This window comes from Micromonospora sp. NPDC049201 (genome assembly GCF_055586805.1).
In genome coordinates this window covers 227007-284677 of record NZ_JBVJHM010000003.1, presented here as the reverse complement: position 1 = coordinate 284677, position 57671 = coordinate 227007, and the positions used below count along the sequence as shown (strand labels likewise).

General features: G+C 72.0%; 42 protein-coding genes (2 of these 42 cut by a window edge). 26 read left to right on the top strand and 16 right to left on the bottom strand.

From position 1 onward, the window contains the following. From ligA to ACZ6O5_RS08365, 6 genes are all read left to right on the top strand, one after another. Positions 1-703, top strand: partial view of an NAD-dependent DNA ligase LigA gene (gene ligA, locus ACZ6O5_RS08390; protein ID WP_465975431.1) — the final stretch only. Its footprint begins 1451 nt before the window's first position; 703 of the gene's 2154 nt are visible here — the last part of the coding sequence; its start codon lies off the left edge, out of view; its stop codon occupies positions 701-703. Positions 704-855: 152 nt separating this feature from the next. After that, positions 856-3363, top strand: coding sequence for a putative bifunctional diguanylate cyclase/phosphodiesterase (locus ACZ6O5_RS08385; RefSeq protein ID WP_465975429.1), 2508 nt, complete (start codon positions 856-858; stop codon positions 3361-3363). Positions 3364-3469: 106 nt separating this feature from the next. Continuing rightward, on the top strand, positions 3470-3775 hold the full coding sequence (gene gatC / locus ACZ6O5_RS08380) for an Asp-tRNA(Asn)/Glu-tRNA(Gln) amidotransferase subunit GatC (RefSeq protein ID WP_465975427.1): 306 nt from the start codon (positions 3470-3472) through the stop codon (positions 3773-3775). Continuing rightward, entirely contained in the window at positions 3772-5247 is a 1476-nt protein-coding gene (gene gatA / locus ACZ6O5_RS08375; protein WP_281935879.1) for an Asp-tRNA(Asn)/Glu-tRNA(Gln) amidotransferase subunit GatA, read from the top strand. Before gatC ends, gatA begins: the two co-directional genes overlap by 4 nt. 11 nt (positions 5248-5258) lie before the next feature. Beyond that, on the top strand, positions 5259-6755 hold the full coding sequence (gatB, locus tag ACZ6O5_RS08370; RefSeq protein WP_425789643.1) for an Asp-tRNA(Asn)/Glu-tRNA(Gln) amidotransferase subunit GatB: 1497 nt from the start codon (positions 5259-5261) through the stop codon (positions 6753-6755). 108 nt (positions 6756-6863) lie between these two features. Then, the gene (locus ACZ6O5_RS08365) at positions 6864-9212 is read left to right on the top strand and encodes a transketolase-like TK C-terminal-containing protein (RefSeq protein WP_465975425.1); all 2349 of its coding nucleotides are present in this window, start codon (positions 6864-6866) and stop codon (positions 9210-9212) included. 324 nt (positions 9213-9536) lie between these two features. On the opposite strand, the gene ACZ6O5_RS08360 is transcribed toward ACZ6O5_RS08365, so the two are convergent. The 3 genes from ACZ6O5_RS08360 to ACZ6O5_RS08350 form a co-directional block, all read right to left on the bottom strand. Further along, entirely contained in the window at positions 9537-11144 is a 1608-nt protein-coding gene (locus ACZ6O5_RS08360; protein ID WP_465975423.1) for a metallophosphoesterase family protein, read from the bottom strand. A 54-nt stretch (positions 11145-11198) separates the two neighbouring features. Continuing rightward, the gene (locus tag ACZ6O5_RS08355; protein ID WP_465975421.1) at positions 11199-12374 is read right to left on the bottom strand and encodes a PQQ-dependent sugar dehydrogenase; all 1176 of its coding nucleotides are present in this window, start codon (positions 12372-12374) and stop codon (positions 11199-11201) included. A 63-nt stretch (positions 12375-12437) separates the two neighbouring features. Then, complete coding sequence (locus ACZ6O5_RS08350; protein ID WP_465975420.1) at positions 12438-14243, bottom strand: SpoIIE family protein phosphatase; 1806 nt, start codon at positions 14241-14243, stop codon at positions 12438-12440. A 142-nt stretch (positions 14244-14385) separates the two neighbouring features. Here ACZ6O5_RS08350 and ACZ6O5_RS08345 point away from each other — a divergent pair, with 142 nt between their 5' ends. Further along, positions 14386-15312, top strand: coding sequence for a 2-hydroxyacid dehydrogenase (locus tag ACZ6O5_RS08345; RefSeq protein ID WP_465975418.1), 927 nt, complete (start codon positions 14386-14388; stop codon positions 15310-15312). Here ACZ6O5_RS08345 and ACZ6O5_RS08340 read toward each other — a convergent pair. Further along, positions 15306-15716, bottom strand: coding sequence for a PH domain-containing protein (locus ACZ6O5_RS08340; protein WP_465975416.1), 411 nt, complete (start codon positions 15714-15716; stop codon positions 15306-15308). The two genes, ACZ6O5_RS08345 and ACZ6O5_RS08340, sit on opposite strands and share 7 nt — an antisense overlap. Positions 15717-15944: 228 nt before the next feature. Between ACZ6O5_RS08340 and ACZ6O5_RS08335 the strand changes: the two genes are divergently transcribed. Continuing rightward, the gene (locus ACZ6O5_RS08335) at positions 15945-18446 is read left to right on the top strand and encodes a putative bifunctional diguanylate cyclase/phosphodiesterase (protein WP_465975414.1); all 2502 of its coding nucleotides are present in this window, start codon (positions 15945-15947) and stop codon (positions 18444-18446) included. Between the two features lie 18 nt (positions 18447-18464). Here the strand turns inward: ACZ6O5_RS08335 and ACZ6O5_RS08330 are convergent, their stop codons facing one another. After that, complete coding sequence (locus tag ACZ6O5_RS08330; protein WP_281935863.1) at positions 18465-19484, bottom strand: LacI family DNA-binding transcriptional regulator; 1020 nt, start codon at positions 19482-19484, stop codon at positions 18465-18467. Between the two features lie 383 nt (positions 19485-19867). Between ACZ6O5_RS08330 and ACZ6O5_RS08325 the strand changes: the two genes are divergently transcribed. From ACZ6O5_RS08325 to ACZ6O5_RS08310, 4 genes are all read left to right on the top strand, one after another. Then, positions 19868-21151, top strand: a complete 1284-nt coding sequence (locus ACZ6O5_RS08325; protein ID WP_465975412.1) for an ABC transporter substrate-binding protein — start codon at positions 19868-19870, stop codon at positions 21149-21151. A gap of 82 nt (positions 21152-21233) precedes the next feature. Next, entirely contained in the window at positions 21234-22247 is a 1014-nt protein-coding gene (locus ACZ6O5_RS08320) for a carbohydrate ABC transporter permease (RefSeq protein WP_465975410.1), read from the top strand. Beyond that, positions 22244-23131 (top strand): carbohydrate ABC transporter permease, encoded by an 888-nt coding sequence (locus ACZ6O5_RS08315; RefSeq protein ID WP_465975408.1) that lies wholly within the window; start codon positions 22244-22246, stop codon positions 23129-23131. The genes ACZ6O5_RS08320 and ACZ6O5_RS08315 overlap by 4 nt, the downstream gene beginning before the upstream one ends. Continuing rightward, positions 23128-25569 (top strand): glycoside hydrolase family 2 protein, encoded by a 2442-nt coding sequence (locus ACZ6O5_RS08310; RefSeq protein ID WP_465975407.1) that lies wholly within the window; start codon positions 23128-23130, stop codon positions 25567-25569. The genes ACZ6O5_RS08315 and ACZ6O5_RS08310 overlap by 4 nt, the downstream gene beginning before the upstream one ends. A 64-nt stretch (positions 25570-25633) precedes the next feature. Here the strand turns inward: ACZ6O5_RS08310 and ACZ6O5_RS08305 are convergent, their stop codons facing one another. The 3 genes from ACZ6O5_RS08305 to ACZ6O5_RS08295 all read right to left on the bottom strand — a co-directional run bounded on the left by ACZ6O5_RS08305 (position 25634) and on the right by ACZ6O5_RS08295 (position 29498). Continuing rightward, the gene (locus tag ACZ6O5_RS08305) at positions 25634-26917 is read right to left on the bottom strand and encodes a hypothetical protein (RefSeq protein WP_465975405.1); all 1284 of its coding nucleotides are present in this window, start codon (positions 26915-26917) and stop codon (positions 25634-25636) included. Then, the gene (locus ACZ6O5_RS08300) at positions 26863-27747 is read right to left on the bottom strand and encodes an inositol monophosphatase family protein (RefSeq protein ID WP_465975403.1); all 885 of its coding nucleotides are present in this window, start codon (positions 27745-27747) and stop codon (positions 26863-26865) included. The genes ACZ6O5_RS08305 and ACZ6O5_RS08300 overlap by 55 nt, the downstream gene beginning before the upstream one ends. A 368-nt stretch (positions 27748-28115) precedes the next feature. Next, positions 28116-29498 carry a stress response protein gene (locus tag ACZ6O5_RS08295; protein ID WP_465975401.1) on the bottom strand — a complete coding sequence of 461 codons (1383 nt, stop codon included), beginning with the start codon at positions 29496-29498 and terminating at the stop codon, positions 28116-28118. 378 nt (positions 29499-29876) lie between these two features. Between ACZ6O5_RS08295 and ACZ6O5_RS08290 the strand changes: the two genes are divergently transcribed. The 4 genes from ACZ6O5_RS08290 to ACZ6O5_RS08275 are packed head-to-tail and all read left to right on the top strand — an operon-like array spanning position 29877 to position 37010. Further along, positions 29877-31436: a type I restriction-modification system subunit M gene (locus tag ACZ6O5_RS08290; protein ID WP_465975399.1), complete on the top strand. Its 1560-nt coding sequence runs from the start codon at positions 29877-29879 to the stop codon at positions 31434-31436. Continuing rightward, the gene (locus ACZ6O5_RS08285; RefSeq protein WP_465975397.1) at positions 31433-32923 is read left to right on the top strand and encodes a type I restriction-modification system subunit M; all 1491 of its coding nucleotides are present in this window, start codon (positions 31433-31435) and stop codon (positions 32921-32923) included. Before ACZ6O5_RS08290 ends, ACZ6O5_RS08285 begins: the two co-directional genes overlap by 4 nt. Then, a complete protein-coding gene (locus ACZ6O5_RS08280; RefSeq protein ID WP_465975395.1) occupies positions 32920-34083 on the top strand; it encodes a restriction endonuclease subunit S in 1164 nt (387 codons plus the stop codon). The genes ACZ6O5_RS08285 and ACZ6O5_RS08280 overlap by 4 nt, the downstream gene beginning before the upstream one ends. Further along, a complete protein-coding gene (locus tag ACZ6O5_RS08275; protein ID WP_465975393.1) occupies positions 34083-37010 on the top strand; it encodes a type I restriction endonuclease subunit R in 2928 nt (975 codons plus the stop codon). The genes ACZ6O5_RS08280 and ACZ6O5_RS08275 overlap by 1 nt, the downstream gene beginning before the upstream one ends. A 44-nt stretch (positions 37011-37054) precedes the next feature. Here ACZ6O5_RS08275 and ACZ6O5_RS08270 read toward each other — a convergent pair whose 3' ends face one another. Together ACZ6O5_RS08270 and ACZ6O5_RS08265 are read right to left on the bottom strand one after the other, a co-directional pair. Beyond that, positions 37055-37249, bottom strand: a complete 195-nt coding sequence (locus ACZ6O5_RS08270) for a DUF397 domain-containing protein (RefSeq protein ID WP_465975391.1) — start codon at positions 37247-37249, stop codon at positions 37055-37057. Continuing rightward, positions 37242-38123, bottom strand: coding sequence for a helix-turn-helix domain-containing protein (locus ACZ6O5_RS08265; RefSeq protein WP_465975389.1), 882 nt, complete (start codon positions 38121-38123; stop codon positions 37242-37244). The genes ACZ6O5_RS08270 and ACZ6O5_RS08265 overlap by 8 nt, the downstream gene beginning before the upstream one ends. Positions 38124-38326: 203 nt before the next feature. Here ACZ6O5_RS08265 and ACZ6O5_RS08260 point away from each other — a divergent pair, with 203 nt between their 5' ends. Then, the gene (locus ACZ6O5_RS08260) at positions 38327-38578 is read left to right on the top strand and encodes a hypothetical protein (RefSeq protein WP_465975387.1); all 252 of its coding nucleotides are present in this window, start codon (positions 38327-38329) and stop codon (positions 38576-38578) included. Further along, positions 38575-40341: a hypothetical protein gene (locus ACZ6O5_RS08255; RefSeq protein ID WP_465975385.1), complete on the top strand. Its 1767-nt coding sequence runs from the start codon at positions 38575-38577 to the stop codon at positions 40339-40341. Before ACZ6O5_RS08260 ends, ACZ6O5_RS08255 begins: the two co-directional genes overlap by 4 nt. On the opposite strand, the gene ACZ6O5_RS08250 is transcribed toward ACZ6O5_RS08255, so the two are convergent. Together ACZ6O5_RS08250 and ilvD are read right to left on the bottom strand one after the other, a co-directional pair. After that, entirely contained in the window at positions 40338-41060 is a 723-nt protein-coding gene (locus ACZ6O5_RS08250; protein WP_465975383.1) for a hypothetical protein, read from the bottom strand. The two genes, ACZ6O5_RS08255 and ACZ6O5_RS08250, sit on opposite strands and share 4 nt — an antisense overlap. Positions 41061-41142: 82 nt before the next feature. Next, the gene (gene ilvD / locus ACZ6O5_RS08245) at positions 41143-42990 is read right to left on the bottom strand and encodes a dihydroxy-acid dehydratase (RefSeq protein WP_465975381.1); all 1848 of its coding nucleotides are present in this window, start codon (positions 42988-42990) and stop codon (positions 41143-41145) included. Between the two features lie 111 nt (positions 42991-43101). Here ilvD and ACZ6O5_RS08240 point away from each other — a divergent pair, with 111 nt between their 5' ends. From ACZ6O5_RS08240 to serA, 5 genes are all read left to right on the top strand, one after another. Next, the gene (locus tag ACZ6O5_RS08240) at positions 43102-45537 is read left to right on the top strand and encodes a putative bifunctional diguanylate cyclase/phosphodiesterase (protein WP_465975379.1); all 2436 of its coding nucleotides are present in this window, start codon (positions 43102-43104) and stop codon (positions 45535-45537) included. Positions 45538-45718: 181 nt separating this feature from the next. After that, positions 45719-47641, top strand: coding sequence for an acetolactate synthase large subunit (locus tag ACZ6O5_RS08235; RefSeq protein WP_465975377.1), 1923 nt, complete (start codon positions 45719-45721; stop codon positions 47639-47641). Then, entirely contained in the window at positions 47641-48156 is a 516-nt protein-coding gene (ilvN, locus tag ACZ6O5_RS08230; protein ID WP_107156164.1) for an acetolactate synthase small subunit, read from the top strand. The genes ACZ6O5_RS08235 and ilvN overlap by 1 nt, the downstream gene beginning before the upstream one ends. A 58-nt stretch (positions 48157-48214) precedes the next feature. Next, positions 48215-49228 (top strand): ketol-acid reductoisomerase, encoded by a 1014-nt coding sequence (ilvC, locus tag ACZ6O5_RS08225; protein WP_405092793.1) that lies wholly within the window; start codon positions 48215-48217, stop codon positions 49226-49228. 291 nt (positions 49229-49519) lie between these two features. After that, the gene (serA, locus tag ACZ6O5_RS08220) at positions 49520-51118 is read left to right on the top strand and encodes a phosphoglycerate dehydrogenase (protein ID WP_107156162.1); all 1599 of its coding nucleotides are present in this window, start codon (positions 49520-49522) and stop codon (positions 51116-51118) included. 72 nt (positions 51119-51190) lie between these two features. Here serA and ACZ6O5_RS08215 read toward each other — a convergent pair whose 3' ends face one another. After that, positions 51191-51547, bottom strand: a complete 357-nt coding sequence (locus ACZ6O5_RS08215; protein WP_199199609.1) for a hypothetical protein — start codon at positions 51545-51547, stop codon at positions 51191-51193. A gap of 334 nt (positions 51548-51881) precedes the next feature. Then, entirely contained in the window at positions 51882-52754 is an 873-nt protein-coding gene (locus tag ACZ6O5_RS08210) for an FAD:protein FMN transferase (protein ID WP_465975374.1), read from the bottom strand. Positions 52755-52973: 219 nt separating this feature from the next. Here ACZ6O5_RS08210 and ACZ6O5_RS08205 point away from each other — a divergent pair, with 219 nt between their 5' ends. Both ACZ6O5_RS08205 and ACZ6O5_RS08200 read left to right on the top strand, forming a co-directional pair. Beyond that, positions 52974-54005 (top strand): 3-isopropylmalate dehydrogenase, encoded by a 1032-nt coding sequence (locus tag ACZ6O5_RS08205; RefSeq protein WP_281935828.1) that lies wholly within the window; start codon positions 52974-52976, stop codon positions 54003-54005. Positions 54006-54196: 191 nt separating this feature from the next. Further along, positions 54197-55294: a branched-chain amino acid aminotransferase gene (locus ACZ6O5_RS08200; RefSeq protein WP_465975372.1), complete on the top strand. Its 1098-nt coding sequence runs from the start codon at positions 54197-54199 to the stop codon at positions 55292-55294. 74 nt (positions 55295-55368) lie between these two features. Here the strand turns inward: ACZ6O5_RS08200 and ACZ6O5_RS08195 are convergent, their stop codons facing one another. Both ACZ6O5_RS08195 and ACZ6O5_RS08190 read right to left on the bottom strand, forming a co-directional pair. After that, positions 55369-56100, bottom strand: coding sequence for a tyrosine-protein phosphatase (locus ACZ6O5_RS08195; protein WP_465975370.1), 732 nt, complete (start codon positions 56098-56100; stop codon positions 55369-55371). A gap of 64 nt (positions 56101-56164) precedes the next feature. Next, positions 56165-56629, bottom strand: a complete 465-nt coding sequence (locus ACZ6O5_RS08190; RefSeq protein WP_465975368.1) for a PRC-barrel domain containing protein — start codon at positions 56627-56629, stop codon at positions 56165-56167. A 275-nt stretch (positions 56630-56904) separates the two neighbouring features. Between ACZ6O5_RS08190 and cimA the strand changes: the two genes are divergently transcribed. Continuing rightward, positions 56905-57671 carry the start of a citramalate synthase gene (gene cimA, locus ACZ6O5_RS08185; RefSeq protein ID WP_465975366.1) on the top strand. Its footprint extends 826 nt past the window's final position, so 767 of the gene's 1593 nt are visible here — the first part of the coding sequence; it begins with the start codon at positions 56905-56907; the stop codon falls past the right edge of the window.

Genomic DNA, 57671 nt, shown 5'->3' with positions numbered 1-57671 from the left:
CGGCGAGAAGGGCGCGGCGGCGCTGCTGGACGCGCAGATCATCACCAACGAGGGCGACCTGTTCCAGCTCGACGCCGAGCAGCTCGCCCGCTCGCCGTTCTTCGTGAACAAGGACGGCAGCCTCGGCACCAACGCCACCAAGCTGCTGGAGAACCTGGCCGAGGCCAAGGAACGGGACCTGTGGCGGGTGCTGGTGGCGTTCTCCATCCGGCACGTCGGCCCGACCGCGGCGCAGGCGCTCGCCCGGCACTTCCGCTCCGTCACCGCGATCGAGGAGGCGTCCGAGGAGGAGCTGTCCTCGGTGGACGGCGTCGGCCCGACCATCGCCGCGAGCCTCAAGGAATGGTTCGCCGTCGACTGGCACCGCGACGTGGTGGGCAAGTGGGCCGCGGCCGGCGTCCGCATGGCCGAGGAGTCCGCCGACGAGGGGCCGCGCCCGCTCGACGGGGTCACCGTGGTGGTCACCGGCACGCTTGCCGGGTTCAGCCGTGACGAGGCCGCCGAGGCGATCCAGAGCCGGGGCGGAAAGGTGACCGGCTCGGTCTCCAAGAAGACCGGCTTCGTGGTGGTCGGCGACAACCCCGGCACCAAGGCCGACAAGGCGGCCACGCTCAAGCTGCCGATCCTCGACGAGGACGGGTTCCGGGTGCTGCTGGAGTCCGGTCCGGAGGCGGCCCGGGGGGTGGCCCGGGTGGAGGAGTGACCGGCGCCCGGGTGACCGCCCGGCGGCGTATACCAACTTAATTACGACTAGCACCGATTCGTGACTGTCGTGTCGGGGAAAGCGGTCCGTAGGGCGTTTCATTGGCGTACGGCGCGTGACGGCGCGCGCCAGGACCGTGCCCGGGAGGTGCGATGGCGACCGACGACCCGCGCAACTCCGTCCCGCCGGGGCGGGCCGGGCCGTTCTTCGGCTTCGTCGGTGCGGTAGGCGTCGTCGCCCTGCTCGTCTCGGTCGGGCCGCTTGCCGCGTTGCCCGGCCGGCTGACCGAGCTGCCGGTCGCGTTCTGGACGATGGCGGCGCTCGCCGTCGCCTGCGACGCCCGCCCGTTCGTCCCGCCCGGCCGGCGGCAGACCTCGGCGGTCTTCCCGTCCACCTGCTTCACCTTCGCCATCCTGCTCGGCTGGGGTCTCGGCCCGGCGGTGGCGGTGCAGGCCGTGGCGGTGGCCGTCTCCGGCTGGCGTCTCGGGTACGCCGCCTGGCGCACCGGTTTCAACGCGGCCCAGTACGCGTGCGCGCTGGCCGCCGCGTACGCGGTCACCCGGTTCGGTCCGGGCGAGCTGTTCGGCGGTGGCCGGCTGCACTGGACGGACGTGGCAGCGGTGGGCGGCGCCACGGTGGCCTGGTTCGCGGTCAACTACGGGCTGGTCAACTCCGCCATCCGGCTGCGCTTCGGGGACCGGTGGTGGCCCAACGTCCGGCTCGGGCTGGCCTACGAGCTGCTCTCCACCGGCTCGCTGCTGCTGCTCGCGCCGGTGCTGGTGGCCGCCGCGCGGGCCAGCGCGGCGCTGATCCCGCTGGTGCTGGTGCCGCTCTTCGCGGTCTACCGGATGGCCCGGCTCTCCGCCGAGCGGGAACAGCTCGCCGACGTCGACCCGCTGACCGGGCTGCCCAACCGCAAGGCGTTGCTCAGCGAGGTGGTCGAGCAGGTGCACCTGCACGCCGAGCGGGCCGCCCGGGGCGAGCCGAACGCGCACGTGGCCCTGCTGCTGCTCGACCTGGACCGGTTCAAGCACGTCAACGACGCGCTCGGCCACGCGGTGGGGGACCGGCTGCTGGTCGAGGTGAGCGCCCGGCTGATCGACGTGGTCGGCGAGCACGAGATGGTGGCGCGGCTCGGCGGCGACGAGTTCGCCATCGTCGTGCCGGGGCTGGCCGGCGTCGAGGAGGCCCGGGAGCGGGCCGACCGGGTGGTCGCCGCGCTGGCCGAGCCGGTGCCGTTGGACGGGCTGCCGCTGGACGTGGGCGGCTCGATCGGCGTCGCGCTCTTCCCCGAGCACGGCGAGGACTTCGCCACCCTGATGCGGCACGCCGACGTGGCCATGTACGACGCCAAGCACCGCACCGACACGGTCGCGGTCTACGCGCCGGAGTCCGATCACAACTCGGCCGAGCGGTTGAGCCTCCTGGCGGACCTGCGCCGGGTGCTTGAGTCCTCGCCGTCGCCCTCCGGTGAGCCGGTGGGCGTGCGCGGCGGGGACGGCGCGGCGCTGACGCCGGGTCTGCCCGCCGCCCGGCCGGCGCACCCGGCCCGCCGGCGCCTCCGGTGGCGTCGTGAGCGTGTCGAGGCGCGCTCCGACGACGACCTGATCGAGCGGATCCTGACCGGCGCCGACCCGACCCGCCGCCGGGCCGACCGGGTCCCCGAGCCGGTCCGTCCCGGCGGTGACCCCGCGTCGGCGTCGGCCGCACCGGCGTCGGCCGCACCGACGGCGGCCCCACCGGCGTCGGCGGAGGTAGCGCCGGCTGCGTCGGTCGCGTCGACCCCGGCCGGCGGACCCGCCGTGGAGGCCGCCCCGGCCGCGCGGCTCGCGGAGACCACGGCCGCGTCGGCCGCGGAGGCCGGCGAGATCACCATGTACTACCAACCGCAGATCGCCATCGCCACCGGCGAGGTGGTCGGCGTCGAGGCGCTGCTGCGCTGGCGGCACCCGCGCCGGGGCATGGTCGACCCGGGGGAGCTGATCCAGGTCGCCGAGCAGAGCGCGGTCATGCGGCTGCTCACCCGCCGGGTGGTGGACGACGTGGTGGAGCAGCTCGCCAAGTGGTCCGCGGCCGGGCTCACGTTGCGGGCCGCGCTCAACGTCAGCGTCCGGGACCTGCACACCGGCGAGATCGCCGACCAGATCGCCGACCGGCTGACCCGGTACGGCGTCCCGCCCGAGCGGCTCCAGGTGGAGATCACCGAGGGCGCGCTGATGGCCGACCCCCGTCGGGTGCTGGCCAGCATCACCCACCTGCACCGGATCGGCGTCGGGATCGCGCTCGACGACTTCGGCACCGGGTACTCCTCCCTCCAGCACCTGCGCCGGCTGCCACTGTCCGAGGTGAAGGTGGACCGGTCGTTCGTGCTGGGCATGGCCGACGACCCGGACGACGCGGCGATCGTCCGCTCGATGATCGAGCTGGCCGGCGCGCTCGGCCTGCGGGTGGTCGCCGAGGGCGTGGAGGACGAGCGCACCTGGCGGCTGCTGCACGCCGCCGGCTGCGACGTGGCGCAGGGCTGGTTCCACGCCCGGCCGATGCCGGCCGAGGACCTGATCGCCTGGCTGTCGCGTTACCGCCCGGTCCGCCCGACCGCGGTGGACGGCGACGGGCGGGGCGGGCCGGCGGCGGAGGGGGAGTCGAAGGCGTCGTCGTGACGGCGGGACAATAGACTCGCTCCGGTCACCGCGCGTCATCGTGCTCCGTCAGGCGCGCGGCCGGCACACGCAGACGTCTGAAGGACAGCCACGAAGGGGGCACCCGATGGCCGCCATCTCCCGCGAGGAGGTCGCGCACCTCGCGCGACTGTCGCGGCTCGCCGTCACCGAGGAGGAGCTGGACCTGTTCGCCGGCCAGCTGGACGTGATCCTCCAGTCGGTCGCGCAGGTCGGCGAGGTCGCCGCGGCGGACATCCCGCCGACCTCCCACTCGGTGCCGCTGACCAACGTGCTCCGCGAGGACGTGGTGACGCCGAGCCTGACCCCGCAGGAGGTGCTGTCGGGTGCGCCCGACGCCGAGGAGCAGCGGTTCCGCGTTCCGCGGATCCTGGACGAGGATGTGGCATCGTGACCGACCTGACCAGGCTCAATGCCGTCGACCTCGCCGGCCTCGTCGCCAACGGTGACGCCTCGGCGGTCGAGGTCACCCGCGCCCACCTGGACCGGATCGGTGCCGTCGACGACCGGGTGCACGCGTTCCTGCACGTCGACAGCGACGGCGCGTTGGCCGCCGCGCGGGCCGTGGACGAGCGCCGCGCCGCAGGCGAGGAGCTGGGCCCGTTGGCCGGCGTCCCGGTCGCGGTCAAGGACGTGCTGACCACCAAGGGCGTGCCGACCACCGTCGGGTCGAAGATCCTGGAGGGCTGGCGTCCGCCGTACGACTCGACGATCGTCGAGCGGCTGCGCGCCGCCGGCACGGTGATGCTCGGCAAGACGAACATGGACGAGTTCGCGATGGGCTCGTCCACGGAGTACTCCGCGTACGGGCCGACCCGGAACCCGTGGGACACCGAGCGCATCCCGGGCGGCTCCGGCGGCGGCAGCGCGGCGGCGCTGGCCGCGTACGAGGCGCCGCTGGCGATCGGCTCGGACACCGGCGGCTCGATCCGTCAGCCCGGCGCGGTCACCGGCACCGTCGGCGCGAAGCCCACCTACGGCGGCACCTCCCGGTACGGCCTGGTGGCGTTCTCCTCGTCGCTGGACACGCCCGGCCCGTGCGCGCGTACCGTGCTCGACGCCGCGCTGCTGCACCAGGTGATCGGCGGCCACGACCCGCGCGACTCCACCTCGATCCCGGCCCCGGTGCCGGACGTGGTGGGCGCGGCGAAGCTCGGCGCGAGCGGTGACCTGACCGGCGTCAAGCTGGGCGTGGTCACCGAGTTCACCGGCGAGGGCGCCGAGCCGGGCGTGATGGCGGCGTTCCGCGAGTCGGTCGAGGCGCTGGCCAAGCTGGGGGCCGAGATCGTCGAGATCTCCTGCCCGCACTTCAAGTACGCGCTGCCGGCCTACTACCTGATCGCGCCGAGCGAGTGCTCCTCCAACCTGGCCCGCTTCGACGGCGTCCGGTTCGGCCTGCGGGTCGGCGACGACGGCAACCGGTCGCTGGAGGAGGTCATGTCGCTGACCCGCGAGGCCGGCTTCGGCCCCGAGGTGAAGCGGCGCATCATGATCGGCACGTACGCCCTCTCGTCGGGCTACTACGACGCGTACTACGGCCAGGCGCAGAAGGTGCGCACGCTGATCACGCGCGACTTCACCAGCGCGTTCGAGCAGGTGGACGCGCTGATCTCGCCGACCACGCCGTTCGTGGCGTTCCCGATCGGCGCGCGCACCTCGGACCCGTACCAGATGTACCTGGCGGACCTGTTCACCATCCCGACGAACCTCTACGGCGGTCCGGCCATCTCGGTGCCGTGCGGGTTGTCCGACGGGCTCCCGGTGGGTCTGCAGATCATGGCGCCGACCATGGCCGACGACCGGATGTACCGGGTGGCCGCCGCACTGGAGTCCAGCGTCGGCGCGTTCACCCCACCAGCACTGTGAGGCAGGAGCAGATGACGACGACACTGCCCGCGTACGACGAGGTCGTCGCGCGCTACGAACCGGTGATCGGCCTGGAGACCCACGTCGAGCTGGGCACGAACACCAAGATGTGGTGCGGCTGCCCGACCGACTTCGGTGGCGAGCCGAACACCCGGGTCTGCCCGGTGTGCCTGGGCCTGCCCGGCTCGCTGCCGGTGGCCAACAAGGCGGCCATCGAGGCGACCATCCGGATCGGCCTGGCGCTGAACTGCTCGATCGCCGAGTGGTGCCGGTTCGCCCGGAAGAACTACTTCTACCCGGACATGCCGAAGAACTTCCAGATCAGCCAGTACGACGAGCCGCTCTGCTTCGACGGCCACCTGGACGTCGACGTCGACGGCGAGTTGGTGCGCATCGGCATCGAGCGGGTGCACCTGGAGGAGGACACCGGCAAGACGCTGCACGTCGGTGGTGCCACCGGCCGCATCCACGGCGCCACCGAGTCGCTCGTCGACTACAACCGGGCCGGCATCCCGCTTGTCGAGATCGTCACCAAGCCGATCCCCGGCACCGGTGCGCTCGCCCCGGAGATCGCCCGCGCGTACGTGGCCGAGCTGCGCGACGTGATCCGTTCGCTCGGTGTCTCCGACGTCCGGATGGAGGAGGGCTCGCTGCGCTGCGACGTCAACACGTCGCTGAACCTGCCCGGCGCGGAGTGGGGCACGCGGACCGAGACCAAGAACGTCAACTCGCTGCGTTCGGTCGAGCGGGCGGTCCGCTCGGAGATGCTGCGCCAGGCGTCGGTGCTGGACGCGGGCGGCCGGATCGTCCAGGAGACGCGCCACTTCCACGAGGACACCGGCGACACCACGTCGGGCCGGTCCAAGGAGACCGCCACCGACTACCGGTACTTCCCGGAGCCGGACCTGGTGCCGCTCGCGCCGGACACCGCCTGGGTGGCCGAGCTGAAGGCCGCCCTGCCGGAGCTGCCGCGGCTGCGCCGCAAGCGGATCCAGCAGGACTGGGGCCTCTCCGACCTGGACATGCAGTCGGTGGTCAACGCCGGCGCGGTGGAGCTGATCGAGGCCACCGTGGCGGCCGGCGCCACCCCGGCGGCGGCCCGCAAGTGGTGGCTCGGTGAGCTGTCCCGGCGCGCCAACGAGACCGGCGTGGAGCTGGCCGACATCGGGGCGACCCCGGCGCAGGTGGCCGAGCTTCAGGGCCTGGTCGACGCCGGCAAGCTCAACGACAAGCTGGCCCGCACCGTGCTGGAGGGCGTGGTGGCCGGCGAGGGCTCGCCGACCGAGATCATGACCGCCCGCAACCTGGAGGTCGTCTCGGACACCGGCGCACTCACCGCCGCCGTGGACGAGGCGATCGCGGCCAACCCGGCCATCGCCGACAAGATCCGCAGCGGCAAGGTCGCGGCGGCCGGCGCGTTGGTCGGCGCCGTCATGAAGACCACTCGCGGCCAGGCGGACGCCAAGACCGTCCGCGAGTTGATCCTGGAGCGCCTCGGCGCTGCCTGACGTGCAAGGAAGGGCCCCTTCTTAACGCCTGGTGCATAAGAGGGGGCCCTTCCTAACACCTCACCCCCACACCGAGGGCGTCAACGGCGACGCCCGGATGGAGACAGCGTGAACGAGGACGTCCTCGACGAGATCCAGCGCCGGGTGCTCTGGCTCGCCACCCGCATCGTCGACGCGGCCAACCACGACCGGGACACCGGCGACGGGGTGAAGGTCGGCGGCCACCAGGCGTCGAGCGCGTCGCTGGTGACCGCGATGACCGCGCTCTGGTTCCAGCACCTCGACGCCGAGGACCGGGTCGCGGTGAAGCCGCACGCCTCCCCGGTGTTCCACGCCATCCAGTACCTGCTCGGCAACCTGGACCGGTCCTACCTGCCGAAGCTGCGCGCCCGGGGCGGGCTCCAGTCGTACCCGTCGCGGACCAAGGACCCGGACGAGGTGGACTTCTCCACCGGATCGGTCGGTCTGGGCGCCGCCGCGCCGCTGTTCGCCGCCGTCACCCGCCGCTACGTCGACGCGCACTTCGGCGCGCGCCCGCACTCCCGTTTCATCGCGCTGATCGGCGACGCCGAGCTGGACGAGGGCAACATCTGGGAGGCGGTCGCCGACCCGGCCACCACCGGCCTGGGCAACGTGATGTGGCTGGTCGACTTCAACCGTCAGTCGCTGGACCGGGTCGTCCCCGGCATCCGGATCAACCAGTGGCGCGGCCAGTTCGAGGCCGCCGGCTGGCACGTCGTCGAGGTCAAGTACGGCCGCCGGCTCGCCGAGGCGTACGCCCGGCCGGGCGGCGCGGCGCTGCGCGACTGGATCGACCGGATGCCGAACGAGCAGTACCAGTCGCTGTTCGGCCTGGCCGGGCCGGTCCTGCGCAAGCAGTTCCTGGACGGCGCGCCGGACGAGGTGACCGCGTTCGTCGCCGACGTCCCGGACGACGAGCTGGGCCCGCTCGTCACCGACCTGGGCGGGCACGACGCGCAGGCGCTGCTCGACGCGTACGCCCAGTGCGACGCGGTCACCGACCGGCCCAGCGTGGTGTTCGCGTACACAGTGAAGGGCTGGGGGTTGCCGATCGCCGGCAACCCGCGCAACCACTCGGCGCTGCTGAGCACCGAACAGGTGGCCGCGCTGCGGACGGCCCACGGCCTGACCGCGGAGACCGAGTGGGACCGCCTCGACCCGGCGTCCCCGGCCGGCATCTGGGCCGGCGAACGCCGGGAGGCGCTGTCCCGCGCGCCGCGCGAGCGGGCGCTGGGCGTCACCGTGCCGGAGTCGACCCGGGTACGCGCGAACAAGCCGGTCTCCACCCAGGAGGTGTTCGGCCGGGTGCTCGTCGACCTGGCCCGTGACCCGCAGGTGGCGCCCTACCTGGTGACCACCGCGCCGGACGTGGCCACCTCGACCAACCTGGCCGGGTTCATCAACAAGACAAGTGTGTTCGCCCCGACCGAGCAGCGTTCGTGGACCGAGGACCGGATGCTGCGCTGGACGGAGAGTCCCGCCGGGCAGCACATCGAGCTGGGCATCTCCGAGATGAACCTGTTCCTGCTGCTGGGCCAGCTCGGCCTGTCGTGGGACCTGTCCGGCCAGCCGCTGCTGCCGGTCGGCACGGTCTACGACCCGTTCGTGCTGCGCGGGCTCGACGCGTTCCTGTACGGCACCTACTCGGGTTCCCGGTTCGTGGTGGCCGGCACCCCGTCCGGCATCACGCTGGCGCCCGAGGGCGGCGCGCACCAGTCCACCATCACCGCGTCGGTGGGCCTGGAGCTGCCCGGGGTGACGTTCCTGGAACCCGCGTACGCCGGCAGCCTGGACTGGCTGCTCTGCGACGCGCTCGGGCAGATCGCCGGCGGCGCCGCGCCGGCCGTCACGGCCGCGCCGGCCGAGGACGGGGCCTACTACTTCCGGCTCAGCACCCGGCCGATCGACCAGGCGCCGTTCGAGGCGGCGCGGGCCCGGCTCGGTGACGCGGTGTTGCGCCGGCAGGTGGTGGCCGGGGCGTACCGGCTCGTCGACGCGCACCAGGCGTACCCGGATCTGGCGGACGCCCCGGTCGTGCAGCTCGCCGCCTCCGGCGCGGTGCTGCCGGAGGTGCTGGCCGCCGCCGCGGAGCTGGCGGAGGAGGGGGTGGCGGCGCACGTGGTGGACGTGACCAGCCTGGACCGGCTCTACCGCGCGTGGCAGCGGACGCTGCGTCAGGGCGTGCGGACCGCCACCGTGCCGAGCGTGCCCGGCGCGCTGCGGTCGGCGTTCGCCGACCGGGTGCCGGTGGTGACCGTGCAGGACGCGGCCTCGCACGCGATGGCCTGGCTCGGTTCGGCGGTCGGCGCCCCGGCGGTGCCGCTCGGGGTGGACGAGTTCGGTCAGTCCGGCACCGTCCGGGAGCTGTACGAGCTGCACGACCTGCTGCCCGGCAGCATCGTCAACGCGGCGCTGGCCGCGCTCGCGTTGCGCTGACCCGGCCGGACGGTTGCGTGGCGTCGGCGACACGGCGCCGTGGTGAGGCGTGAGCGGGCCGCGCGGTGGCGGAGCGTGAGCGGCGGGCGTCGTCGCGCAGCGTGCTGGCCGAGCGGAGCGATTGTGGCACCGCGCATGGCCTTTGCTCTGCAGCCATATCCGCAGCACGGCCCCGACCTGCGAGCAGGTCGGGGCCGTCGCGCGGTGCCGGTCGCCGGTACGGTGACACTCGGTGCCTGCTGCGTCGATGGCTGCAGAGCAAAGGGGGCGCAGGCCGACAACCGTCCCGATGCCGCCGTCACGAAAAGTAACGGGCCGGTGCGGTCAGCTGGGGGTCGGTGCCGGGGTCGCGCTCGGCGACCCTGATTCCGGGGCGCCGCGGGTCGGCGTCGGGGTGACCGGCACCTCGTCGCCCTTGGCCGGGTCCCGGATGACGTGCCGTTCCAGGTTGACCTGCGACTGCCCGGTGCCGCCCACGGTGATCTCGTCGTACGCCTGGAGCAGCTTCTGCTGGTCGAAGTAGAGCACGGTCATGGCCAGCGGCGTCGGCTTCTCGCCCTCCAGCCCGCGCAGCCCGGCCCCACCGGTCGAGCCCTCCACCATCAGCGTCGTCGGCTGCTCGCCCGGCACCTGCGGCAGCTTCGACACCTGGCGGGCGTGGGTGTGCCCGGAGAGCACCAGCGGGCAGGTGCCGGAGAGCGGCCCGGCCGACGCCGGGTCGTGCACCAGCGCCACGTCCACCTTCCGCGGTGACTTCTCCACCGTGGCGGCGAGCTGCTCGCCGGCGCCGATCACCTGGTCGGCCACCGCCGACGTGAGTCCGCTGCCGGCCGGCGAGGTCTCCTTGTCCGGGGTGAACCGCGGGTCGCCGATGCCGGCGATGGTCAGCCCGGCCACGGTCGTGGTCGAGTTGTTCAGCACCACGGCGTTCGGCTGCTGGGCCACCGCCGCGGCGGTCCGCGGCGAGTCGTGGTTGCCGCGGATGTAGACGTAGGGCTTCTTGAGCAGGCCGATCGAGCCGACGTAGGACGCCTCCGGCTCGCTGCCCCAGTCGGTGAGGTCGCCGGTGTCGATCACGACGTCGATGCCGAACTGTTCGACCACCGTGCGGATCAACTGCCACCCGGTCGGGTTGAGGTGCATGTCCGAGACGTGCAGCACCCGGGTGGTGCCCGGGGACGGCTGCACCACCGGCAGCGCCGAGACCGTGGTGTAGAGCTTGCTGACGTTGCCGACCAACCGCTGGAGCTGCTCCGCGTACTTGGTGTAGTCGTTGGCGATCCGCCGCGCGTCACCCACGATCGCGGGCGCGTTGACCAGCAGCCCCTCGTACCGCGGTTCCTCGATCGCCTGTGGCCGCAGGGTGGCCGCGCCCAGGCCGAGACTGCCGGCGGTGATGACCAGCGCCAACCCGCCGGCCCAGGCGGTCCGCCGCACGTCGCGGAAGACCAGCCCGGCCAGGATCAGGGTGGCCAGCACCGCCGCGGCGAGCGTCCGCAGGCCGAGCCGCATCACGCCGTCCCGGACGTCCTGCACCGCCGACTGGCTGGCCCGGCTGATGCTCGCCGGATCGTCGATGAGCGCCTCGGTGCGTCGCTGGTCCAGGGAGCCCACCTCGACGGTCAGGTACGCCGGCCCGTCGTGGCTGTCCAGCAGCAACGCGCCCAACGGCGGGATGTCGACGGTGGTGCCGCCGCTCAGCGACGGGCTGAGCTTCAGCTCCGCCCGGAACGGGCCGATGTCGGTGCCGACGTGGCCGCCGGCGTACGTGCCGACCACGATGCCGCCGAGCGTGACCGCGAGCAGCGCCAGCGCCACGCCGACCCGGCGCAGCCGGTGGCCCGGCCGCCAGGCCGCGAGGCGGCGGGCGCGTCCGGTCGCCGGGGACGTCGGGTTCCCGGCGCGCTGCTCTTCGTTCTCCTGGCCGTCCATGCTGAAATCCTGACCTGCCCAGTGCGTGATCTTGGCAAACCTGTCCGAAGCGGCTCAGCTCCGGCCGGCGCCGCCGTCCGCGAGGACGAGCCGCAGGATCCGGTCGTCCTCGGCGGCCGGCCGGCCCCGGCCGTCCCGGTTCGAGGTGCTCACCCAGATCGAGCCGTCCGGCGCCACGGCGGCGGCGCGCAGTCGACCGTACCGGCCGGTGAGCAGCTCGCGCGGCTGGCCCAGGACGGTCCCGTTGCCGGCCAGCTCGACCAGCCACAGCCGTTGCCCGCGCAGGCAGGCGGCCACCAGCAGCCGCTCCACGGCGGCCAGCCCGGAGCAGGACGCGTCGGCGGTGCGCCACTGCACGACCGGGTCCACGTAGCGGTTGTCGTCGCCGCGCCCCTCGACCTGCGGCCAGCCGTAGTTGCCGCCCTGGTTGATCTGGTTGATCTCGTCCCAGGTGTTCTGGCCGAACTCCACCGCGTACATCCGCTTGTCCGGCATCCAGGCGAAGCCCTGCACGTTGCGGTGCCCCGAGGACCACACCGGCGAACCGGCGGTCGGGTTGCCCGGGGCCGGCTTGCCGTCCGGGGTGATCCGGAGGATCTTGCCGCCGAGGCTCTTCGGGTCCTGTGCGTTCGCGGTGCGCCCGGCGTCCCCGGTGCTCACGTAGAGGAAGCCGTCCGGGCCGAAACCCAGGCCGCCGCCGTCGTGGTTGCCGGCCTTCGGAATGCCGGTGAGGATCGGCGTGGGCGTCTGACCCAGCCGCAGCTTCGCGACCCGGTTGTCGGCCTCCGCCGTGTAGTAGACGAAGATCATCCGGTCCTGCGCGTACTTCGGCGAGACGGCGATGCCGAGCAGGCCGCCCTCACCGCCGGCCGCCACGCCGGGGACCGTCTGCACCGGCCGGACGGCCAGCCCGTCCGACCCCGACTCCGGGCCGACCTGGACGATCCGCCCGCTGTCCCGCTCGGTGACCAGCGCCGCGCCGTCGGGCAGGAACGCGATCGCCCACGGCACCGCCAGCCCCTTCGCCAGCACCGTGGCCACCACCTGCTGGCTCGCCCCGCCGGGGCTGGCCGTGCTCGACGGCGTCGGCAGGTTGGGCGGCTCGCCGGCCGGGTCCGGCTCGGGCTCGCCGAGCGCGCAGCCGGCGGTGCCCAGCAGCAGCGCCGCGCAGGACGCCGCCAGCACCGTCCGGAGGCGGTGGGCGCGGGGGTACGGGAGTCGCGGGCTCACCCGGCCCAGCGTAGCCGCACACGGCGGCGAACCGGGCCGGACGACGCGGTGCGGGCCGGCCGCTCAGCCGGCGCGCAGGGCGAGCACGGCGACGTCGTCCTCGCGGCGGTGCGCGGTGGCCAGCAGCCGGTCGCAGAGCGCGGCCAGCGGCACGTCGGGACCGTCGGCGGCGAGCCGGTCGAGCAGCTCCGCCTGCCCCTCGTCGATCGGCTGGTCCCGGCGTTCGATCAGACCGTCGGTGTGCAGCAGCAGCGTGTCGCCCGGCGCGAGCGTCAGCGTCCGGCCGGTGCGCCGGGGCGGACGGACCAGACCGAGCAGCGGACCGCGCCCCTCCGCCACCGACACCGTGCCGTCGGCGCGGATCAGCAGCGGCGGCGGGTGCCCGGCGTTGCACCAGCGGATCCGGAGCCCACCGTCGCCGGGGCGGACCCGGGCCAGCACGGCGGTGGCGACCGTCGGCACCCGGAGCCCGCCGATGGCCCGGTCGAGGTTGGCCACCAGTTCCTCCACCGGATCGTCGCGCCCGTACGCGTTGCCCCGGACCAGGTTCCGCAACTGGCCCATGGTGGCGGCGGCCTCGATGTCGTGGCCGGCGACGTCACCGATGGCGGCGATCAGCTCGCCGTCGGGCTGGACGAACGCGTCGTACCAGTCGCCGCCGACCTCGACCCGGTCCGCCGCCGGCAGGTAGCCGGCGGCCAGCTCCATCCCGGACACGCTCGGCAGCACCGGCAGCATGCTGTGCTGGAGCACCTCGGCCACGTGCCGCTGCTCGCCGTAGAGCCGGCTGTTGCCGACCGCCTGGCCGGCGCGTACCCCGATGTCCTGCGCGGTCCGCAGGTCGCTCGCGTCGAACCCGCGCCGGCCGGCGCGGTTGACAAGCGTGACGGCGCCGATCACCCGGTCGCCGACGGCGGTGATGGGCACCGTGAGGTGCGAGCCGATGCCGAGCCGTTCGGCAAGCGGCACCAGCTCCGGGCGGGTGGTGCCGCGCGCCACGTCCTCGATGCCGGCGGCGCCGCGCATCACCGGCCGACCGGAGCGCAGCACCGAGCGGATCAGCGACTCCGGGCCGAGCCCGGTGGCCAGCAGCGTGGCGAAGCGGGCCAGGTCGGCGCGGCGCTCCCCGTCCCGGTGCACGCCGGTGACGCTGCGCGGCCGGCCCGCCGGGTCGACCAGCGTGATCAGGCACCAGTCGGCCAACAGCGGCACCATGGCGTGCGCCAGACGGTCGACCGCGGTGGCCACGTCGAGCGTGCCGCCGAGCATCTCGCTCATGCCGGCCAGCATCGCGAGCCGGTCGTGGGCCTCCTCCGCGCGGCGGCGGGCCTGTTCGGCGCTGCGGACCGCGATCCGCAGCCGCAACTCCGACGAGCAGGCGGCGGCCAGGTCGGCGAGCGTACGCAACTGCTCCCTGGTCCAGGCGCGGGGCTTGCTGTCGATGGCGCAGAGCGAGCCGAGCACCCGCCCCTCCAGGTCGGTCAGCGGCATGCCCGCGTACGCCACCACGCCGAGGTCCTCGATGGCGAGGTTCAGCCGCACCCGGGGGTAGAGCCGGGCGTCGGGCAGCACCATCGGCATCTCGATGTCGACGACGTGCTGGCAGAACGAGTGGCTGAGCGGCGTCTCCCGGCGACTGGCCCAGGGCTGCGGCAGCCCGGTCGCGCCGGGGAAGAACTGGCGATCCGCGTCGACCAGGGAGACCAGCGCGACCGGCACGTCGAGCAGGTCGCCGACCAGCCGCGCGAACCTGTCGAACGCCTCGTCCGGCACCGCGTCGAGGCGTGTCTCGTCGAGGGACCGCAGCCGGTCGGGATCGGTCAGCGCCGGAATCGGCGCCGCCTTCCGCTCCGGGTCGTCCTCGCTCATCGCCCCCCTGTCGTGCGCACCGCGACGCCGGCCGGCGTCCCGCCCCCGATTAAACCCTGTCGCACGGGTGTCCGACCCCCGGCGGGGCGTTCGTCACGGCTGCCGCGGCGTCGACCTGCGGCTACGGATATCGTCGGCGGTCGTGAAGGCATGGATTCCGCACCCCGACGGTCGTCGCCTGCTCGGCGAACTGCCGCCCGACGTCACCGTGGAGGTGCTGACCGATCCGGCCCGCCTCCCGTCGTCCCCGGCCGGGGTGCGGTTCTGGGTGCCGCCGTTCCTGGCCGGGCCGGACGCCGGCGCGCTCCTGGCCGACCTGCCGGACGTCGAGGTGGTGCAGTTGCTCTCCGCCGGCGCGGACGCGTGGGCGGGCCGGATGCCGGCCGGCGTGACGCTCTGCGACGCCCGCGGCGTGCACGACTCGACCACCGCCGAGTGGGTGGTCGGCGCGATCCTGTCCGCGCTGCGCGGGTTCGCGCCGCTGGCCCGCGCCCAGGCCCGCCGGGAATGGGCGTACGACGAGGTCGCCCCGACCGACGAGCTGGCCGGCAAGCGGGTGCTGATCGTCGGCGCCGGCTCGATCGGCGCGGCGGTGCGCGCCCGGCTCGCCCCGTTCGAGGTGAGCTTCACGCTCGTCGCCCGCACCGCCCGCCCCGAGGAGGACGTGCACGGGGTGGCCGACCTGCCCGCCCTGCTGCCCGCCGCGGACGTGGTGGTGCTGCTGGTGCCGCTGACCGGGCAGACCCGGGGTCTGGTCGACGAGCGGTTCCTCGCCGCGATGCCGGACGGCGCGTTGCTGGTCAACGCCGCGCGGGGGCCGGTGGCCCGGACGCCGGCGCTGCTCGCCGAGCTGGCGTCGGGGCGGCTCCGGGCCGCGCTGGACGTCACCGACCCGGAGCCGCTGCCGGCCGACCATCCGCTGTGGGAGCTGCCGAACGTGCTGCTCACCCCGCACGTCGCCGGCTCGGTGCGCGGTCTGCTGCCGCGCGCGTACCGGCTGGTGGGGGCGCAACTGCGTCGCTTCGTGGCCGGGGAGGAGCTGACGAACCGGGTGGTGGACGGCTACTGACCGGTGTCGTCGTCGGGCTGCTCCCGACCGGTGTCGTCGTCGGGAAGGCGCTGCCCGGTGGCGGCGACCAGCCGGGGGAGTTCGGTGGCGCGTACCGCGGGCAGCACGAGCACCTGCCCGTCGTCGAGCCGGACGACGGCCCGGCCGCGGGCGTCGCCGGCCAGCTCGGCGACCCGGTCCCAGGGCACCCGTCGCTGCCCGACGAGTGCCCGCAGCCGTAGCTCCCGGGCGTCGGCGTCGGTGCCGGACCGCCACGCCCACAGCCCGATCCCGAGCGGCACCAGCAGCACCCAGAGCAGCCACCACCGGGCGGTGGCCAGCGGCAGCGCGCCGATGAAGGCGACGATGGCGGCCACCAGGATGGCCTGGTTGGGACGGAAACGGACGGTGTCGGCGCGACTCACGCTCCGATGATCGCATCCGACCAGCTCACGCCCCTGCGCCGCCCCCGGGTCGGAGCTGCCTGGGCTTCATTGTGACGCGCGTCACTAAGAACGTGCCGTCACCGGCCGATTCCGGGATCGTTCTTAGGCATGGCCGCAGCGGTCCACGCCGATGCGACCGTGCCTGCCCGACCCCGCACGTCGCACCGCAACAGCACCGCCCCGTGCCCCCTCACGAAGGCGACCGCCGTGCCCGTCATCCCCTCCGCCGGACCCCGCCGGCGGCCACCGCTGCCCGATCTCGCCGTGTCGCTCCTCGGCATGTCCTTCCTACTGGCGGGCGTCGCCGGGGTCGTGCCCGGTCCCGCCGCCGCGGCGCTCGCCGTGGCCGGCGCCTCCGCCCTCGCCTGCGTCCGGCTCGCCTGGCTGGCGGGCGTGCCGCCCACGCCGGCGCCGGCACCTCACGCCGTGCCGACCCGAGGCCCCCTGCCCTCGGCCCGGACGCGTCGCGGTGCAGCGGGCGCCGACCCCGTGCCGTCGAGGAGGCACGCCGCCCCGGGCTCCGTCGATCCGACGCCGCGCGCCGTTCCGGGTCGGCCGAGGACCTGCCTCGGCGTACCGGGGGCGGGCGGCTCCTGGCCGGCCGAGCGGGCCACCGCCCCGGGCCGGGCCGAGGCGACCGGCCGGGCGGGCCCACCCGGCCCGGGCGCCGCGAGCGGGCGGCAGGCCCGCCGGGTGGCGCTGTCCCGGCGGGTCGCCGCGATTCTCGACGCGGCCGTCCTGGTCGCCGGGCTCACCGTCGCGGTGCTGCCGCTGAGCGACCCGGCGCACCGGCTGCCGGTGGCGCTGGTCGGGCTCGGCCTCACCGCGCCGCTGCACGCCGCCGCGCTGCTCCGCCTGCCGGGTCGGTCCCGGCTCCCCACCCGGGAGCGGCTGCGCCGCACCGTCGACGTGCTCGCGCTCGGCGTCAGCCTGGTCTTCGCCGGCTGGATGCTGCTGCCCGCCGGCCCGGTGCCGCCGGTCGCGTGGGTCGCCACCGGTGGCGGGTCGGTGGCGTTGGCCGTGCTCGCCATGGCGGCGGTCTCCGAACGCCGGCGTCGGCCGGGCGCCGCGTGCTGCCACGCCGGCGCCGGTCTCACGCTGGGCGGGTTGGCGCTGCTGGTGGTGCTGCTCGCGTACGACGCCCCGGATCGCGCGCTGTCGGCAGTCGCGCCGCCGGTGCTGGCCGGTGCGCTGCTGATCGCCGCCGGCGCCCGGCGTACCTCGGCGGGGGAGCGACCGCACCACGGGGCCGCGCCGGCCGCATGGCCCCGGCTCACCGCGCCGGCCGGCATCGCCGCGCTCGCGGCCGGCGTGCACCTGGGCACGGCGGGCGAGTTCACCCCGGCGGCGATGGCCCTGGGCCTGGCGGTCATCCCGCCGATCATGGTGGGTGAGCTGCTGGCCGCCGCCGACCAACGCCGCCGGGTGGAGCGGCTCGCGGCCAGCGAGGCGTGGCTGCGGCGGCTGGTCGGCGTGGGCGACGACGGCGGTGAGCCGGCGTTGTTGACCCGGGCCGAGCTGGTGCGGGCGCTGTCCCTGCGCAGCGGCGGCGCGCTGCTCCTGGTGGACGTGCACGGCGACGAGGCGGCCCCGCCGGACGGGCCGGCGCTGGCCGAGGTGGGGCGCCGGCTGCGCGCCGGCTGCGGTCCGCACGACCTGGTCGCCCGCGTCGGCGACACCGGGTTCGCCGTGCTCACCGACCTCGGGCCGGTGCCCGCGTACGCGCTGGGCACGCGGCTGCTGACGGCGCTCGCCGAGCCGTACCCCCGGCCCGAGGGCGGCACCCCGCTCCGGGTCAGCGTCGGGCTGGCCGAGACCACCGGTGGCGACCCGGAGGACGTGCTGCGCCAGGCCGACCTGGCCCGGCGGCGGGCGGCACAGCTCGGCCGGGAGCGGATCGAGTGGTACGACGCCTACCTGGAGGAGCAACTGGTCCGCCGGCTCGACCTGGAACGGGAGCTGCCCGGCGCGGTGGCCCGGGGCGAGCTGGACCTGGTCTACCAGCCGGTGGTGGCGCTGGCCGACCGGATGCCGGTCGGCACCGAGGCGCTGCTGCGCTGGCGCAGCCCGGCACTGGGCACCGTGCTGCCGGCGGAGCTGCTGCCGGTGGCGGCCGACCTGGACCTGCTCGGTGAGGTCGGGTGGTGGGTGGTGGACCGGGCCTGCCGGCAGCTCGCCGCCTGGTCGGAGGGGGGCCGCGAGCTGTGGATGGCGGTCAACGTCACGCCGCGGGAGCTGGCCGCGACGGACTTCGTGGCGCGAACCGCGACCGCGTTGGCGGCGTACGACGTGCCGCCGGAACGGTTGGTGGTGGAGGTGGCCGAACCGGCGGTGGGGGCGGAGTTGCCCACCGTGACGGCGCGGCTGGCCGGCCTGCGGTCGCTCGGGGTGCGCACCGCGCTCGACGACTTCCGCGCCGAGCACGCCTCGCTCGCCCAGCTCCGCCGGTTGCCGATCGACCTGCTCAAGGTGGGCCCGCACCTGGTGGCGCCGGGCGGGGACGGGCAGCGTCCGCTGATCGACGTGGTGGCGAACCTCGGCGACCGGCTCGGCGTGGAGGTGGTGGTGGAGGGGCTGGAGTCGGACGGTCAGGTGGCCGGCGCCCGCCGGGCCGGCTGCCGGTACGGCCAGGGCTTCGCGCTGGCCCGGCCGGCGACCGCGGAGCGGGTCGAGGCGTGGTTCGAGGAGTTCCCCTCGGCGTCCCGGTGAGGAGTTGACTTAACCGGTTCAGCGCTGGCGCGGCGGGGCGGTGCTGCCGCGCGGCGTCAGGTGGGCGGTCTCGTCCTGCAACTCGGTCACCGGCTCCCCGGCGATCACGGCGAGAAGCTGTCGGGCGGCGTGCGACCCGTACGCCGGGATGTCCCGGCCCAGCGCGGTCAGCGGCGGGTGCACGAGCTGGCAGAGCGGTGAGTCGTCCCAGGCGACGATGGAGAGGTCGCCGGGGACGGCCAGCCCCATCTCCTGCGCCACGGACAGCCCGGCGATGGCCATCACGTCGTTGTCGTAGATCACCGCGGTCGGGCGGTTGGCGGAGCTGAGCAGCCGGCGGGTGGCCCGCGCGCCCTCCTCGCCGGTGTAGTCGGACCAGACCGTGCTCGCCTCGTCCAGCCCGAGCCGCCGGCAGACATCGGTGAACGCGTCGGTGCGGATCTCGGTGTGCAGCAGCGAGGGGAGCCCGCCGACCCGGGCGATCCGCCGGTGCCCGAGCGCGACCAGGTACTCGACGGTCTCCACCAGGGCCGCCGCGTCGTCGGACCAGACGCTGGCCAGGGTGCCGGTGTGCCCGGGGCCGCCGATGACCACGGCGGGTAGTTGCAGCTCCTCCAGCGCGGGCACCCGCCGGTCGTCGGTGCGCAGGTCGCAGACGAAGACGCCGTCGACGCGGCGCTCGGCCCACCACCGGCGGTAGACCGCGATCTCCGCCTCCTGGTCGGTGACCACCTGGAGCGTGAGCGCGTACGAGCGGGCGGAGAGTTCCGCCTCGACGCCGCTGATCAGCTCCATGAAGAACGGCTCGATGCCCAGTATCCGGGCAGGCCGGCACAGCGCCAGCCCGACCGCCTTGGCGGTGGCGCCGGAGAGCGCCCGCGCGGCGCTGCTCGGGCTGAAGCCGATCTCGGCGGCGATGGCCAGGATGCGCTGGCGGGTCGCCTCGGAGACGCCGGGCTGCCCGTTCAGCGCGTACGAGACCGCGCCCTTGGAGACCCCGGCGCGCCGAGCGACGTCGGCGATGGTCGGCCGCTTCACCGCAGCGTTCCTCCACTGTGTCCAGCCCTCGCGGGCGCCTTCCGGCCGCCGGGTGGCGGCGGGGAGTGACGCTACTGCACCGGGTCCGTCGGCCGGTCGGCGCGGCGGCCCGCCGGCGACTGAACCGCACAGTTGGTCACTTGTGCGGTTCAGCGTACGGGCATCCGGCCCGGTGTCCACCATCCCGGCGCTCCCGAAACTGCTCCGGAAAGCGCTCCACCACGCATGGTCGCGCTCCCATCCGGTCCGGAAGGTTACGGGACGGCCTCGCTGTTAACCGGCCGTTGACAGTGCAAAGAGCGAACCGTACGGTGGCCTCACTTATCCGGTTCAGTCAACGTCTCTCGATCTCGGGAGCGTTCCCATTTGGCGCGGAGGATGACATGAAACGGTCCTGGACGCACTGGGCGCGCACGGCCGCCGTCGGTGCCGTCAGCCTGGTCATGGTCGCCGCCTGTAGCGGCAAGAGCACCACCGGCGGCGCGGACGCGGCCGACGGCCAGGTCACGTTGAAGATCAATTTCTGGGGTGACTTCGGCCTCCAGGACCTCAAGACGAAGTACGAGGCCGACCACCCCAACGTCAAGATCCAGCTCAACTCGGGCGAGTACAACGCCCAGCACGAGGACCTGCAGAAGAAGCTCGTCGCCGGCAACGGCGCGCCGGACATCGCGGCGATCGACGAGGGCTTCATGGTCCAGTTCCGCAGCCAGTCCGACAAGTTCGTCAACCTGCTGGACAAGGGCGCCGGGTCGTACGAGAGCAAGTACCTGCCCTGGAAGTGGAAGCAGTCGCTGTCCGCCGACGGCAAGACGCAGATCGGTCTCGGCACCGACGTGGGCGGCCTGGCCATGTGCTACCGCACCGACCTGTTCAAGGCCGCCGGCCTGCCCACCGACCGCGAACAGGTCTCCGCGCTGTGGCCCACCTGGGACAAGTTCCTGGAGGTCGGCCAGCAGTACACCGGCAAGACCAAGAAGAAGTTCATCGACGCCGGCACGAACCTGTTCAACCCGATCCTCGGGCAGCAGCAGGTCGGCTTCTACAACGACCAGGAGCAGCTCCAGATGGAGCAGGGTCCGAAGGTCGCGTTCGACTACACGGTCAAGGCCGTCCAGGGTGGGCTCTCCGCCAACCTGGTCAGCTTCCAGGCCGACTGGGACAAGGGCTTCACCAGCGGCGCGTTCGCGGTGCTCGCCTGCCCGGCGTGGATGCTCGGCCACATCAAGGACACCGCGCCCGGCACCCAGGGCAAGTGGGACATCGCCGCGGTGCCCGGCGGCGGCGGCAACTGGGGTGGCTCGTTCCTGACCATCCCCAAGCAGGGCAAGAATGTCGACGAGGCGTACAAGCTGCTGGAGTGGCTGGTCGCGCCGGAGCAGCAGATCGAGATCTTCAAGAAGGTCGGCAACCTGCCGTCGCAGCCGGCGCTCTACGCCGACCCGGCCATCGCCGACTTCAAGAACCCGTTCTTCAACGACGCCCCGGTCGGCCAGATCTTCCCGAAGATGGCGCAGGGCCTCACCCCGCAGTACCTGGGCAAGAAGAACGGCCCGACCCGGGTCGCGGTGGAGAACGTCATCCGCCGGGTGGAGAACAAGTCGCTGAAGCCCGACGCCGCCTGGACCGAGGCGGTCAAGGAGGCCGACAAGGCCGCCAAGTCCTGACGCACCACCGGTGCCGGAGCGGACCGACCCGCTCCGGCACCGCCGTACCCGTCCACCCCCACCTCGGCTCTGGAGTGATCCGATGTCCAGCACCCGTGCCGCGCCCGCGCCGCCGCGCCGCCGACCCGCGCCGGAGCGCGGCCGTCGCGGGGCCGACGAGCGGCGGTTGACCTGGCGCAACCGGCTGTACCGCTTCGACATGCGCTACATGCCGTACCTGATGATCGCGCCGTTCTTCCTGCTCTTCATCGTGTTCGGGCTGTTCCCGCTGCTGTTCAACGCGGTGGTCTCGCTGCGCAACTACCGCCTGGACGACCCGACGCTGCCCTACTGGGCCGGCGTCGAGAACTTCAGTCGCCTCGTCGCCGACGAGGACTTCTGGAACGCGCTCTACAACACCTTCGGCATCTTCCTGCTCTCCACCGTCCCGCAGCTGCTGCTCGCGCTGCTGGTCGCCTCGCTGCTCAACCGGCAACTGCGGGCGCAGACCTGGTGGCGGGTCGGCGTGCTGCTGCCGTACGTGACGCCGATCGTGGCCTCGACCATGGTGTTCAGCGTCTTCTTCTCCCGCGACTTCGGCATGGCCAACTGGGCGCTCGGCCTGCTCGGCATCGGCGGCGCCGACGACCCGATCGACTGGCGGGCCGACAAGCTGCACGCCTGGATCGCCATCGCCACCATGGTCAACTGGAAGTGGATCGGCTACAACGCGCTGCTCTACCTGGCCGCCATGCAGTCCATCCCGCGCGACGTCTACGAGGCCGCCGCGATCGACGGCGCCGGCCAGTGGAAACAGCTCTGGCGGATCACCGTGCCGATGATCCAGCCGGTGGTCGTGTTCACCGTGATCCTCTCCACCATCGGCGGGCTCCAGCTCTTCACCGAGCCGATGCTGTTCGACCCGAACGCCCAGGCCGCCACCGGCGGCCCGAACGGCGAGTGGCAGACCATCGCCCAGCTCATCTACAAGGTCGGCTGGAAGGACCTCAACCTCGGCTACGCCGCGGCGATGTCCTGGGCACTGTTCCTGATCATCCTGGTCGTCGCCGGGATCAACTACCTGCTGACGAACCGACTCTCCGGAGGGCGTAGATGACGGCCCTTGCCTCCCCGCCGACCCCGCGCAAGCGCCGGCCCATGGCCCGCGCCCCGCAGGAGACGCCGGCCGGGTTCTGGACCTACCTGCTGCTGGCGGTCAGCATGCTGTTCGCCGCGTTCCCGCTCTACTGGATGTTCGTCATCGCCACCAGCAACGACGAGGCGCTGGCGAAGCTGCCACCGGCGATCGTGCCGAGCGACCGGTTCCTGACCAACGTCGACGAGGTCTTCTCCCTCCAGGACGTCTACTTCGCCGCCTCGCTCGTCAACAGCGTCATCGTGTCGACGCTGGTCACCGCCTCGGTGCTGTTCTTCTGCTCGCTGGCCGGGTTCGCGTTCGCCAAGCTGCGGTTCAAGGGCAGCGGCGCGCTGATGCTCTTCGTGGTGCTCACCCTGACCGTGCCGAACCAGCTCGGCATCGTCGCGCTCTACATCGTGATGGGCAAGCTCGGCTGGAACGGCACGCTGCTCGCGGTCATCGCGCCCGGCCTGGTCACCGCGTTCGGCGTGTTCTACATGCGGCAGTTCATCGTGAACACCGTCCCGGACGAGCTGATCGAGTCGGCCCGGGTCGACGGCGCCACGACCATGCGGGTGTACGCGACGATCGTGCTCCCCGCGATCCGCCCGGCCCTGGCGGTGCTCGGCCTGCTCACGTTCGTGGCCACCTGGAACGACTACCAGTGGCCGCTGATCACGTTGAGCGGCACCGACTACCCGACCTCGATGGTGGCGATCTCCGACCTGGCCAGCGGCAACTACGTGATCTACCGGCGGGTGCTGGCCGGCGCGTTCATCGCCACCGTCCCCCTGCTGCTGATGCTGTTCGTCGGTGGACGCCAGATCGTCCGCGGAATCATGGAAGGCGCGGTGAAGTCGTGAGCCGTTCCACGCTGCTGCACGAGGGTTGGACGCTGCGGGCCGAGCCCGGCGCGCAGGTGCCGCCGCAGATCGCCGGGGCCGAGGTGCCGGCCACGGTGCCCGGATGCGTACACACCGACCTGCTCGCCGCCGGTCTCGTCCCCGACCCGTACCTCGACGACAACGAGAACCGGCTGCTCTGGATCGGGCACACCGACTGGGTCTACCGGACCACGTTCGCCTGGCAACCGGGTGAGGACGACCGGGTCGACCTGGTCTGCGCCGGCCTGGACACGGTGGCCACCGTGACGCTCAACGGCGTCGAGGTCGGGCGCACCGAGAACCAGCACCGTTCCTACCGGTTCGACGTCCGCGCGCTGCTGCGTCCGAGCGACAACACCCTGGCCGTACGCTTCGACTCGCCGTACCGCTACGCCCAGGCGCACCGGGACCGGCTCGGCGACCGGCCCAACGCGTACCCGGAGCCGTTCCAGTTCATCCGCAAGACCGCCTGCAACTTCGGCTGGGACTGGGGACCGGCAGTGGTCACCGCCGGCATCTGGCAGGAGATCGGCCTGCACGCCTGGTCCACCGCCCGGCTCGCGGCGGTCCGGCCGCTGGTCACCGTCTCCGACGGCGTCGGCCGGGTGGAGCTGCACGTCGACGTGGAGCGGGCCGGCGACGAGCCGCTGACCGTACGCGCCGACGTCGCCGGCGTCACCGCCGAGGTCACCGTGCCGGCCGGGGAACGCACCGCCGCGCTGGCGCTCACCGTGCCCGACCCGGCGCTGTGGTGGCCGGTCGGCTACGGTGACCAGCCGCTGCACGACCTCCACGTCACGCTGCACGCCGCCGACGGGCGGGACCTCGACGCCGCGTCCCGCCGGATCGGCTTCCGCTCGGTCCGCCTCGACACCACCCCCGACGCCCACGGCACCCCGTTCACGCTGCACGTCAACGACCTGCCGATCTTCGTCAAGGGGGTCAACTGGATCCCCGACGACGCGTTTCCCAACCGGGTCACCCGTGAGCGGCTGGCACAGCGGTTCGACCAGGCGGTCGGCGCGAACGTCAACCTGCTGCGGGTCTGGGGCGGCGGCCGGTACGAGTCGGACGACTTCTACGAGCTGGCCGACGAGCGGGGGCTGCTGGTGCAGCAGGACTTCCTGTTCGCCTGCGCGGCGTACCCGGAGGAGGAGCCGTTCCGCACCGAGGTCGAGGCCGAGGCGCGGGAGCAGGTCTCCCGCCTCGCCGGCCACCCGTCGCTGGTGCTCTGGACCGGCAACAACGAGAACATCTGGGGCTGGCACGACTGGGACTGGCAGGAGCCGCTCGCCGGTCGCACCTGGGGGCGCGGCTACTACCTGGAGCTGCTGCCCGCGATCGTCGGCGAGCTGGACCCGACCGTCCCGTACTGGCCGGGCAGCCCCTGGTCCGGCACCGAGGACCGGCACCCCAACGACCCGGCGCACGGCACGATGCACATCTGGGACGTCTGGAACGACGACGACTACACCAAGTACCGCGAGTACGTGCCCCGCTTCGTCGCCGAGTTCGGCTACCAGGCGCCGCCCGCGTACGCGACGCTGCGCCGATCCATCTCCGACGAACCGCTCGCGCACGACTCGCCCGGCATGAGCCACCACCAGAAGGCGATCGACGGGGACCGGAAACTCCAGCGCGGGCTGGACGCCCACCTGCCGCCCCCCGCCGACTTCGACGACTGGCACTACTACACCCAGCTCAACCAGGCGCGCGCCATCCAGCTCGGCGTCGAGCACTTCCGGTCCCACCGGCCAATCTGCACCGGCACCATCGTCTGGCAGCTCAACGACTGCTGGCCGGTCACCTCCTGGGCCGCCGTTGACGGCGACGGCCGACGCAAACCCCTGTGGTACGCGCTGCGCCGCGCCTACGCCGACCGGCTGCTCACCGTGCAGCCGCGCGACGGCGGGCTGGCGCTGGTCGCGGTCAACGAGACCGGGCAGGCGTGGACCGGGCCGGCCACGGTCACCCGGCTCACCGTCACCGGGGAGCCGAGGGCGAAGACCTCGGTCGACCTCGACGTCCCGGCGTACTCCTCGGTGGTGCTGGCGCTGCCGGCGGAGCTGGCGCGGCCGGACGAGGCCCGCCGTGAGCTGCTTGTCGCGGACGCCGGCGACACCGCGGAGCGGGCGCTGTGGTTCTTCGCCGAGGACCGCGACATCACGTGGCCGGCGGCGGAGTGGGACGCGACCGTCGAGCCGGTGGACGGCGGCCAGCGGGTCCGGGTGACCGCCCGGACCGTGCTGCGCGACCTGACGCTCTTTCCCGACCGGCTGGACCCGTCCGCGCAGGTCGACACCGCGCTGGTCACGCTGCTGCCGGGGGAGAGCGCGGTGTTCACGGTGCGCGCGCCGCGCCCGCTCGACCGGGCGGCGCTGACGCGCCGCCCGGTGCTGCGCTGCGTCAACGGCTGAAGGAGGGGCCCCCTGTTAACGCATTCCGCAGAGCAGGGGGCCCCGCTTAACATTGACGCATCTGTCAGCGTCCGGCCCGCTTCCACGCCCGGTAGAACTCCTTGTACAGGAATCGCTGTACCGGCGTGCCGGTGGCAGCCATCTGCTTGCCGATCACCCGGGCACCGATCCACATTCCCGAGACCTTCGGAACGCCGGGCACCGACTCGGCCACGGACGCCACGCCGTTGACGAGTTCCTGCTCCACCGCCGACAGTGCGATCTTGCGAAACCCGAGGCGTTCGAGCAGTTGCTTCTTCGCCTCGTCGATGTCCCGTACGAGGCGTAGGTAGTCCTCGTCGGTGACGCACCTGGCGACGGCCGCTCGTAGATCGGCCGCCTTCTGCCGATAGTCGCCGATGCGGCTGACGACCAGGTCGACCCACGCCTTGTCGCCCAGCCTGCCGGTCTCCGAGGCCTGCCACAGCCGGCCACCGAGAAGCGGTAGTTCCAGCTCGAGCAGCCGCACCTGATGGGTGTCGCTCTCGCTCGCGGCAGTGGCGAGCGACTGGTGGATGCCGCGAATGGCCTTGATGACGTCGAGTACGACTCCCTCGGTCGCGCCCTCGCGGGACAGATCGAAGGTGAGGAGGAAGTCTCTTCGCAGGGGGTGTGCCTGGTACGAAAGGCCGGTGGCATCCGCTCTCGACCGGTACTTGAGCCCTCGGGCAAGGGTGGCCGCCACGTAGACCTCCTCACCCGGTGGGGCCATCGACTGAAGCGGCCCCCGTAGGACGATCGAGGCCGCCCTCGCCCACTCACCGAAGGGGTCGTCCTCCACGCCGTCGGAGGTCCCGATCCGATCGGCGTGGTGACCGGCGACGCGGACATGTGTGGCCTGGAACGCGGACCACCCGTGGATGCGCTTTGACAGTGAGTTACGGGTACCGGGCATGGCGTCGTCGCAGGTGAGTGCCTGTTCGATGAACTGTCCGAGTGCCCGGCTTCCCTGCCAGCTCTGCAGATCCTGAAGAGCGGACTCCTCGGCGGTTCGAGCGGCTCGGCTCTCGTCGGCCTCAAGGTGCAGCGGATGGAGCAACTCGGCCTCTGCCAACGCCCGGAGCAGGAGAGGCCTGGTGCCGAAGTCCGCAGCGGTGGGTCGTGCGAGTACCGGGTGGGCGACCCACACCCGGTCCATGAAAATCAACGACTGGATCAGCTCGACGAACGCCTGTCGCGCGAACGGATCGCCGGGTTGTGTGCGGCGGTTCTGAGCGGCAACGAAGTCATCGGCACCGATGATCGATGTGACGTCTACGAGGACCTCGGTGTTTCGGTGCGGGAGTTCCGCGCCACCTCCGCGAACCACTTGACTGCCTCCGGGCGACCCATCACGGTGCTGGCGAAAGTCGGTTCTGGCTGAGCGAGCGTCTCGATGGACACTGGCAGGCGCTTGTTTCCATCAATGTCCGTAGACATTAGACCGACGATCTCACCCAGACACAAGCCCGCCAAGCCGTCCCAGACCTTCTGTCGCTTGCGATAGAAGAGGTCGAAGCGTGGTGTGCCCTCGACCAGGTCGGTGAGGTCCAGCGCGGTCCGGAGCATGTCGAGCGTCTGTGACGTGGTGCGGGTCTTCAGTCGATATCCCGCCTTGGCCATGGCCAACTCGTGAAGCGGCGCCTCGGAGGTCGCACTTCGTGTCAGAGATGCGACAAGTGTGGGGTTCGGGCCGTTGTTGAGCGTTGCGGGGCGGCCGTTGACGACGATCGAGTTGGCGGCTCGGGACGCGTGCACGATCACCGGCGCACGGTCGGTGCCGAGTTCGGGGGCGACGATGAGCGCCGCCACCGGCTCCCGCCGCTCCAGCAGGCAGACGACCGAGCAGAACTCCCTGCTCTGCGGGCGGACGAACTCCGCCGTGCCGTCGATCGGATCGATGATCCAGATCCGCTCGGGCTCCTCGTCGACGCCGGGCCGCCAACTGCCGCTTCCGGACTCCTCCGCCAGTACGCGGGCTGCCGGATCGAAGGCGCGGAGCCTGTCGATGATCATCTTCTCGACTGCGAGGTCGGCCTCCGTGAGCAGCGTTCGATCGGCCTTCTCCTGCACGTCGATCTCCGACAACCGGGACCGATAGGCGGCAAGGGTGCGGAGAATTTCCGTCGCCAGCCCGGACCACAGCCGCTCAAGGTTCATCGACACTCCTACACGCCTGCGTGGAACAAGCCTGTCAGTGGTGGAGCCCCATCCTCCCACCTCTTCCCCTCGCCCGTACCCTCAGGCGCGGTCAGCGGAGCGCCAGCACCAACGGCCGGACCGCCGTGGAGAGATTCGCCTCCCCGGACCGCGTCATCACCTCGAAACGGCTTTGTCATCCACCGGTTCCGTCGCGCGGATGCGACATTGAATTCGGTCACCGGGCCAGCGCTTTCCGCGAATGGGAGAGCCCTGTTGACGATCGGACGAATGTTCCGTTCCGGCGCGTTCGCCGCCGCGGCGGCCGGCCTCACTCCTCGCCGTTCCATCCACCGGGCCCGTTCGGGCGGGGGAGAGAAACGGCGGGGTCACCGCCTCTGCTGGTTGTCGCCCGCCGCCGACGGGGCGTCGAGGTCGGGGCTGTCCTGGGAGGAGATGGCGGTGGAGACGAGGCTCGCCGCGACCGGCTGCACGGGCGTGACGTCGTCCGGCGTACGCAGGCGCGGCGGGGCGGGCATCCACGGCTTCAGGTTCTGGATGATCTGTTCGTAGAAGTCGTCGATCGCGCGCAGCACGGAGTCGATGAACGCGCCCCGCCCGCTGCCCCGCTTGGTGCCCGCCGCCGTGCTCTGGGCGACCCGGAACGCCCGCAGCTCACGGGCCGGGTCGGTGATCAGCATGCTGGGCTCGGCGCGGACCTGACGCAGCAGGTCCGTCGCGCCGCCCCCGCGGGCGTGCAGGACGAACGCCTCGATCCGTACCGTCTCCGGCGCGTCCTTGAGTTGGCGGACCAGCCAGTTCACCCTGGTGGTCGGCCGGCCGGTACGCGGAGCGTCCACGTCGACGTGGCAGACGATCTGCCCGGCCCGCAGGTCGGCGGTGACGTGGAGGTGGCCGACCGCGCCCGGAATCCTGATGCTTCCGGTCAGGCTTCCGGTGGTGACGAGCTGGTTGACGAGCGACTGGGTGCGTGCGGCCGGGTCGGCGAGGTCACGGCGGCTCAGCGCGGGCGTGACGTCGGTGCCCAACTGCCGGCCGAGGCGCAGGCAGGCGTAGCGGATCAGGGCGTCGAAGCGGCCGGCCACCTCCGCCGCGCCGACGTCGCCGGCCCGCAGCGTCCCGGCCGACACCCCATCGCGTACGGGGACCCAGGCCGGTCCCATGTCGCTGAACTCCAGTGCGCCCGAACGCGGGTGTTCGAGGTACCTGATCAGCTCGCCCAGGACCCACGCCTGGTCCGGGTCGGCGACGCCGCGGTACTCCTTCTGGACCACCGCCTGGGTCAGGATCTCCGTCCAGGGCAGGTGGTAGAGCGCGACCTTGCGCAGCTTCCGGCGATCGATCGTGGTCGGATGCTGGCCCGGCACGGGGGCGATCTCGTTGGAGATCGTGATGAGAGCGTCGAAGCCCTGTTCGCGGGCGATGTCCAGGTACGCCTCCACCTGCTCGGTCCGCAACGCGTTGCTGCCGGTCTTCACCTCCACCAGCGCGGTCCACTGTCGCTGCCCCCGCGTGACGCGGATGAGGCCGTCCGGAAAGAGCTGCTGGTTGCCGAGCTTGAACGGCACCTCGATGAAGGTCTGCACCGTGCCGGCCGGTGCGCCGAGGGACTGGGTGAGCACCCGCCCGAACTCCCGTACCGCGCTCATCACCGCCAGCAGCGCGGATGTGGCCCGGCGTTCCTGCTCCTCCGCGCCGTTGATGCCGGACGTGGGGATCAGGCGGGCCGCGAGCCAGGTCTCCTCGGACATGCGGACACTCCTCGTGAAGGCGGTGGTACGAGAAGTTACCTGCGGGCTGGGCCGGAAAGCGGCGTGATCGTGGTCGCGTACGCACGAAAAGAGTTGACCGGACGGATGTCCGCAGATCCGCCCGGCTGGGATCCATCTGCCGGACGGAGAGGCCCACGTCACCGATTCGGGCCCTGCCGGGGCTTCTGTCCGGTAGCTGACTGCGGGACCGGGCCCTCGCGCGATCGGGTGAGCAACGCGTCGGATGGCACGCCGGGAACATCCCGGTGCCGGGAATCCTTGCCAGTCGCACATGCGACTACGGTGGACCGGCACGGATTCGTGACCGCCCGCGCACGAGGAGACAGCACCAAGCATGACCCATGACCGGACCGCGACATGACCGAGCGTTATGCGCGGGCTTCCGCGACACCCCGTGACACGCTCGCCATCCCGCTCAGCCTCGCAGAGCTGGAGCAGTATCTGGCCCGCGCCGCCGACCTGCTGCGCGGCAGCATCGACCAGGCGGACTTCAAGGCGTACATCTTCCCGCTGATGTTCTTCAAGCGGATCAGCGACGTCTACACCGAGGAGTACGAGCGGGCGCTGGCGGAGTCGGACGGCGACCACGAATACGCGTCGTTTCCCGAGAACCACCGCTTCGGCATCCCCACCGGGAGCCTCTGGGAGGACGTGCGCGCCCGAACCGAGAACATCGGGCAGGCCCTGGTGACCGCATTCCGGGCGATAGAAAAGGTCAACCCGGACGTGCTGTACGGCATCTTCGGCAGTGCCGCCTGGACCAACAAGGACAAGCTGCCCGACGCCAAGCTGCGCGACCTCATCGAGCACTTCTCCACCCGGACGCTGAGCAATGCCGTAGTCGCGCCGGACGTGTTCGGGCAGGCGTACGAATATCTCATCAAGCGGTTCGCGGACCAGTCGAACAAGAAGGCCGGCGAGTACTACACCCCGCGCCCGGTGGTGAAACTACTCGTCGACATCCTCGACCCGCAGGAGGGCGAGACGGTCTACGACCCGGCCTGCGGCACGGGCGGCATGCTCATCGAGGTCATCGAGCACGTGAAGCGCCAGGGCGGCCGACCGCAGACGCTCCGGGGCAAGCTCTTCGGCCAGGAGAAGGTGCTCGCCACCTCCGGCCTTGCCAAGATGAACCTGCTCCTGCACGGCGTCCAGGATTTCGATATCAGGCACGAGGACACGCTGCGCGCGCCGGCCTTCTTCGACGGCGGTCGCCTCACCCGGTTCGACTGCGTCATCGCCAACCCGCCGTTCTCGCTCAAGAACTGGGGCGACGTGGCGTGGGGCACCGACCCGTGGGGCCGCAACCGGCTCGGGGGCGTGCCGCCCAAGGGGTACGCCGACTGGGCGTGGGTCCAGCACATGATCGAATCCGCGGCACCCGGCACCGGCCGGGTGGCCGTGGTCCTCCCGCAGGGTGCGCTGTTCCGCCAGGGCGCCGAGGGGCGCATCCGCGAGTTCGTCCTGAAGGCCGACCTGATCGAGGCCGTGATCGGCCTCGCGCCGAACCTCTTCTACGGCACCGGCCTGGCCGCGTCCGTGTTGATCCTGCGTCGGCGGAAGGCCGAGGAGCGCGCGGGCCGCGTGCTGTTCGTCAACGGCGAGACGCTGTTCCGGCGCGGCCGTAACCAGAACACGCTCGAACCCGAGCACGCCGACACGCTGCTGCGGACCGTCCAGGATTTCACCGACGCACCGGGTCTGGCGGCGGTCGCCACGCTCGACGACATCAAGGCCAACGGGTTCAACCTCAACATCCCGCTGTACGTCGCACCCGTCGACGACGGCGAACAGCGCACCCTGGAGCAGGCCATCGCCGACCTCGAAGCGGCCCACGCCGCCGCCCGCGAGACGCGCGCCGCGCTGGAGGCCGAACTGGCCAAGTGGGGCCTCGGGCCGAAGGAGGTGACCGCGTGAGCACCCGCATCACCCAGCGCGAGTTGGAGTCCTACCTGTGGGGCGCGGCCGTCGTGCTGCGTGGCCTCATCGACGCCGGGGACTACAAGCAGTACATCTTCCCGCTGGTCTTCCTCAAGCGGCTCTCCGACGTCTACGACGAGGAGCGTGCCGCCGCACTGGCCGCCTACGGCGAAGAGGAACTGGCCGACCTGCCGGAGAACCACCGCTTCGCCATCCCCGACGGCGCCCACTGGCGGGACATCCGCGCGGCTGGCACCGACGTCGGCGCGGCGGTCCTGGCCGCCATGCGGGCGATCGAGGCGGCCAACCCGGACACGCTGACCGGCGTGTTCGGCGACGGCGAGTGGGGCAACAAGAGCCTGCTGCCCGACCGGACCGTCAAGGAACTCATCGAGCACTTCTCCACCAAGACACTGTCGGTGGCGAACCTGCCGGAGGACGAACTCGGTCAGGGGTACGAATATCTGATCAAGAAGTTCGCCGACGACTCCGGCCACACCGCCCAGGAGTTCTACACCAACCGCACGCTCGTGCACCTGATGACGATGATGCTCAAGCCCGAGCCGGGCGAGTCGGTCTACGACCCGACCTGCGGCACCGGGGGCATGCTCATCTCCACCGCCGCCGAGCTGCGCCGGCAGGGCAAGGAGTGGCGCAACCTGCGGCTGTACGGGCAGGAACTCAACTACGGGACGTCGGCCATCGCCCGGATGAATCTGTTCCTGCACGGCATCGTCGACGGGGACATCGCGTACGGCGACACGCTCACCAAACCCGCCTTCCTCGACGGTAACCGGCTGCGCACCTTCGACGTGGTGCTCGCCAACCCGCCTTACTCCATCAAGGCGTGGAACCGGACCGCGTTCACCAACGACCCGTACGGCCGCAACATGTGGGGAGTGCCGCCGCAGGGGCGTGCTGACTACGCGTTCTTCCAGCACATCGCGGCCAGCCTGGACCCCGAGTCCGGCCGGGCCGCGATTCTGCTCCCGCACGGCGTCCTGTTCCGGCGGGACGAGCTTGCGATGCGGTCTGGGCTGGTCAAATCCGACCTCGTGGAGTGTGTGCTGGGGCTGGGAGAAGGCCTGTTCTACAACTCACCCATGCCGGCGGCTGTGGTGATCCTGCGAGCACGCAAGCCGGTCGACAGGAAGGGGAAGGTCCTCTTCATCGACGCTCGGACGGAAGTCGCGCGGGAACAGAGCCAGTCGTTCCTGCGTGGCCGCCACCAGCAGAAGATCCTCGCTGCCTATGAGGGCTTTGAGGAGCAAGACGGCTTCGCTGCGGTCGCCACGCTCGACGAGATCGGCAACAAGGGGAACAGCCTCGCCATCCCGCTCTATGTCAGCCGCAACGGCGTGGACGAGTCAGCCGAAGCTGTAGACGTCATTGACGCGGTCGACGCCTGGCGGGCCTCGGCGGCGGAGGCGGACCGCGCCATCGGTGACGTGCTCGCCATGCTGCGGCAGGAGGTAGCCAAGTGAGCCTCAATCTGGACAAGAGCGGCTGGAAGCGCGTCGCGCTCGGAGACGTGATCAGGCACGTTACCGACCGGGTAGACCCGGAGACCTCGGGTTTGGAGCGCTTCCTCGCCGGAGAACACATCCCCAGCAACAGCCTTCACATCACGGATTGGGGCGTCATCGGGCGCGACCCCATCGGCCCGATGTTCTACAAGCGCTTCCGACCGGGCCACGTGCTCTACGTGTCGCGTCGTTCCTACCTGCGTAAGACGGCCGTCCCCGAGTTTGAGGGGATCACCGGCGAAAAGACATTCGTTCTTGAAACCCGTGATCCAGGCATCCTGCTTCAGGAATTCATGCCATTCCTGTTAAGTGCTGAGCCTTTTCATCAATATGCGGTGGCCAACTCGCGAGGTTCGGTAAACCCCTACATTAACTGGACCGAACTCGCGAACTATCAGCTCAGGCTGCCGCCTCCTAATGAGCAGAAGCATCTTGCTGGGCTCCTCTGGGCGGTCGAGAGTCATCGGCGTGCTCTTGGTCTCCTTACAGCGCGAATGAGGAGTACAGCCCGAGAGAGCGTCGTGAATCTGCGTCGTTGGGCGGTGGATGCGAAGCAAGTTTCTGAAGTTGCCAAGATTCGCAGCGGGCATGCTTTCCCGAAGGATTTGCAAGGACAACCGCGCGCCGAAGTCCCCTTTTTCAAGGTGGCGGACATTGAGCGGCCCGGGAACGAGCGCTATCTCGTCTCCGCTGCAAACTGGATTACAAGGAAGCAGGCTGTTGATCTAAATGCAGATCCTTTCCCCGCTGGGACATTAGTGACGGCGCGCGTTGGGGCCGCTATTAGGCTTGAGCGAAGGCGTGCGCTTGCAGTTCCCAGTCTGGTGGACGACAACTACTTGGTGATTCGGCCGCAAGGTGTTGATCCAGCTTACCTTCTCGCAATTCTTTCAGAGACTGATTTGGCGAAATCCGGTAATAGTGGTGTTGTTCCTTCGCTCAATCAAAAGATCGTGGGCGCAGTTCTGATTCCGGCTCTCGGTGAGGAGGGCGAGCGACGCTTCGGTCAGTTGTACGAAAATCTTAGAGATGCGCTGGATGTGGCCTTGCAAGAAGCTGCTTCTCTCAAGAATTTGATGGCAACGCTACTTGCCGAAACCTTCGGAGGTGACGAGTGATGTTCAACGAAGCGAACGCGGTTCGTGACTTTGTTCGGAACCTTGTCAGCTCTCGTAATACCCAGTTCGTGTCCGGTAAGCAGTTGCCGCGCCGTGAGGAGGAGGTGCTGCTGGAAGGGCCGCTTAAGGCGGCCCTGATCCGACTGAACCCAGCCGTCGAGGCCGACCCACGACGCGCCGATGAGGTCATCTACCAGCTCCGGGCAATCATCCTGGCCGCGCGGCGGACCCCAAACCCGGTCGTCGCCAACGAGCAGTTCACCGCCTGGTTGACCGGCCAGAAGTCGATGCCGTTCGGCCCGGCCGGTCAGCACGTCACGGTTCGTCTTATCGACTTCGACAACCCGGATCCGAGCGCCAACCAGTGGATCGCCTCGACGGAGGTGACCTACCGGGTCGGGCGGGTCGAGCGCCGCTTCGATCTGGTGCTCTGGTGCAACGGCTTCCCGTTGGTTGTCGGCGAGGCGAAGTCGCCGGTTCGGCCGGCGTACTCCTGGATCGACGCGGCGGCGCAGATCAACGAGGACTACGAGGTCAACGTCCCGGCGTTCTTCGTGCCGAACGTGTTCAGCTTCGCCACCGAGGGCAAGGATTTCCGGTACGGCTCGGTCGGCATGCCGGTCGGCCTCTGGGGGCCATGGCGGGAAGAGACAGACGACGATGCCCCGGCGCGGTCCGGTCTGGCGGTGGTGCGCGAGGCGGCCGAGGGTGTGCTGTCACCGGCGGCGGTGCTGGACTTCCTGCGCTTCTTCACGGTGTTCGCCACCGACAAGAAGCACCGCAAGATAAAGATCATCGCGCGGTTCCAACAGTTCCAGGCGACGAACCTGATCGTTGAGCGGGTGCTGCACGGTCAGGTCAAGCAGGGCCTGATCTGGCACTTTCAGGGCTCGGGCAAGTCGCTGCTCATGGTGTTCACCGCGCAAAAGCTGCGCGCCACGGCGGGGCTGACCAATCCCACCGTGATCATCGTGGTGGACCGGATCGACCTCGACACCCAGATCACCGGAACGTTCAACGCCTCGGACGTGCCGAACCTCGTCTCGACCAACAGCCGCCGGGAGCTTCAGGATCTGCTCAGCACCGGTGCGCGGAAGGTCATCATCACCACCGTCCACAAGTTCGGCGAGGCGCCAGGCGTGCTGGACGCCCGCGACAACATCATCGTCATGGTCGACGAGGCTCACCGTTCCCAGGAGGGCGACTACGGCCGCAAGATGCGCGAGGCCCTGCCGAACGCGTTTCTCTTCGGCCTGACAGGCACTCCGATCAACCGCCGCGACCGCAACACGTTCATGTGGTTCGGATCCACAAAGGATGAAGGCGGCTACCTGTCGCGCTACTCGTTCCAGGATTCGATCCGGGACGGGGCGACGCTGCCGTTGCATTTCGAGCCGCGACTGTCGGAGATCCACCTCGACGAGGCCGCGATCGACGCCGCCTTCGCGGAGCTGGCCGAGCAGCACCGGCTCACCGAGGCCGACAAGTCGACGTTGTCCAGGCGGGCCGCCTCGCTGGAGTCGCTGATCAAGTCTCCCGGGCGGGTCCGCAGGATCGCCGAGGACATCGCCGAGCACTTCCGGGCGAAGGTCGAACCGCAGGGTTTCAAGGCGCAGGTGGTCGTCTACGACAAGGAGACCTGCGTCGCCTACAAGGCGGAACTCGACAAGATCCTCGGCCCCGACGCCTCCACGGTCGTGATGAGCCGCACCGCCCGTGACCCGGAGGCGTGGAAGGAATACACGCCGGACCGGGACGAGTTGGAGCGCATCACTGCTCGGTTCAACGACCCAGCCGATCCCCTGAAGATCATCATCGTGACGGCGAAGCTGCTCGTCGGCTTCGACGCGACCATCCTCTACGCGCAGTACGTCGACAAGCCGCTCAAGGAGCACAACCTGCTCCAGGCGATCACCCGCACCAACCGGGTCTACCCGCCGAGCAAGACGCACGGCCTGATCGTCGACTACCTGGGCATCTTCGACAACGTCGCCAAGGCGTTCGCCTTCGACGAGAAGAGCATCCAGCAGGTCATCAGCAACATCGACGTGCTGAAGAACCAGCTCCGCCCAGCCGTCGAGGCGGCGTTGGCCTTCTTCCCCGGCGTCGACCGGACCGTGGGCGGCTACGAAGGGCTCATCGCCGCGCAGAACGCGCTCAGCAGCGACGAGGCCCGCGACGCGTTCGGGGCGGCCTACAGCATCGTCGCCCAACTCTGGGAAACCCTCAGCCCGGACCCGATCGTCTCGCCCTACACCACCGACTACCGGTGGCTCACCGATGTGTACGAGTCGGTGCGGCCCTCGGACATCGCCGGCCGACTGGTCTGGCACACCCTCGGTGCCAAGACGCTGGAACTCATCAACGAACACGTCACCGTCGAGGTGCCTCGCACCGACCTCGACACGATCGTGCTCGACGCGCAGGTGATCGAGGACCTCATGTCCGGCCGGCGTCCGGACGTCGACCCGGTCGAGGTCGAAAAGTGGATCACCGCCCGCATCGCCAGGCACAAGGGCAACCCGGCCTTCATCGAACTCGGCAAGCGGCTCTCGGCGCTACGGGAGAAGTACGCCCACGCGCAGCAGGCCAGCCTGGACTTCCTCAAAGACCTGTTCGCCCTCGCCCGGGACACGGTCGCCGCGGAGAAGGCCGCCGCGCAGATCCCCCGCGAGGAGCAGGGCAAGGCGGCGCTCACCGAGCTGTTCCAGTCGCTCAAGGGCAACGGAACACCGATCATCGCGGAGAAGGTCGTCGAGGAGGTGGACGAGGTCGTGCGGGCGGTGCGCTTCGACGGCTGGCAGGACACCCGCGACGGTGACCGCGAGGTCCAGCAGTCCCTGCGCAAAACGCTCTACATCAAATTCAAGATCCGTGACAACGACGTGTACGAGCGCGCCCTCGGCTACATCCGCGAGTACTACTGAACCCGGGCGCGGCGGTCATCGCCCCGCCGCACCCCGGGCTGCCGTCAGCGGGTGTGCTTGGTCTGGGCGGTGAAGGTGGTCCAAGCGGCGGGGGTGAAGGTGAGGACCGGACCCGCCGGATCCTTGCTGTCGCGTACGGCGACCAGGCCGGGCAGGTTGTCGGCGACCTCGACACACTCTCCGCCGTTGCTGCCGCTGCGGGTGCTCTTGCGCCACTGCGCTCTGGTCAGATCAGCCATGGTGAACCTCCCCGATGATCTTATCGACCAGCCGTCTCGACAGGCTGGGGTCGAGAGCAAGCTCATCGATGCTCGCCCAGACTTTCTCATATGCGGCGAGTTCCTGGGGTCGGTCGAGATACAGCGCTCCGGTCCACGATTCGCTGTAGACGACCGGCGGCTCGGGCGTTGCCCGGTTGCCAGCGGGGAACGCCAACATGACGAACGTGCCAGCTTCGACGCCTCGATGCAGACCGGCCATGAGCGGTAGCACGCGAACGGAGACGTTCGGTCGTTCGCTCAGGGCTGCCAGGTGACGCAACTGACCTACCATCGTCTCGCTGCTTCCGACGACCCGCAGCAGTGCCGCCTCGGAGAGTACGACTTCGCAACGTGGGGCAGGCGGCAATCGGCGGCTCAACAACGCTTGGCGTTGCAGCCGGACCTCGACCAGGCGTTCCCGCTCCTCGTCGCTGACCTCGGACCGGTGCTGGTACACCGCGTGCGCGTATTCCCTTGTCTGGAGAAGACCAGGCACCATCGCGTCGTAGTAGAACCGGAGCCGACCGGCTGACTGTTCCAGGCTGACGTACAGCTCGAACCAGTCCGGGATCGCGTCGCCGTAGGCGTGCCACCAACCCTTCGCCTTCGTCTCGCTCGCCAGCGCGGCCAGCGCGCCGGTCAACTCCGCGTTCGCGTCGTAGAGCTGGCACATCGCCCGCACGTCGACCCCGCGTACTGACCCGAGGCCGCGCTCGATCCGCCATACCTTCTGCCGGCTGCACTCCAGCGCCTCGGCCGCCGCGTCGAGCGTCACCCCGGCCTCGGTGCGCAACTGCCGCAGCGCCCGGCCGAGCTGCCGTCGCGGCACCGTCGAACCCATGTCCTCCGCCAACGACCACGCCTCCGTCCCATTTTGCAACACTCCGAATACCCGCTTCGGAATGCCTATCCGTTGTACATAAATAAGTCAAGAATCGGGGCCGGAGAGTGTTGCGCCGATGCCGTTAACGCCACAGGATGACCAGCGCACAAGCCCTGTTCTAGCGGTTATCGGAAATGGGAGTGGCGCTCTCGTGCATGTATTCTGGGAATCCCATGGGTGAGCGTTTCGTGGCGCATCTGCCGTTCACCGCCGCCGACCTGTCCGCCGCCCGCCACTTCGCCGGCACGCTGGCCCGCTCGGTGAGCTTCCTGTCCGAAGTGGACGCCGGTGAGGTCACCATCAGCTTCGAGGACGCGCAGGGCGTACGCCATCGGGTCTTCTGCGACCTCCCGCTGCCCGACCGCCGCCGGTGCGCGCGCCGGGTCGACCACGACGGGGCCTGCGCGCCGAGGCCGCCGCGATGAGCGACGTGACCACCTGCCCGCAGTGCGGTGGCGCCGGTTGCCCGCGCTGCCGCTGGCGGGGCCGCCGCCGCGCGCAGCTCCTGCTGACCGTCGCCAACACCGACACCGGGGCGGTCGCCTCCCATCGGGTGACACCCGCCGACCTCGACCCCCGGCCGGACGCGACAGGTGGCGCGGTAGCCGACCTGACCGCCCGGGTACGCGACCTCGCGTCCACCGTCGCCGTCGCGCTCGACCCCGACCCGCTGCGGGTACGCCTCCCGCCGGCCTGGCGTCCCGAAATGCCCGCCGCCGACCGGTACGCCCTCGCGGCGCAGGCCCTCTCCAACGCGGCCCGCCGCCCGTGGCGGCTCTGGGTGGGCGGGGCGACCGCCCCCGCCCCGGTGGATCCGGACGGCCGGCTCGCCCAGCTCTGCCACTTGGCCGACCTGCTCCTGCTCGACCTTGTCGTGACGGCCCGCCGAGTCGACGGTCCTCATCCGTCGCCGGACCGTCGATACGACGAGTGTCTGCGGTGGACGATTCGCTACGAGGTGCTCGGCTCACCCGTCCCCGAGGGTCCGGTCGAGGGCAGCCCCGACCTGGCGACCGCGCTGAGACTCACCGACGCGCGCGCCGCCCTGGCCGGCCTGACCGAGCGGGGCCTGACCGCGCCTTCCCGGCTGCTCGATCCCGACCCGCGACGCTGCGGCGCACCGGCGATTCCCGCCCCACCCGGGCCGGTCAGCCGGGTCGAACGACGTGTCGTCGCCGAGCTGGCCGACAGTCGGCCGGGCGCGCAGGCGGTGTGGCGGGACGGCGGCTGGTGGTACACCGCCCTGCGGTACGCGGGGTCCGCCGGCCGGTCCACGACGCGCAGCCGGCCCTCGCTGCGGCGGGTCGCCGAGCCGCCCGACCCGCCCCGGCTCGGCGACCCGGGACCCTCATCCGGTGGGCCGGGACCCTCGTCCGGAGAGCCGGGCATCCGGTTCCCGTTCGACGGCATCCCCGGCCGGGACCGCGCGGCGGTGCTGGTCACCGTCACCGACCTGCGGCACCGGGTGGTGCACCTGACCTGGCGCAGCGGCATCCCGGAGGCCACCCGCACGGTGGCGCGCACGGCTGACGGCCGGCCGGTGGTGCAGCTCCCCGAGCGCTACCGGCTCGGCGCGTGGGCGTGCGTCTTCGGCGTACGCCCGGAGGACCTGGCGGAGGCGGACGGCGGCCACATGATCGCCCGTGACCTGCGTGACGGATACGTCAGCCTGCCCTGGGTGGGGGCCGACCCGGTCGGGGAGTACGTGCGTCAGGTCGGTGCCGGTCGGCTTCTCGTCACCGCCGCCCGCCCGGAGGTGCCGCCGCTGCCCGAGCTGGTCCGGCTCGTGCTCGGCCTCGACCTGGCGCTGCACGTCGGCGTGCTGGACCTGCGACCGCACTCCGGCCACCCACTCCGGCCGGACGGCCGGTGGTGGTCGGTGGCGGTGCGACCGCGCGACGCCCCGATGCACCCGGACGACCTGCCCACCCGGCCCAGCCTGGCGGCGGCCCTCGACGACTGCCTCACCCACCTGGTCGACGACGTGGCCGGACTGGTCCCCGCCAACCCGGATGAGCCGCTTCCGGTGCCCGGCTCACCGGCTTGCGAGCTGGGTGCCGACCCGGTGCCCGAGCTGGTTCGGCTCGCCGCGCAACACGCCGGCCGGGCGGTGACCCTGCGCGTCACCCGCGACGGCCACACCGTGCACCGCCACGACGACGACGGCGTACGCCGGTTGGGCGGTTAGTTCGGCAGGGCGGCGAGGCCGGCCAGCAGCTCCCACCGCTCGGCGTCGGTGAGCACCGCGTACGCCGGCTCGTCCCGGCGGTCGGTGTCGGCCTCGATCGGCGCGCGCTCCGGCCCGTCCGGCAGCGCGCGGATCTCCTCGGCGGTCAGCCCGGCGGCCCGCCACGCGGCCCGGTGCGCGTCCGCCCGGTGGTGCCGCAGCGAGCCCAGTCGGGTGGCGAGCAGCAGCGCGGGGGACGCGCCGTCCGGCTCGTACGGCGGGGACATGGCGCGGAACGCCGGCCCGCCGGTGGCCTGCGCGTGCGCCAGCACCCGGCCGACCAGGTCCGCGAGCCGGGGCACGATGCTCAGGCCGGGCAGCACCTCGGGCCGCGTCCCCCACAGCTCCTCGGCGGCCTCGCCGGTGGCGCGCTGACCGAACGACGCCAACTCCCGGCCTCGTTCGGTCAGGTGCCAGGCACCCTCGTCGTCTTGGACGAAGACGCCCTGCGCCAGCTCCCGGCTCAGGTCGACGCCGGTGTAGATGAGGCCGTCGGCGAGCGCCTCGGCCGGCAGCGGCCGGGCCAGCACGCCGGAGAAGAGCGTGTTCTCCATGCCGAGTTCGTGGCCGCGTTCGGCGTAGAACGCCGCCATCCGGGGGCGTGCCTTCAGGCGGGCGCCCATGTAGACCCGGTCGATCGCCGGTCGGATCAGTCGCGCGTAGCTCACCGTCGTCTCCACGTCGCCGGACGTTACCGGTGAAAGGTGTCAAGCGGGGCCCCCGCCTCTGCACGAGGCGTTAAGCGGGGGCCCCTCCTTGCACCTACTCGGGGACGCGGCGGTACGCGCCGTCGCTGGCCGAGGTCGCCATCGAGGCGTACGCGCGCAGCGCCGCCGAGACCGGGCGCTGCCGGTCGGCCGGCGTGTACGGGCGCTCGCGCTTCTCCTCGGCCACCCGGCGCGCGGTCAGCTCGTCGGCGGGCACGTTCAGCTCGATGGAGCGGCCCGGGATGTCGATGACGACCTCGTCGCCGTCGCGCACCAGCGCGATCAGCCCGCCGGAGGCCGCCTCCGGGGAGACGTGCCCGATGGACAGCCCGGAGGTGCCGCCGGAGAACCGGCCGTCGGTGAGCAGCGCGCAGGCGCGCCCGAGCCCTCGGCCCTTCAGGAACGAGGTGGGGTAGAGCATCTCCTGCATGCCGGGGCCGCCCTTCGGTCCCTCGTAGCGGATCACCACCACGTCGCCGGCGACGATCTGCTTGGCCAGGATGGCGGTCACCGCGTCGTCCTGCGACTCGAAGACCTTGGCCGGGCCGCGGAACGTCAGGCACTCCTCGGGCACCCCGGCGGTCTTCACCACGCAGCCGTCCGGCGCCAGGTTGCCGTGCAGGATGGCCAGCCCGCCGTCGGCGCTGTAGGCGTGCGCGAGGTCGCGGATGCAGCCACCGGCCGCGTCGGTGTCCAGCGACGACCAGCGGTTCGTGGTGGAGAACGGCTCGGTGGTGCGCACCCCGCCGGGCGCGGCGTGGAACAGCTCGACCGCCTCGGGCGTGGCCGAGCCGCCGCGCACGTCCCAGTCGGCCAGCCACCGGTCGAGGCCGGGGGAGTGCACCGCGCGCACGTCGCGGTGGAGCAGGCCGGCGCGGTCCAGCTCGCCGAGGATGGCGGGGATGCCGCCGGCCCGGTGCACGTCCTCCATGTGGTAGTTCGGCGAGTTCGGGGCGACCTTGGCCAGGCACGGCACCCGCCGCGAGACGGCGTCGATGTCGGCCACGTCGAAGTCCAGCTCGGCTTCGCGGGCGGCGGCGAGCAGGTGCAGGATCGTGTTGGTGGAGCCGCCCATGGCCACGTCGAGCGCGACCGCGTTCTCGAACGCCTTCCGGTTGGCGACGTTCCGCGGCAGCACCGAGGCGTCGTCCTCGTCGTACCAGCGCTTGGCGATCTCCACGGCGGTGCGGCCGGCCTCGACGAAGAGCGACCGGCGCGCGGCGTGGGTGGCCAGCGTCGAGCCGTTGCCGGGCAGCGCCAGGCCGATCGCCTCGGTCAGGCAGTTCATCGAGTTGGCGGTGAACATGCCGGAGCAGGAGCCGCAGGTCGGGCACGCCGAGCGCTCGATCTCGCCGAGCTGGTCGTCGGTGACCGCCTCGTTCGAGGAGGCGATCATGGCGTCGATCAGGTCGATCTTGGAGTGGACCACGCCCTCGATCGCCACCGTCTTGCCGGCCTCCATCGGGCCGCCGGAGACGAACACGGTCGGGATGTTCAGCCGCAGCGCGGCGAGCAGCATCCCGGGGGTGATCTTGTCGCAGTTGGAGATGCAGACCAGGGCGTCCGCGCAGTGCGCGTTGACCATGTATTCCACCGCGTCGGCGATCAGCTCGCGGCTGGGCAGCGAGTAGAGCATGCCGCCGTGGCCCATGGCGATGCCGTCGTCGACGGCGATGGTGTTGAACTCCCGACCCACGCCGCCGGCCTCGGCCACCGCGTCCGCGACCAGGCCGCCGAGGTCCTTGAGATGGACATGACCGGGTACGAACTGGGTGAAACTGTTGGCGATGGCGACGATCGGCTTGCCGAAGTCGTCGTCGGTCATCCCGGTGGCCCGCCAGAGGGCCCGGGCGCCGGCCATCGTCCGACCGTGGGTGGATGTCCTCGACCGCAGCTCAGGCATGTCCACCAGTCTGACACCGCCGGCCCGGCGACTTCCGGCCGTACACCCTGTGTCCCAACAGTTGCACACCCGGTCCCCCACGGAGGGCACGGATCCGGCAGAGTTGAACGTGTGCAGTCGTCCCCGGGGATGGTCGCCGTCGCGGCGCTGAGCGGTTGCGCCGCGGCCGGCGCCGTCGCGCTGCTCGCCGCGTCGGCCCGGCGCCGCACCGGCCCCCGTCGGCAGGCCCACCTGCTGCTGGCCGTGGCCGGCGGGACCGCCCTGCTCAGCCTGCTCCTCGGCCTGGGCGGCCTGCTGCTCGCCGGGGACCACTGGGCGCACCGGCAGGGCCAGCGCACCGGCTGGGCCACGCTCGTCGCGGCGTCCACCACCGTGGCCGCGGTGGGCCTCGGCGCCGCGCTGCTGCGGTTGCCCGGCGCGGCGGCGACCCGGGCCGCCACCGCCCGGCTGCTGCTCGACGGCGTGATCATGGCGACCGCGCTGTGGTTCGTCGGCTGGGTGGCGTTCAGCGCGCCGACCCGGCTGCTCGGCGACGCCACCCCGGTCGCCTGCCTGCCCATCCTGCTGGCCACCGTCAGCGCCGCGCTCACCACCGGGCTGACGCTGATCCTGGTGCTGCGCGCCGCCCCGCCGCGCGGCTGGCTGACGTTGCTCGGCGGCGGCGCGATCGCGGTGACCGCCGGGGGTCTGGGCGTGGCGGCCGGGCTCTGCCAGGGCGGCCCGCGCATGCTGCTGGCCGGCGCCGTGCTGACCGCGGCCGGCCTGGTGGCCACCGCCGTCGCCGGGCGCCGGGCGGACGCGACGCGGTTCGACGTCGACCTGATCCGCCGCGACGGCGAGTACGCGTTCGTGCCGATGTTCGCCATGGCCGCCTCCGCGATGTACCACCTCACCCAGGGCGGCCGGTTCGACGGGTACGGCATCGTGACCGGCAGCGTCGAGGGGTTCGCGCTCGTCGCCCGGCAGTATCTCGCCCTCAACGACGTGCGCGGCTACGCCGTCCGGCTGGCCGAGCGGGAGGCGCACTTCCGTGAGCTGGCGCACACCGATCCGCTCACCGACCTGGCCAACCGGCGCGGGCTGCTGCGGGCCCTGCACCGGTGCGCCGAGACGGGGGTGCCCTGCGTGCTGCTCGGGCTCGACCTGGACGGCTTCAAGAACGTCAACGACATGCGCGGGCACGACGTCGGCGACGCGGTGCTCGCCGAGGTGGGTCGGCGGCTGCGCGGCAACCTGCGGCCGGGCGATCTGGCCGCCCGCCTCGGCGGCGACGAGTTCGCGGTGCTGATGCACGGTTCGGCCGAGCCCGGACCGGTCGCCGAACGGCTGCTCGGGGTGCTCGGCCGCCCGTACGAGGAGGCGGACGGGCCGGTCTTCCTCTCGGTCAGCATCGGGGTGGCCGGCAGTCCCGGCGACCACGACGTCGAGCTGTTGCTGCGCAACGCCGACCTGGCCCTGCGCTACGCCAAGCAGCGCGGCAAGAACCGGATCGAGCGCTACGACGCCACGTACGACCAGTTGCTGAGCCGGCGCACAAGGCTGGAGCACGAGCTGCGCGGCGCGATCGAGCGCGACGAGCTGCGGCTGGTCTTCCAGCCGGTGGCCTCGCTGCCCTCGGTCCGGCCGGTCGGCGCCGAGGCGCTGCTCCGCTGGCGTCACCCGGAGCTGGGCAACGTCCGGCCGGACGAGTTCATCCCGCTCGCCGAGGAGTGCGGGATGATCTCCAAGCTCGGCGCGTGGGTGCTGCACCAGGCCTGCTACCAGCTCTCCCGCTGGCTGGCCGACGGGCACGACGTCTGGGTGTCGGTGAACGTCTCGCCGCGCGAGCTGCACGCCCCGCAGTACGTCGTCCAGGTGGCCGACGCGTTGCGCGCGCACCACGTGCCGCCGCAGCGGCTGGTGCTGGAGGTGACCGAGCACGCGGTCGCCACCGACCTGGACGAGCTGATCCGGCGGCTGACCGCGTTGCGGCTGACCGGCGTCCGGATCGCGCTCGACGACTTCGGCGCCGGCTACTCCTCGCTGGGGCAGCTTCGGCGGCTGCCGATCGACATCCTCAAGATCGACCACAGTCTGGTCGCCGAGCACGAGCCGGTGCGGCCGGTGGGCCGGGAGGGGCCGGCGTTCGCCCCGATGGTCGACATCGTCATGCGCCTCGGCCACCAGCTCGGGCTGGAGGTGATCGCCGAGGGGGTCACCAACCCGACCGAGCTGGCCGCCGTGGTGGCCGCCGGCTGCCGGTTCGGCCAGGGCGCGCTCTTCGGCTGGGGGGTGCCGGCCGAGCACCTGGAGGCGATGCTGGAGGCGGCCACCGCGCCCGGCAACCGGCCCGCCGCGATCCCGCCCGCGCCGCCGTCCCCGCCGGCGCGTACGCCGTCGCCGTTGCTGCCCCGGCTGCGCAACAACCCGCCCGCCCCACGCCCCGTCGTGGAGGCGTCTCCGCAGGTGGCGGCCGGCGTGGAGGGGGTGTCGACGACCGACACGCCCACGTCCGTGAACCAAAATGTGGGATCAGTTGACTCATCGCGTGAGATGCGTCAGGCTTAGCCGCATGTCGTCGAACCGGTCGCTGCGAGTACTTACCTGAGCGCACTCTCCTCCCGAGAGTGCGCTGGCCCCGTGCATCCTGCACGAGGGCTTTTTTGTTGCCGTCGGACCATCGCCGGGGCGCCCGCCGTCCCATCCTGACAACCGCGTCACCCACTCACAGCCGAAGGCCTGAACCGCCATGACGAGACCCACGCCAGAGACCCTCGCCCACTCCGCCCGACGAGCCCGCACGGGCACCGGCGCGACCGGCGACGCCGACCACGCCCCCGCCGCCCGCGCCGGCGCCGCCCCCGCCGCGAGCCGGGCCGTCCCGGCCGGCGCGGACCCGGCCGGCACACCGGTCCGGCAGCCCGCCACCGCGCAGGTCTCCGGCGCCGGCTCGCTCGTGCGCTCGCTGGAGGCGCTCGGCGTCGACGTGGTCTTCGGCATCCCGGGCGGCGCGATCCTGCCCGCGTACGACCCGCTCTACGACTCCACGGTCCGGCACATCCTGGTCCGCCACGAGCAGGGCGCCGGGCACGCGGCCACCGGCTACGCGCAGGCCACCGGCCGGGTCGGCGTCTGCATCGCCACCTCCGGCCCGGGCGCGACCAACCTGGTCACCCCGATCGCGGACGCCTACATGGACTCGGTGCCGATCGTGGCGATCACCGGCCAGGTGGCCCGGCCGTCGATCGGCACGGACGCCTTCCAGGAGGCCGACATCCAGGGCATCACGCTGCCGATCACCAAGCACAACTTCCTGGTGCAGACCGCCGACGAGATCCCCCGGGTGCTCGCCGAGGCGTTCCACCTGGCCGCCACTGGCCGGCCCGGCCCGGTGCTCGTCGACATCCCCAAGGACGTCCTCCAGGCGTCGGCCACGTTCTCCTGGCCGCCGACGCTGGACCTGCCCGGCTACCGGCCCACGCTGCACCCGCACGGCAAGCAGATCCGCGAGGCGGCCCGGCTGATGACCACGGCCCGCCGGCCGGTGCTCTACGTCGGCGGCGGCGTGCTCAAGGCCGGCGCCACCGAGGGGCTGCGCCGGCTGGCCGAGCTGACCGGGATCCCGGTGGTCACCACGCTGATGGCGCTCGGCGCGTTCCCCGACTCGCACCGGCAGCACCTCGGCATGCCCGGCATGCACGGCACCGTCGCCGCGGTCTACGGCCTCCAGAAGGCCGACCTGATCGTGGCACTCGGCGCCCGCTTCGACGACCGGGTGACCGGCAAGCTGGACTCGTTCGCGCCGGACGCCGCGGTGGTGCACGCCGACGTCGACCCGGCCGAGATCGGCAAGAACCGGCACGCCGACGTCCCGATCGTGGGCGACGCGCGGCACGTGATCGACGAGCTGATCGCGGCGGTCACCGCCGAGCAGGCCACGCACCCGGCCGCCGACCTGGCGGACTGGTGGCACCAGCTCGACGACCTGCGCGAGCGGTACCCGCTCGGCTTCGAGGAGCCGGCCGACGGCACGCTCTCCCCGCAGTACGTGATCAAGCGGTTGGGCGAGATCGCCGGTCCGGACGCGATCTACGTGGCCGGCGTCGGCCAGCACCAGATGTGGGCCAGCCAGTTCATCTCGTACGAGAAGCCGAACACGTGGCTGAACTCCGGCGGGCTGGGCACCATGGGCTACGCGGTGCCGGCCGCGATGGGCGCCAAGGTGGGCCGGCCGGAGACCACGGTCTGGGCGGTGGACGGCGACGGCTGCTTCCAGATGACCAACCAGGAGCTGGCCACCTGCGCGCTGGAGGGCATCCCGGTCAAGGTCGCCGTGATCAACAACGGCAACCTCGGCATGGTCCGGCAGTGGCAGACGCTGTTCTACGGGGAGCGTTACTCCAACACCGAGCTGGGCACGCACAAGCACCGCATCCCGGATTTCGTCAAGCTCGCCGAGGCGCTCGGCTGCGTCGGGCTGCGCTGCGAGAACGCCGCCGACGTGGACAAGACCATCGAGGCGGCGATGGCGATCACCGACGCGCCGGTGGTCATCGACTTCGTGGTCGGCAAGGACGCGATGGTCTGGCCGATGGTGGCCGCCGGCACCAGCAACGACGAGATCATGTTCGCCCGGGGCGTCCGCCCCGCGTTCGACGAGGACGATATCTGATGACCCTGCACACGCTGTCCGTGCTGGTGGAGAACAAGCCGGGTGTCCTGGCCCGGGTCTCCGGGCTGTTCTCCCGGCGCGGGTTCAACATCGACAGTCTCGCCGTGGGCGAGACCGAGAACCCGGACGTCTCCCGGATCACCATCGTGGTCAACGCCGAGTCCTCGCCGTTGGAGCAGGTGACCAAGCAGCTCAACAAGCTGGTCAACGTACTCAAGATCGTTGAGCTGGACGCGCAGGTCTCGGTGGCCCGGGAGCTGCTGCTGGTCAAGGTCCGCGCGGACCGCAGCGCCCGCGCCCAGGTGCTGGAGACGGTCGGCCTGTTCCGGGCCCGGGTGGTCGACGTCGCGCCGGACACGTTGACCATCGAGGCCACCGGCACGCCGGACAAGCTCGACGCGCTGCTGCGCGACCTGGAGCCGTTCGGCATCAAGGAGATGGTCCAGTCCGGCACGGTGGCCATCGGGCGCGGTTCCCGCGCCATCACCGCCGGCCCGGCGCTGCGCGCCGCCTGATCCGTACCCACCAGTTTCTCGACGGGCCGACGGGCACCGCCGTACGAAAGGGAAGTCAATGAGCGTTGAGGTTTTCTACGACGACGACGCCGACCTGGGCCTGATCCAGGGTCGCAAGGTCGCCGTGATCGGGTACGGCAGCCAGGGCCACGCGCACGCGTTGTCGCTGCGTGACTCCGGCGTCGACGTGGTGATCGGCCTGCCCGCCGGGTCGAAGAGCCGGCCCAAGGCCGAGGAGCAGGGCCTGCGGGTGCTCAGCCCGGCGGAGGCGGCGGCCGAGGCCGACGTGATCATGATCCTCGCGCCGGACACCGCCCAGCGTGGCCTCTACGCCGACGCCATCGCGCCGAACCTGGCCCCCGGCAAGGCGCTCTTCTTCGGCCACGGCTTCAACATCCGGTACGGCCTGATCACGCCGCCGGCCGACGTGGACGTGGCGATGGTCGCCCCGAAGGGCCCCGGTCACCTGGTCCGCCGCCAGTACGTCGACGGCAAGGGCGTGCCCTGCCTGGTCGCCGTCGAGCAGGACCCCAGCGGCAGCGCGTTCGCCCTGGCGCTGGCGTACGCAAAGGCGATCGGCGGCACCCGGGCCGGCGCGATCCGGACCACCTTCACCGAGGAGACCGAGACCGACCTCTTCGGCGAGCAGGCGGTGCTCTGCGGCGGCGCGGCGGCGCTCGTGCAGACCGGTTTCGAGGTGCTCACCGAGGCCGGCTACGCGCCCGAGGTGGCCTACTTCGAGTGCCTGCACGAGCTGAAGCTGATCGTCGACCTGATGTACGAGGGCGGCATCGCCCGGATGCGCTACAGCATCTCCGACACCGCCGAGTACGGTGACCTGTCCCGTGGCCCCCGGGTCGTCGACTCGCGGGTCAAGGACGAGATGCGCAAGATCCTCGGCGAGATCCAGTCCGGCGAGTTCGCCCGCGAGTGGGTGGCCGAGGACGAGGCCGGCCGGCCGAACTTCGCCAAGTGGCGGGCCGAGGGCGCGGCCCACCCGATCGAGGAGACCGGGCAGAAGCTGCGCGCCATGATGAGCTGGGTCGACCGGCCGATCACCGAGACCGCCTGACCGGACACACCGCCCGACCGGGCCCACCGTGCGACCCGCGACCCGACGCTCTCCCCGGCGTCGGGCCGCGGGTCGTCGCCGTCGGCACGTGAACCGGCGATGTCCGGCACGTGACGACCGCGTGTGAGGGCCCTCACCCCGTGGTCCGGGACCCGGAGGGCGGGCCGACACCTACCATCCTTGGTGTGGTGCTCCACGCGGCACCCGACGGCCATGGCACGGATCGGCGCAGGGCGCAGCGCGGCGCCCCGACGCCCCAGGCCAACCGATACCGAGCGTCTACGAGGACCGATGAATCCTGTCGTACTGATCGCCGAAGAACTCGCCCCCGCCGCCATCGAGGTGCTCGCGCACGACTTCGACGTGCGCCACGTGGACGGCACCGACCGTCCGGCCCTGCTCTCCGCGCTCTCCGAGGCCGACGCGGTGATCGTACGTAGCGCCACCCAGATCGACGCCGAGGCGGTCGCGGCGGCGCCCCGGCTGAAGGTGGTCGCCCGGGCCGGCGTCGGCCTGGACAACGTCGAGGTGCCGGCCGCCACCGCGCGTGGCGTCATGGTGGTCAACGCTCCCACCTCCAACATCGTCTCCGCCGCCGAGCAGGCGGTCGCGCTGCTGCTCGCGGTGGCCCGCAACACCGCCAGCGCCAGCGCCGCGCTCAAGGCCGGCGAGTGGAAGCGGTCGAAGTACACCGGCGTGGAGATCCAGGGCAAGACCGTGGGCGTGGTCGGCCTCGGCCGCATCGGCGTGCTGTTCGCGCAGCGCATCGCCGCGTTCGGCACCCGGCTCATCGCGTACGACCCGTACATCCAGCCGGCCCGCGCCGCGCAGCTCGGGGTGCGTCTGGTCGGCCTGGAGGAGCTGCTGCGGGAGAGCGACTTCATCTCGATCCACCTGCCGAAGACGCCGGAGACGGTGGGCCTGATCGGCGAGAAGGAACTGGCGGTGGTCAAGCCGGGCGTCCGGATCGTCAACGCCGCCCGGGGCGGGCTGGTCGACGAGCAGGCGCTCGCTGACGCGATCGCGGAGGGCCGGGTCGCCGGCGCCGGCGTCGACGTGTACGCCAAGGAGCCCTGCACCTCGTCGCCGCTGTTCGCGTTCGACAACGTGGTGGCCACCCCGCACCTGGGCGCCTCCACGAACGAGGCGCAGGACAAGGCCGGTCTGGCCGTGGCGAAGAGCGTCAAGCTCGCGCTCCAGGGCGAGTTCGTGCCGGACGCGGTGAACGTGCAGGCCGGCGGCGTGGTCGCCGAGGACGTCCGGCCGCTGCTGCCGCTGGCCGAGAAGCTGGGCCGGGCGTTCACCGCGCTGGCCGGCGGCGTGGCCGCCAGCGTCACCGTCGAGGTGCGCGGCGAGATCGCCAGCCACGACGTCTCGGTGCTCAAGCTCGCCGCCACCAAGGGGCTGTTCAGCTCCGTGGTGGAGGAGCAGGTCACCTACGTCAACGCGCCGCATCTGGCCGCCGAGCGGGGCGTCGAGGTCACGCTGGCCACGCCGACCGAGACGGTGGACCACCCGAACCTGGTGACGGTGCGCGGCGCGCTGCCGGACGGGCGGACCGTCCGGGTCTCCGGCACGGCGGTGCACACCGGGGCCCGGGACGTGCTCAAGCTGACCGAGGTGGACGGCTTCGACGTGGAGATCGGCGCGGAGGGCATCCTGGTCTTCCTGCGTTACGTCGACCGGCCCGGCGTGGTCGGCACGGTCGGCACGCTGCTCGGCGAGGCCGGCGTCAACATCGCCGCCATGCAGGTGGCCCGGCGGGAGGCCGGCGGCGAGACGCTGATGACGCTCACCGTCGACCAGGCGCTCGGCGCCGACCTGCTCACCTCCGCGGCCGACTCGATCGGCGCGGTCGCGGCCAGCGCGGCCGACCTGCGCGACGAGTAGTCCGCACCGGACGGATCGGGGCCCGGCCGCTTCGGCCGGGCCCTTCGTCGTGCGTGACGCCGGTCGCGTCGGTCAGGACCGGACGCGGGCGGGCGGCGGGTAGACCGAGCCGTCCTGCGCGTCGAAGAGCATCAGGTCGTGTTCGCCGGCCAGCCGCTCGATGTCCAGCAGGACCTGGTCCGGGCAGGCGGGGTGCAGGTTCATCTCGACGTGGTCGGCGGCGGCGTGCAGCGGTGCGACCTCCCACGGCGTGCCCGGTCGGGCCGGTCGGTCGGGGTAGCTCGCCGTGATCGCCCGGTAGAAGCCGACCACGCGCGGGTCGGGGTGCTGCTCGCCGTGCCATCCCTCGCGGCACTGCCGCACGGCCGCTCGCACCTGCTCCGGGGTGGCCCCGTTCGGCAGGGCCCACACGCTCAGATCGAAACTCACGGCGGACAGCGTGCCATCCCGGGCAGCCGGCGTCACTTCCGCCCCGCCCCGAGGGTTCACCTGCTGATTGTCGACACCGGTCCGGCGGCGTCCGCTGTGGAGACTCTTGCGTCGAGTTGCGTCGATTCGCTAGCGTACCGGTGCGGTTTCCGGCTGAGTCGATGTCCCGTCCCGTCTTCGGGTGACGCGGTCGGGTGCCCGGCTTGTCGGCCCGCACCCCTCGATTGCGCGAGCCACGCGCATTCGTCGCTGACCGGCCCCCACGGTCATTGCCGAGACCGCGGGGGCCGATCGCGGTTCCACACCCCGGATGCGAGCGGGGCGCGACCGCGCGTCAGCGACGCTGGTGCGCGAAGAGCGCGCGGTAGTCCGAGCCGTCGCGGAACCAGGCCAGGCCGGCCGGGCCGGCGGCGTACAGGGCGGTGGCGTAGGCGTCGGCGATCGCCAGGTCCGGACCGACCACGGTGGCGGCGACCAGTCGTTCGGTCGGCTCCCCGGTGTGCGGGTCGACGACGTGCCCCCGCCGCCCGGTGACCCCGGAGGTGCCGACCGCGCCGGCGGTCATCTCCAGCACCAGCGGCGCCCGGCGGGCCTCGGTCGGGTGGTGCACCGCGACCCGCCACGGGCCGCCGTGCGCGGCGTGGCCGCGTACCGTCAGGTCGGCGCCGCTGAGCACGGCGTAGTCGTGGATGCCGGCGGCGCGCAACCGCGCCGCGGCCCGCTCCACCGCCCAGCCGCCGAGCAGGCCGCCCGGGTCGAAGCCGCCCGGCACCGCCCAGGCGTCGAACCACCCGTCGGTCGCCGCCCGCATGGCGGCGCAGCGGTCCACCAGGTCGGCCAGCGGAGGGTACGAATCGGGGCTGATCTCGTCGCGCCGCAGCCGCGACACCAGACTGTCCGGCTGGTTCGGGCCGAAGGTGAGGTCGACGGCGCGCAGTTCGGCGACGGCGTCGCGGAGCGCCTCGCCGACGCCCCGGTGACCGAACCAGTCCGGCGCGTTGAGCAGCAGCGTGTACTCCGCGGTGGAGGTGCTGACGGTGTGCCGGACGTTGATCCGGTCGTAGGGGGTGGTGCCGTCGCGCTCCACCCGGTGGCTTCGGGCGCCGAGGCGCAGGTCGGGGCGGGGCTGGCGGAAGCCGGTCTGGTCGACCCAGCGGGTCCGGGGTTGTTCGTCCGCCCAGTGCGCCCGCCGCTGGTCGATCCGCATGACACCCGCCCCCTCGCTGGCCGCCGCACCGTCGCGGCGATGCCGGTGCCGGGCTCCCGTCGACCCGGTCGACTCGACCCTAAGCAGTGGAGATGACCGCACCATGAATGCCGGCTGGGAGCCTCCTGTGCATCGGGCTTCCCGGATGGTGGAAGACTCGTACCGGGAGGCGGGACGGCGACGTACCGTTGCGCAGAACGACGAGGTGAGGAGCGCCAGGTGGCACGCATCGCGGTGGTGGCCGGTGACGGCATCGGTCCCGAGGTGGTCGGGCAGGCCCGCAAGGTCCTCGACGCCGTGCTGCCCGGCATCGAGGCCACCGAGTACGACCTCGGTGCCGCGCGCTGGCACCGCACCGGCGAGGTGCTCCCGGACAGCGTCCTCGACGAGCTGGCCGGTCACGACGCCATCCTGCTCGGCGCCGTCGGCGACCCGACCGTGCCGCCCGGCGTGCTGGAGCGCGGCCTGCTGCTCAAGCTCCGCTTCGCCTTCGACCAGTACGTCAACCTCCGGCCGTCCCGGCTCTGGCCCGGCGTGACCGGCCCGCTGGCGGCCGTCAAGCCCGGCGAGGTGGACCTCGTGGTGGTCCGCGAGGGCACCGAGGGGCTCTACGCGGGCGCCGGCGGCAGCCTGCACCGGGGCACCCCGGCCGAGGTGGCCACCGAGGAGAGCCTGAACACCCGGCACGGCGTCGAGCGGGTGATCCGGGACGCGTTCGCCCGGGCCGGCCGCCGGGAGCGGCGCAAGGTCACGCTGGTGCACAAGACCAACGTGCTCACCCACGCCGGCTCGCTGTGGTCCCGCGCCTTCGCCGAGGTGGCCGCCGAGCACCCCGACGTGACCACGGAGTACCAGCACGTCGACGCCGCCGCGATGTTCCTGGTGACCAACCCGTCCCGGTACGACGTGGTGGTGACCGACAACCTTTTCGGTGACATCCTCACCGACATCGCCGCCGCGGTGACCGGCGGCATCGGGTTGGCCGCCAGCGGCTGCATCAACCCGGAGGGACGTTACCCGTCGATGTTCGAGCCGGTGCACGGCTCCGCGCCGGACATCGCCGGCAAGGGCGTCGCCGACCCGGTGGCCGCCGTGCTCTCCGCCGCGCTGCTGCTCGACCAGCTCGGCCACGCCGACGCCGCCGCGCGGGTCACCGCCGCGGTCGCCGCCGAGCTGTCCGGGCGTACCCCCGGCACGCCGCTGCGCACCGACGAGGTCGGCGACCGGCTCGCCGCCCACGCGGTAGCCTGACCGGGCCGATCCCTGCTGGCGGCCCGGTTCCGGGCCGCCAGACCCGTTTCCGGGCCAGCTCCCCCCGATTGGCATCGTCGATGTGCGGGGTCGGAGCTATCCGCTGAACGACCGTTCGGGGTAAGTTTCTGGCACCAGTGACGTCGGTGTGCGAACCCCGCATGCCGTGGAGCCGCAGGGAGGTCAGCGCGATGAGCGGTGGTGACAAGCTCGATTTCGAGACCCGTCCGAATCCCGCGCCGGTATCCGCCGCCGACCGGGCCGCCCTGCTGGCCAACCCGGGGTTCGGCCGGGTGTTCACCGACCACATGGTCACCATCCGCTACGCCGACGGCAAGGGCTGGTACGACGCCCGCATCGAGGCGCGCGCCCCGATCCCGATGGACCCGGCCGCCGCGGTGCTGCACTACGCGCAGGAGATCTTCGAGGGCCTGAAGGCGTACCGCACCGGTGACGGGTCGGTGACCATGTTCCGCCCGGAGGCCAACGCGGCCCGCTTCGTGGCGTCCGCCCGCCGGCTGGCCATGCCGGAGCTGCCGCCGGAGACGTTCGTGGAGTCGCTGCGCCGGCTGGTCGAGATCGACCGGGAGTGGATTCCGGAGCAGGAGGACGGCAGCCTCTACCTGCGGCCGTTCATGTTCGCCAGCGAGGTCTTCCTGGGCGTGCGCCCGGCCAACGAATACCTCTACTGCGTCATCGCGTCGCCGGCCGGCGCCTACTTCGCCGGCGGGGTGAAGCCGGTGACGGTCTGGGTCTCGCCGGACTACACCCGGGCCGCGCCCGGCGGCACCGGCGCGGCCAAGTGCGGCGGCAACTACGCCGCGTCGCTGGCGGCCCAGGCCGAGGCGATCGAGGCCGGCTGCGACCAGGTGGTCTTCCTGGACGCGGTCGAGCGGCGGTTCGTCGACGAGCTGGGCGGTATGAACGTCTTCTTCGTCTACGACGACGGCACGGTGGTCACGCCGCCGCTGGGCGGCACGATCCTGCCGGGCATCACCCGCGACGCGATCCTGTCGCTGGCCGCCGAGGCCGGGCACACGGTCCGGGAGAGCCCGGTCAGCTTCGCCGACTGGCAGGCGGACGCGGCCAGCGGCCGGCTGCGCGAGGTCTTCGCCTGTGGCACCGCCGCCGTGATCACCCCGATCGGCGGCGTGCGATTCCCGGACGGTGAGTTCCTCATCGGCGGCGGCGAGCCGGGCCGCACCACCATGGCGTTGCGGCAGAAGCTGGTCGACATCCAGCGCGGCCGTGCCGCCGACCCCCACAACTGGGTCACCCGGGTCCTCTGACGACCCCGGAGGCGTGACCAGGGAGTTGGCGTCCGCCCGGTCCGGCGCCGGATGCCGACTCCCTGGTCGACACGTCATTCCAGAAGGTGGGTGCGGAGCGCGTCGAGCTGGGCCTCGGTGACGCCGGCGTGCGTCAGGTAGCCCTCGACCGAGCCGTGGCCGGCGCGCAGCTCGGCGAGGAACAGCTCCATCGCCTCGGCGGGGGAGCCGAGGAACGGCGGTGGCAGCTCCTCCGCGTCCGGCAGGGTGGCCCGCACCCAGGCGCTGAACCGTTCGGACGCGGCGGTGCTGAGCGCGTAGTCCGCGACGATGTCGTCGTCGGCCACGCCGAGCACGGCCAGCGTGAGCGCGCAGACGATGCCGGTGCGGTCCTTGCCGGCGACGCAGTGCACCACCACCGGGGCGTTGGCGCTGTCGGCGATCAGGCCGACCGCCTCGGCCAGCCCCGCCGTGCCGGTGCGGGCCAGGTCCGCGTACCGGTCGGCGAGGTAGCGGGCCAGGTCGACGCCGGAGGACTCGAACTGCTGGGCGGCCCAGTCCGCGTGCTCGGGATGGATGTGCCGGTAGGCGAGCCCGTCGTAGTCGGGCACCCGGCCGTCGCGCGCCACCTCGGTCGGCCGGCGCAGGTCGATCACCGTGCGGATGCCGAGCGCGGTGAACGCGGCCCGGTCGGTCTCGTCGATGCGGTGCAGCGAGTCGGAGCGGTAGAGCCGACCGCGTCGGACGGCGCGCCCGTCGCGGGCGGGGTAGCCGCCGACGTCGCGGAAGTTGAACAGGGCGGGGAAGGGGGTTTCCGGGGCATCCACCCCTGACACGGTAACGGCCGGCGGCGGCATCGGTGTGCCCCCGCCGGCCGTGGCCGGTGCTGTCTCAGATCCGGGCCGGGCCGTCCGGCGGCAGCGCGGAGTAGTTCTCGCCGTAGTAGCCGCCGAGCCGGTCCCGGTACGCCGGCTCGGCGTGACTCGCCTCGTCGTACTCGGGGGCGGCCTTGATCTGGTCCTTCTCCCGGTCGACGTGGACCGTGCGCGCGTCGTGGTCGACGTGGTTGACGGTTCCGGCCGGGAGCATCACCTTCTTGCCGAAGATCCACGGACCGGTGTCGACGACCAGGTAGCTGTCGTCGACCGTATGGCTCGCGCGGTCGATTTTCCCGATGCCGCCGTCGGTGGCCTCGACGTGGTAACCGGTCAGGTCGGCGCTGGCCACCCCGGCCTCGTCGCGGTACCGCCACGGGTCGAACGCGCCGCCCGGGGCGCCGCCGGCGACCGCGCCGGCGCCGTCGTCGACGACCGGCTCGGTGCCGCCGTGCGTGGCGTGCGGGTCGAGTCTCTCCATCTGCCCACTCCCGTCCCGACGGCGGTGGCCGTCGCAGCGACGCTGTCCCCGCCGGAGTTACCCACCCGGCCCGGGCACCAACCCGGCGACGCGGTGTCCCGGAATGTGGATTATCCCTCCCAGCACGCGGTGGAGGTGGCAGAGTACCGGTCGTGACCAGCTCCGTCCTGATCATTAGCAGCTAGCGCGCCGGCTTCCTCGCCGAGCGCGCCGACCTCCCGCATTTCGCGGGGGGTCTTTTTGTTGCTCTCCCCAGGCACGAGAAGAGGACTCCGATGACCTTCCAGGTGTACGACACGACGCTGCGCGACGGCGCCCAGCGTGAAGGGCTCAGCTACTCGGTGGTCGACAAGCTGGCGGTGGCCCGCCTGCTCGACGACCTCGGGGTCGGCTTCATCGAGGGTGGCTGGCCGGGCGCGGTGCCCAAGGACACCGAGTTCTTCCGCCGGGCCCGCACGGAGCTGGAGCTGCGGCACGCCGTCCTGGTCGCGTTCGGCGCCACCCGCAAGGCCGGCCTGGCGGTCGAGGACGACCCGCAGGTGCGCGGCCTGCTCGACGCGGGGACCCCGGCCGTGGCGCTGGTCGCCAAGGCGGACCTGCGACACGTCGAGCGTGCGCTGCGCACCACCGCCGAGGAGAACCTGGCGATGGTCCGGGACACCGTCACGTACCTGGTGGCGCAGGGGCGGCGGGTGTTCGTCGACGGGGAGCACACGTTCGACGGCTTCCGCCACGACCCCGGCTACACCGCCGCCGTGGTGGCGACCGCGATGGCCGCCGGCGCCGAGCGGTTCGTGCTCTGCGACACCAACGGCGGCATGCTGCCCTCCCAGGTCACCGCCGCGATCGAGGACCTGGTCGCGCGGACCGGCGTGGCGCCGGAGCGGCTGGGCATGCACGCCCAGAACGACACCGCCTGCGCGGTGGCGAACACGATCGCCGCGGTCGAGGCCGGCGTCCGGCACGTGCAGGGCACCGCCAACGGGTACGGCGAGCGCCCCGGCAACGCGGACCTGTTCGCGATCGTCGCCAACCTCCAGCT

What these genes read in the sequence shown, in the direction of transcription:
- ilvD (WP_465975381.1), bottom strand. Translation starts at nt 42,990, where the DNA reads ATGCCTGAGCTGCGGTCGAGGACATCCACCCACGGTCGGACGATGGCC.
- ACZ6O5_RS08295 (WP_465975401.1), bottom strand. Translation starts at nt 29,498, where the DNA reads ATGTCCGAGGAGACCTGGCTCGCGGCCCGCCTGATCCCCACGTCCGGC.
- ACZ6O5_RS08290 (WP_465975399.1), top strand. Translation starts at nt 29,877, where the DNA reads ATGACCGAGCGTTATGCGCGGGCTTCCGCGACACCCCGTGACACGCTC.
- ACZ6O5_RS08325 (WP_465975412.1), top strand. Translation starts at nt 19,868, where the DNA reads ATGAAACGGTCCTGGACGCACTGGGCGCGCACGGCCGCCGTCGGTGCC.
- ACZ6O5_RS08385 (WP_465975429.1), top strand. Translation starts at nt 856, where the DNA reads ATGGCGACCGACGACCCGCGCAACTCCGTCCCGCCGGGGCGGGCCGGG.
- ACZ6O5_RS08315 (WP_465975408.1), top strand. Translation starts at nt 22,244, where the DNA reads ATGACGGCCCTTGCCTCCCCGCCGACCCCGCGCAAGCGCCGGCCCATG.
- ilvN (WP_107156164.1), top strand. Translation starts at nt 47,641, where the DNA reads ATGACCCTGCACACGCTGTCCGTGCTGGTGGAGAACAAGCCGGGTGTC.
- ilvC (WP_405092793.1), top strand. Translation starts at nt 48,215, where the DNA reads ATGAGCGTTGAGGTTTTCTACGACGACGACGCCGACCTGGGCCTGATC.
- ACZ6O5_RS08200 (WP_465975372.1), top strand. Translation starts at nt 54,197, where the DNA reads ATGAGCGGTGGTGACAAGCTCGATTTCGAGACCCGTCCGAATCCCGCG.
- gatC (WP_465975427.1), top strand. Translation starts at nt 3,470, where the DNA reads ATGGCCGCCATCTCCCGCGAGGAGGTCGCGCACCTCGCGCGACTGTCG.
- ACZ6O5_RS08190 (WP_465975368.1), bottom strand. Translation starts at nt 56,629, where the DNA reads ATGGAGAGACTCGACCCGCACGCCACGCACGGCGGCACCGAGCCGGTC.
- ACZ6O5_RS08210 (WP_465975374.1), bottom strand. Translation starts at nt 52,754, where the DNA reads ATGCGGATCGACCAGCGGCGGGCGCACTGGGCGGACGAACAACCCCGG.
- ACZ6O5_RS08360 (WP_465975423.1), bottom strand. Translation starts at nt 11,144, where the DNA reads ATGGACGGCCAGGAGAACGAAGAGCAGCGCGCCGGGAACCCGACGTCC.
- ACZ6O5_RS08255 (WP_465975385.1), top strand. Translation starts at nt 38,575, where the DNA reads ATGAGCGACGTGACCACCTGCCCGCAGTGCGGTGGCGCCGGTTGCCCG.
- ACZ6O5_RS08350 (WP_465975420.1), bottom strand. Translation starts at nt 14,243, where the DNA reads ATGAGCGAGGACGACCCGGAGCGGAAGGCGGCGCCGATTCCGGCGCTG.
- serA (WP_107156162.1), top strand. Translation starts at nt 49,520, where the DNA reads ATGAATCCTGTCGTACTGATCGCCGAAGAACTCGCCCCCGCCGCCATC.
- ACZ6O5_RS08275 (WP_465975393.1), top strand. Translation starts at nt 34,083, where the DNA reads ATGTTCAACGAAGCGAACGCGGTTCGTGACTTTGTTCGGAACCTTGTC.
- ACZ6O5_RS08320 (WP_465975410.1), top strand. Translation starts at nt 21,234, where the DNA reads ATGTCCAGCACCCGTGCCGCGCCCGCGCCGCCGCGCCGCCGACCCGCG.
- ACZ6O5_RS08300 (WP_465975403.1), bottom strand. Translation starts at nt 27,747, where the DNA reads ATGAACCTTGAGCGGCTGTGGTCCGGGCTGGCGACGGAAATTCTCCGC.
- ACZ6O5_RS08260 (WP_465975387.1), top strand. Translation starts at nt 38,327, where the DNA reads ATGGGTGAGCGTTTCGTGGCGCATCTGCCGTTCACCGCCGCCGACCTG.
- ACZ6O5_RS08270 (WP_465975391.1), bottom strand. Translation starts at nt 37,249, where the DNA reads ATGGCTGATCTGACCAGAGCGCAGTGGCGCAAGAGCACCCGCAGCGGC.
- ACZ6O5_RS08235 (WP_465975377.1), top strand. Translation starts at nt 45,719, where the DNA reads ATGACGAGACCCACGCCAGAGACCCTCGCCCACTCCGCCCGACGAGCC.
- gatB (WP_425789643.1), top strand. Translation starts at nt 5,259, where the DNA reads ATGACGACGACACTGCCCGCGTACGACGAGGTCGTCGCGCGCTACGAA.